51 protein-coding genes, 1 tRNA gene, 1 other RNA gene and 1 riboswitch (1 of these 54 only partly in view) are annotated in these 57311 nt (G+C 67.0%); of the genes, 25 read left to right on the plus strand and 28 right to left on the minus strand.

From position 1 onward, the window contains the following. Window positions 1-192: 192 nt before the first annotated feature. The 3 genes from GD429_RS01890 to GD429_RS01900 are packed head-to-tail and all read right to left on the minus strand — an operon-like array spanning window position 193 to window position 2694. Window positions 193-987, minus strand: a complete 795-nt coding sequence (locus GD429_RS01890) for a MetQ/NlpA family ABC transporter substrate-binding protein (RefSeq protein ID WP_152855410.1) — start codon at window positions 985-987, stop codon at window positions 193-195. Between the two features lie 29 nt (window positions 988-1016). Then, window positions 1017-1670: a methionine ABC transporter permease gene (locus tag GD429_RS01895; RefSeq protein ID WP_006486982.1), complete on the minus strand. Its 654-nt coding sequence runs from the start codon at window positions 1668-1670 to the stop codon at window positions 1017-1019. Further along, on the minus strand, window positions 1660-2694 hold the full coding sequence (locus GD429_RS01900) for a methionine ABC transporter ATP-binding protein (RefSeq protein ID WP_152855411.1): 1035 nt from the start codon (window positions 2692-2694) through the stop codon (window positions 1660-1662). The genes GD429_RS01895 and GD429_RS01900 overlap by 11 nt, the downstream gene beginning before the upstream one ends. Window positions 2695-2910: 216 nt before the next feature. Here GD429_RS01900 and GD429_RS01905 point away from each other — a divergent pair, with 216 nt between their 5' ends. After that, window positions 2911-3831, plus strand: coding sequence for an alpha/beta hydrolase (locus GD429_RS01905; RefSeq protein WP_152855412.1), 921 nt, complete (start codon window positions 2911-2913; stop codon window positions 3829-3831). Window positions 3832-3862: 31 nt separating this feature from the next. Here the strand turns inward: GD429_RS01905 and GD429_RS01910 are convergent, their stop codons facing one another. Continuing rightward, window positions 3863-4786, minus strand: coding sequence for a histone deacetylase family protein (locus GD429_RS01910; protein ID WP_152855413.1), 924 nt, complete (start codon window positions 4784-4786; stop codon window positions 3863-3865). Window positions 4787-4955: 169 nt separating this feature from the next. On the opposite strand from GD429_RS01910, the gene mltB reads away from it, so the two are divergent. After that, window positions 4956-6173 (plus strand): lytic murein transglycosylase B, encoded by a 1218-nt coding sequence (mltB, locus tag GD429_RS01915; protein ID WP_152855414.1) that lies wholly within the window; start codon window positions 4956-4958, stop codon window positions 6171-6173. Window positions 6174-6239: 66 nt separating this feature from the next. On the opposite strand, the gene cysM is transcribed toward mltB, so the two are convergent. The 16 genes from cysM to gyrA form a co-directional block, all read right to left on the minus strand. Continuing rightward, window positions 6240-7142, minus strand: coding sequence for a cysteine synthase CysM (gene cysM / locus GD429_RS01920; protein ID WP_152855415.1), 903 nt, complete (start codon window positions 7140-7142; stop codon window positions 6240-6242). Between the two features lie 214 nt (window positions 7143-7356). Next, window positions 7357-7719, minus strand: a complete 363-nt coding sequence (locus GD429_RS01925) for a ComEA family DNA-binding protein (RefSeq protein ID WP_152855416.1) — start codon at window positions 7717-7719, stop codon at window positions 7357-7359. Between the two features lie 73 nt (window positions 7720-7792). Continuing rightward, window positions 7793-8785: an ADP-glyceromanno-heptose 6-epimerase gene (gene rfaD, locus GD429_RS01930; RefSeq protein WP_152855417.1), complete on the minus strand. Its 993-nt coding sequence runs from the start codon at window positions 8783-8785 to the stop codon at window positions 7793-7795. 63 nt (window positions 8786-8848) lie between these two features. Then, complete coding sequence (gene rfaE1, locus GD429_RS01935) at window positions 8849-9799, minus strand: D-glycero-beta-D-manno-heptose-7-phosphate kinase (RefSeq protein WP_152855418.1); 951 nt, start codon at window positions 9797-9799, stop codon at window positions 8849-8851. A gap of 7 nt (window positions 9800-9806) precedes the next feature. Continuing rightward, window positions 9807-11207, minus strand: coding sequence for a UDP-glucose dehydrogenase family protein (locus GD429_RS01940; RefSeq protein ID WP_152855419.1), 1401 nt, complete (start codon window positions 11205-11207; stop codon window positions 9807-9809). A gap of 90 nt (window positions 11208-11297) precedes the next feature. Further along, on the minus strand, window positions 11298-12470 hold the full coding sequence (gene lapB, locus GD429_RS01945; protein WP_034183039.1) for a lipopolysaccharide assembly protein LapB: 1173 nt from the start codon (window positions 12468-12470) through the stop codon (window positions 11298-11300). A gap of 53 nt (window positions 12471-12523) precedes the next feature. Further along, a complete protein-coding gene (locus GD429_RS01950) occupies window positions 12524-12817 on the minus strand; it encodes a lipopolysaccharide assembly LapA domain-containing protein (RefSeq protein WP_077218847.1) in 294 nt (97 codons plus the stop codon). Window positions 12818-13025: 208 nt separating this feature from the next. After that, window positions 13026-13349 (minus strand): integration host factor subunit beta, encoded by a 324-nt coding sequence (locus tag GD429_RS01955; protein ID WP_072436057.1) that lies wholly within the window; start codon window positions 13347-13349, stop codon window positions 13026-13028. A 22-nt stretch (window positions 13350-13371) separates the two neighbouring features. After that, the gene (rpsA, locus tag GD429_RS01960; RefSeq protein ID WP_034183438.1) at window positions 13372-15084 is read right to left on the minus strand and encodes a 30S ribosomal protein S1; all 1713 of its coding nucleotides are present in this window, start codon (window positions 15082-15084) and stop codon (window positions 13372-13374) included. A 142-nt stretch (window positions 15085-15226) separates the two neighbouring features. Beyond that, the gene (gene cmk / locus GD429_RS01965; protein ID WP_152855420.1) at window positions 15227-15913 is read right to left on the minus strand and encodes a (d)CMP kinase; all 687 of its coding nucleotides are present in this window, start codon (window positions 15911-15913) and stop codon (window positions 15227-15229) included. Window positions 15914-15926: 13 nt separating this feature from the next. After that, on the minus strand, window positions 15927-17231 hold the full coding sequence (gene aroA / locus GD429_RS01970) for a 3-phosphoshikimate 1-carboxyvinyltransferase (protein WP_152855421.1): 1305 nt from the start codon (window positions 17229-17231) through the stop codon (window positions 15927-15929). Between the two features lie 13 nt (window positions 17232-17244). After that, window positions 17245-18171, minus strand: a complete 927-nt coding sequence (locus tag GD429_RS01975) for a prephenate dehydrogenase/arogenate dehydrogenase family protein (protein WP_321574348.1) — start codon at window positions 18169-18171, stop codon at window positions 17245-17247. Window positions 18172-18357: 186 nt separating this feature from the next. Then, on the minus strand, window positions 18358-19440 hold the full coding sequence (gene pheA, locus GD429_RS01980) for a prephenate dehydratase (RefSeq protein ID WP_152855423.1): 1083 nt from the start codon (window positions 19438-19440) through the stop codon (window positions 18358-18360). Window positions 19441-19473: 33 nt separating this feature from the next. Next, a complete protein-coding gene (gene serC, locus GD429_RS01985) occupies window positions 19474-20556 on the minus strand; it encodes a 3-phosphoserine/phosphohydroxythreonine transaminase (protein ID WP_152855424.1) in 1083 nt (360 codons plus the stop codon). A gap of 172 nt (window positions 20557-20728) precedes the next feature. Then, on the minus strand, window positions 20729-21328 hold the full coding sequence (locus GD429_RS01990) for a DUF2059 domain-containing protein (protein WP_021157463.1): 600 nt from the start codon (window positions 21326-21328) through the stop codon (window positions 20729-20731). A gap of 83 nt (window positions 21329-21411) precedes the next feature. Beyond that, window positions 21412-24015, minus strand: coding sequence for a DNA gyrase subunit A (gene gyrA / locus GD429_RS01995; protein WP_152855425.1), 2604 nt, complete (start codon window positions 24013-24015; stop codon window positions 21412-21414). 548 nt (window positions 24016-24563) lie between these two features. Between gyrA and ompA the strand changes: the two genes are divergently transcribed. From ompA to ssrA, 4 genes are all read left to right on the plus strand, one after another. Continuing rightward, window positions 24564-25232, plus strand: coding sequence for an outer membrane protein OmpA (ompA, locus tag GD429_RS02000; protein WP_006400736.1), 669 nt, complete (start codon window positions 24564-24566; stop codon window positions 25230-25232). 152 nt (window positions 25233-25384) lie between these two features. Then, window positions 25385-26083: a bifunctional 2-polyprenyl-6-hydroxyphenol methylase/3-demethylubiquinol 3-O-methyltransferase UbiG gene (ubiG, locus tag GD429_RS02005; RefSeq protein ID WP_152855426.1), complete on the plus strand. Its 699-nt coding sequence runs from the start codon at window positions 25385-25387 to the stop codon at window positions 26081-26083. Window positions 26084-26096: 13 nt separating this feature from the next. Next, complete coding sequence (gene gph / locus GD429_RS02010) at window positions 26097-26813, plus strand: phosphoglycolate phosphatase (protein WP_152855427.1); 717 nt, start codon at window positions 26097-26099, stop codon at window positions 26811-26813. A 17-nt stretch (window positions 26814-26830) separates the two neighbouring features. Beyond that, window positions 26831-27200, plus strand: a transfer-messenger RNA (tmRNA) gene (ssrA, locus tag GD429_RS02015). A gap of 274 nt (window positions 27201-27474) precedes the next feature. Here ssrA and GD429_RS02020 read toward each other — a convergent pair. The 3 genes from GD429_RS02020 to GD429_RS02030 all read right to left on the minus strand — a co-directional run bounded on the left by GD429_RS02020 (window position 27475) and on the right by GD429_RS02030 (window position 29684). Beyond that, on the minus strand, window positions 27475-27828 hold the full coding sequence (locus GD429_RS02020) for a DUF4148 domain-containing protein (protein WP_152855428.1): 354 nt from the start codon (window positions 27826-27828) through the stop codon (window positions 27475-27477). Window positions 27829-28206: 378 nt separating this feature from the next. After that, the gene (locus GD429_RS02025) at window positions 28207-28476 is read right to left on the minus strand and encodes a hypothetical protein (RefSeq protein WP_152855429.1); all 270 of its coding nucleotides are present in this window, start codon (window positions 28474-28476) and stop codon (window positions 28207-28209) included. A gap of 101 nt (window positions 28477-28577) precedes the next feature. After that, window positions 28578-29684, minus strand: a complete 1107-nt coding sequence (locus GD429_RS02030; RefSeq protein WP_152855430.1) for a substrate-binding domain-containing protein — start codon at window positions 29682-29684, stop codon at window positions 28578-28580. 131 nt (window positions 29685-29815) lie between these two features. On the opposite strand from GD429_RS02030, the gene GD429_RS02035 reads away from it, so the two are divergent. Genes GD429_RS02035 through GD429_RS02050 form a run of 4 tightly spaced genes read left to right on the plus strand, consistent with a single transcriptional unit; the run spans window position 29816 to window position 35118 of the window. Next, complete coding sequence (locus GD429_RS02035; protein WP_152855431.1) at window positions 29816-30316, plus strand: NAD(P)H-dependent oxidoreductase subunit E; 501 nt, start codon at window positions 29816-29818, stop codon at window positions 30314-30316. Then, the gene (locus GD429_RS02040; protein ID WP_152855432.1) at window positions 30313-31890 is read left to right on the plus strand and encodes a formate dehydrogenase beta subunit; all 1578 of its coding nucleotides are present in this window, start codon (window positions 30313-30315) and stop codon (window positions 31888-31890) included. Before GD429_RS02035 ends, GD429_RS02040 begins: the two co-directional genes overlap by 4 nt. Before the next feature lie 17 nt (window positions 31891-31907). Next, entirely contained in the window at window positions 31908-34859 is a 2952-nt protein-coding gene (gene fdhF, locus GD429_RS02045) for a formate dehydrogenase subunit alpha (protein ID WP_152855433.1), read from the plus strand. 7 nt (window positions 34860-34866) lie between these two features. Continuing rightward, a complete protein-coding gene (locus tag GD429_RS02050; RefSeq protein ID WP_152855434.1) occupies window positions 34867-35118 on the plus strand; it encodes a formate dehydrogenase subunit delta in 252 nt (83 codons plus the stop codon). Between the two features lie 8 nt (window positions 35119-35126). Here the strand turns inward: GD429_RS02050 and GD429_RS02055 are convergent, their stop codons facing one another. Next, on the minus strand, window positions 35127-36773 hold the full coding sequence (locus GD429_RS02055; RefSeq protein ID WP_152855435.1) for an FAD-dependent monooxygenase: 1647 nt from the start codon (window positions 36771-36773) through the stop codon (window positions 35127-35129). A gap of 139 nt (window positions 36774-36912) precedes the next feature. Here GD429_RS02055 and GD429_RS02060 point away from each other — a divergent pair, with 139 nt between their 5' ends. Continuing rightward, window positions 36913-38751, plus strand: coding sequence for a tetratricopeptide repeat protein (locus GD429_RS02060; protein WP_415748920.1), 1839 nt, complete (start codon window positions 36913-36915; stop codon window positions 38749-38751). 84 nt (window positions 38752-38835) lie between these two features. On the opposite strand, the gene GD429_RS02065 is transcribed toward GD429_RS02060, so the two are convergent. Then, window positions 38836-40131: an MFS transporter gene (locus GD429_RS02065; RefSeq protein ID WP_152855437.1), complete on the minus strand. Its 1296-nt coding sequence runs from the start codon at window positions 40129-40131 to the stop codon at window positions 38836-38838. Between GD429_RS02065 and GD429_RS40240 the strand changes: the two genes are divergently transcribed. Together GD429_RS40240 and GD429_RS02070 are read left to right on the plus strand one after the other, a co-directional pair. Then, entirely contained in the window at window positions 40130-40276 is a 147-nt protein-coding gene (locus GD429_RS40240) for a hypothetical protein (RefSeq protein WP_175945770.1), read from the plus strand. The genes GD429_RS02065 and GD429_RS40240 overlap by 2 nt on opposite strands. Window positions 40277-40794: 518 nt before the next feature. Further along, on the plus strand, window positions 40795-41448 hold the full coding sequence (locus tag GD429_RS02070; protein WP_227791516.1) for a hypothetical protein: 654 nt from the start codon (window positions 40795-40797) through the stop codon (window positions 41446-41448). A 79-nt stretch (window positions 41449-41527) separates the two neighbouring features. Here the strand turns inward: GD429_RS02070 and GD429_RS02075 are convergent, their stop codons facing one another. Both GD429_RS02075 and GD429_RS02080 read right to left on the minus strand, forming a co-directional pair. Next, complete coding sequence (locus GD429_RS02075) at window positions 41528-42217, minus strand: DUF2968 domain-containing protein (RefSeq protein WP_152855439.1); 690 nt, start codon at window positions 42215-42217, stop codon at window positions 41528-41530. Window positions 42218-42332: 115 nt separating this feature from the next. After that, window positions 42333-43517 (minus strand): gamma-glutamyl-gamma-aminobutyrate hydrolase family protein, encoded by a 1185-nt coding sequence (locus tag GD429_RS02080; protein WP_152855440.1) that lies wholly within the window; start codon window positions 43515-43517, stop codon window positions 42333-42335. Window positions 43518-43796: 279 nt separating this feature from the next. On the opposite strand from GD429_RS02080, the gene GD429_RS02090 reads away from it, so the two are divergent. The 8 genes from GD429_RS02090 to GD429_RS02130 all read left to right on the plus strand — a co-directional run bounded on the left by GD429_RS02090 (window position 43797) and on the right by GD429_RS02130 (window position 51886). Further along, on the plus strand, window positions 43797-44477 hold the full coding sequence (locus GD429_RS02090; RefSeq protein WP_152855441.1) for a GntR family transcriptional regulator: 681 nt from the start codon (window positions 43797-43799) through the stop codon (window positions 44475-44477). Between the two features lie 7 nt (window positions 44478-44484). After that, entirely contained in the window at window positions 44485-45861 is a 1377-nt protein-coding gene (locus GD429_RS02095) for an amidase (protein ID WP_152855442.1), read from the plus strand. 138 nt (window positions 45862-45999) lie between these two features. Continuing rightward, on the plus strand, window positions 46000-46512 hold the full coding sequence (locus GD429_RS02100) for a disulfide bond formation protein B (protein ID WP_152855443.1): 513 nt from the start codon (window positions 46000-46002) through the stop codon (window positions 46510-46512). Window positions 46513-47143: 631 nt separating this feature from the next. Further along, window positions 47144-48148: a xanthine dehydrogenase accessory protein XdhC gene (gene xdhC, locus GD429_RS02105; protein WP_152855444.1), complete on the plus strand. Its 1005-nt coding sequence runs from the start codon at window positions 47144-47146 to the stop codon at window positions 48146-48148. Between the two features lie 18 nt (window positions 48149-48166). Next, on the plus strand, window positions 48167-49192 hold the full coding sequence (locus GD429_RS02110; protein WP_152855445.1) for an adenosine deaminase: 1026 nt from the start codon (window positions 48167-48169) through the stop codon (window positions 49190-49192). A 27-nt stretch (window positions 49193-49219) separates the two neighbouring features. Then, complete coding sequence (locus tag GD429_RS02115; protein WP_152855446.1) at window positions 49220-49630, plus strand: hypothetical protein; 411 nt, start codon at window positions 49220-49222, stop codon at window positions 49628-49630. Continuing rightward, window positions 49627-50946 carry a guanine deaminase gene (guaD, locus tag GD429_RS02120; protein ID WP_152855447.1) on the plus strand — a complete coding sequence of 440 codons (1320 nt, stop codon included), beginning with the start codon at window positions 49627-49629 and terminating at the stop codon, window positions 50944-50946. Before GD429_RS02115 ends, guaD begins: the two co-directional genes overlap by 4 nt. Window positions 50947-51097: 151 nt before the next feature. Then, window positions 51098-51235, plus strand: a riboswitch (yybP-ykoY riboswitch). 78 nt (window positions 51236-51313) lie between these two features. Beyond that, on the plus strand, window positions 51314-51886 hold the full coding sequence (locus tag GD429_RS02130) for a TMEM165/GDT1 family protein (protein ID WP_131948107.1): 573 nt from the start codon (window positions 51314-51316) through the stop codon (window positions 51884-51886). A 44-nt stretch (window positions 51887-51930) separates the two neighbouring features. Here the strand turns inward: GD429_RS02130 and GD429_RS02135 are convergent, their stop codons facing one another. Continuing rightward, on the minus strand, window positions 51931-52632 hold the full coding sequence (locus GD429_RS02135; RefSeq protein WP_152855448.1) for a DUF4136 domain-containing protein: 702 nt from the start codon (window positions 52630-52632) through the stop codon (window positions 51931-51933). A 186-nt stretch (window positions 52633-52818) separates the two neighbouring features. Here GD429_RS02135 and pepN point away from each other — a divergent pair, with 186 nt between their 5' ends. From pepN to GD429_RS02160, 4 genes are all read left to right on the plus strand, one after another. Then, the gene (pepN, locus tag GD429_RS02145; RefSeq protein ID WP_152855450.1) at window positions 52819-55512 is read left to right on the plus strand and encodes an aminopeptidase N; all 2694 of its coding nucleotides are present in this window, start codon (window positions 52819-52821) and stop codon (window positions 55510-55512) included. A gap of 281 nt (window positions 55513-55793) precedes the next feature. Further along, entirely contained in the window at window positions 55794-56807 is a 1014-nt protein-coding gene (locus tag GD429_RS02150) for a class 1 fructose-bisphosphatase (RefSeq protein WP_034182997.1), read from the plus strand. Between the two features lie 209 nt (window positions 56808-57016). Beyond that, window positions 57017-57092, plus strand: a tRNA-Thr gene (locus GD429_RS02155). Between the two features lie 167 nt (window positions 57093-57259). Beyond that, window positions 57260-57311: the beginning of a helix-turn-helix transcriptional regulator gene (locus tag GD429_RS02160; RefSeq protein ID WP_152855451.1), read on the plus strand. The gene runs 758 nt beyond the window's last position; only the first 52 of its 810 coding nucleotides appear in the window; its start codon is at window positions 57260-57262; its stop codon lies off the right edge, out of view.

Below are 57311 nucleotides of genomic sequence, written 5' to 3' on the forward strand. Positions count from 1 at the left end.
ATTCTATAGCGAGGCCTCATGACTGCGCGGCCAAGCGGACCCATCCATCGTGGCTGTCGAGGATACCGCTTCTTGGCGACGCGCCAATGATAGCGAACGGTCGTTCTATTTTAAAAGAGAAAAAAACCGGACGCAAAGCCCGGGTTTTCGATCATCGACTCTAATCCCGCCGGGCGCCCCGTGCTCCGCCCGCTACCAGGCGGCGATGACCGCGCCGCCGAACTTGGCTTCGATGAACTGCTTCACGTCGACCGAATGATAGGCCGCGATCAGTTTCGCGACCCACGGCTTGTTCCGGTCCGCGTCGCGAATCGCGAGGATGTTCGCGTACGGGCCGTTCGGACCCTCGATCGCGATCGCGTCTTGTTTCGGTTTCAACCCCGCTTCCATCGCGTAGTTGGTATTGATCGCGGCCGCGTCGACGTCGCCGAGCGAGCGCGGAATCTGCGCCGCATCGAGCTCGACGATCTTCAGCTTGCGCGAATTGTCGACGATATCGAGCGGCGTCGCCTTCAGCCCCGCATCCGCGCGAAGCTTCAGGAGACCCTGCTTTTGCAGCAACAGCAGCGCACGGCCGCCGTTGGTCGGATCGTTCGGGACCGCGATGCGCGCGCCGGGCTTCAGTTCGGCCAGCGACTTCACGCGCTTCGAATAGATGCCCATCGGGAACGTGACGGTATCCGCGACCTTGATCAGCTTGTAGCCGCGATCCTTCACCTGCGCCTGCAGATACGGATCGTGCTGGTAGCTGTTCGCGTCGAGGTCGCCCGACGCGAGGGCCGCGTTCGGCTGCACGTAATCGGAGAATTCGACGATGCGGATCTCGAGGCCGCTCTTCGCCGCAACCTTCTTCACCGCTTCCATGATCTGCGCGTGCGGCCCGCCCGTCACGCCCACCTTGATGGTTTCGGCCTGTGCGTGCGCACCCGCGAACAGCGCGGCTGCGCCGAGTGCCACTGCGAACTTCAGCATGAAACGTCGTTGCATCGTCTCTCCCCTAATGGATCAATTTCGTCTTATTTGTGGCTCAGCCGGCGGACGAGCCAGTCGCCGAACGACTGCACGATCTGCACGAACACGATCAGGATCGCGACGACCGTCCACATCACTTCCGGCAGATAGCGCTGGTAGCCGTAGCGAATCCCGAGATCGCCGAGCCCGCCGCCGCCGATCGCGCCCGCCATCGCCGAATAACCGACCAGCGACACGAACGTGATCGTCAGGCCCGCCACGACGCCCGGCAGCGATTCGGGCAACAGCACCTTGAATACGATCTGCGACGTGGTCGCCCCCATCGATTGCGCAGCCTCGATCAGACCGCGGTCGACTTCGCGCAGCGCCGTCTCGACGAGACGCGCGATGAACGGCGCAGCCGCCAGCGTCAGCGGCACGACCGCCGCGGCCGTGCCGATCGACGAACCCGTGACGAGCCGCGTAAACGGAATCACCGCGACCAGCAGGATGATGAACGGCGTCGAGCGGACCGCGTTCACGATGCCGCCGAGCACGCGATTCACCGCGAGGTTCTGCAGCACGCCCTGGCGATCGGTCAGGTAGAGCAGCACGCCGAGCGGCAGACCGACGAGCGCGCCGACCGCCCCGGAGATGCCGACCATGATCAGCGTCTCCCAGAACGACTGCACGAACATATCGAACATCTCACTCAACATACGAAAGCTCCTCTACCACCACACCTTGCTCGCGCAGGAACGCGAGCGCCTGCCCGACCTTGCCCGGCTCGCCACCCGCGAGCACCGCGAGCGAACCGAATGCCTGCCCCTGGATCTCGTCGATCTGGCCGTGCAGGATGTTGAAATCGAGTTCGTAACGGCGGATCGTCTCCGACAGGATCGGCTGGTCGACACCCGAGCCCGTGAACGCGAGCCGCAGCAGATGCCCGCTGCCCGTCTTCAGCCGCTCGGCCACGCGCACCTTCAGCGCGGGCGGCAGTTCCTGCGCGATCACGTCGCCGATCAGCGCGCGCGTCACTTCGTGATGCGGCTGCAGGAACACGTCGATCACGCGGCCTTCCTCGACCACACGCCCCGCATCGAGCACCGCGACGCGATCGCACACCTGCTTGATCACTTCCATCTGGTGAGTGATCAGCACGATCGTCAGGCCGAGTTCGCGGTTGATGCGCTTCAGCAGGTCGAGGATCGAACGCGTCGTCTCGGGATCGAGCGCGGACGTCGCTTCGTCCGACAACAGCACCTTCGGCTGGCTCGCGAGCGCGCGTGCGATGCCGACGCGCTGCTTCTGTCCGCCGCTGATCTGCGACGGGTAACGATCCTTCTGCGCGGACAGCCCGACGAGGTCGAGCAGCGGCAGCACGGCGGCCTCGATGTCGACACGGCTTGCGCCGGCCAGCTCCAGCGGCAGTGCGACGTTGTCGAACACCGTGCGCGACGACAGCAGGTTGAAGTGCTGGAAGATCATGCCGATCTCGCGGCGCGCCTCGCGCAGCGCGCCGGCCGGCAGCAGCGTGAGATCGCGCCCGCCGACGACGACATTGCCTTCGGTCGGCCGCGTGAGCAGGTTGATGGTGCGCACGAGCGTGCTCTTGCCGGCGCCGCTTCGGCCGATGATGCCGAACACCTCGCCCTGCGGGATCGTCAGGTTGACGTTGTGCAACGCCTCGACCCAGCCGCTCGGCCCGGGGAAACGCTGCGAAAGATTGCGTAATTCGATCATGTAAACAAAACGGCGGCCGGCCGGCGAGCAGGCCCGCCAGTCGGCCACCGATGCATCTGGAATAGCCGGCGATTTTACCGCAAACCCCTCATTCCCCTTAATAATCGATTTCGATCTTTTCATAACCTCACGAAATTAGAGGGGCGCCGCTGGCCCGTCGCGACAATGCCGCGACTATGATCCGGAACACCGACCAACGCACAGGGGACACGCCAGATGACCGCCACCACCATGCCGGCCGCCGCGCCCGCCACCGCCGGATCGGCGCCTTCGTCGCCGCCCGCGCCGAAAATGGGCCGGCTGCGCACCGCGGACGGGCTCGAACTGGCGTCGTACCGCTGGCCGGCCGGCAGCGACACCGCGCCGCCGCGCGCGACGATCGCGCTCGTGCACGGCCTCGCCGAGCACGCGGGCCGTTATGCCGCGCTCGCAGGCAGGCTGAACACGGCCGGCATCGACGTGCTCGCGATCGATCTGCGCGGGCACGGCCAGTCGCCCGGCAAGCGAGCCTGGGTCGAGCGTTTCGACGGTTACCTGGACGATGCGGATGCGCTGGTCGCCGAAGCCGCGCGTGGCAATACGCCGCTGTTCCTGATGGGACACAGCATGGGCGGCGCGGTCGCCGCACTGTACGCGATCGAACGCGCGCCGGCCCGCGGCCATGCGCTGACGGGCCTCGTGCTGTCGAGCCCGGCGCTCGCACCGGGGCGCGACGTGCCGCGCTGGATGCTCGCGGTGAGCCGCGTCATCAGCCGCGCGTGGCCGACCTTTCCCGCGATCAGGATCGATGCGGCACTGCTGTCGCGCGACCCGGCCATCGTCGCGGCCAATCGCGCCGATCCGCTCGTGCATCACGGCGCGGTGCCCGCGCGCACCGGCGCGGAGATTCTCGACGCGATGGCGCGCATCGAACGCGGCCGCGACGCGTTGCGCGTCCCGGTGCTCGTCTATCACGGCACCGAGGACAAGCTGACGGAACCCGACGGCAGCCGCGCGTTCGGCGCGCACGTCGGCTCGCCCGATCGCACGCTGACGCTATACGAAGGCGGCTTCCACGAAACGATGAACGATCTCGAACGCGACCGCGTGATCGACACGCTGATCGCGTGGATTCACGCGCGCGTGCCGGCGCGCTGAGCGCGCACCCCCGCCGGCGGCGGCCGGCCGGTCAGATGCCGGCCAGCACGCGCAGGTGCGCGACGACGCTGCGCCCGAGCGCGGACAGGTTGTAGCCGCCCTCGAGACAGCTCACGATGCGGCCCTGCGCATGACGACGCGCCACGTCGACGATCTGCGCGGTCAGCCACTCGAAATCGGCCTCGACGAGACCGAGGTTGCCGATGTCGTCCTCGCGATGCGCGTCGAAACCCGCCGACACGAACAGCATCTGCGGCTTGAACGCGTCGAGACGCGGCAGCCAGAACATGTCCACGGCTTCGCGGATCGCCATCCCGTTGCTGCGCGCGGGCATCGGCAGGTTGACCATGTTCGGCGCCTGGTGATCGGTGCCCGAGAACGGATACAGCGGATGCTGGAAGAAACTGCACATCAGCACGCGCTCGTCGTTTGCAAACGCAGCCTCGGTGCCGTTACCGTGGTGCACGTCGAAATCGATGATCGCGACACGCTCGATGCCGTGTACGTCGAGCGCATGCCGCGCGGCGATCGCGACGTTGTTGAAGAAGCAGAAACCCATCGCGCGCGCGGGCTCCGCATGGTGGCCGGGCGGGCGGACACTGCAGAACGCATTCGCGTAGCGGCCTTCGATCACCGCGTCGGTCGCCGCGATCGCGGCACCGGCCGCGCGCAGCGCCGCGCGCCACGTGTCGCGGTTCATCAGCGTATCGGGATCGATCTCGACGTAGCCGTCGACCGGCGTCATGCCCCGGATGTAGTCGATGTGCGCCTGCGTGTGCACACGACCCAGCGCCACCTCGCTCGCGAACGGCGCGGTTTCGTGCACGATCAGGTCGTCGATGCGGCTCGCAATCAGCTGATCCTGGATCGCCGACAATCGGGCCGGGCATTCCGGATGCCATTCCCCCATCTCGTGCAGCATGCAGTCGGGGTGCGTATAGAAAGCGGTTGCCATAAGCTGTCATCCGCAGCGCGCGGTGCGCCGCAGGTCTCCATCAATGATGTCCATCGTCTGCCGCGAATTCGCCGCTAACTTACCACAACGGGCCCCCGCTTCGCCCCGGCACGCCTGATGCGTCGGGTATACTGCGCCGAACCCAATCGCCCCGTCCGCCCGCTTCGACATGAATTCCAGCAAGCCTGCCGCCCTTCTCTCCGCGCTGCTCCATATTCGCGCTCCGCTCGTCGTCGTCGCCGTCGCCGCAGCCCTCGGCGCCGCGCCTGCCGGCGCGCAGACGCAGCCTGCGAAGCCTGCCGGTACGCGCGTCGCACAGGCCCAGCCCCAGCAGCCGGCGCCGCAAGGCCAGACCTTCGAAGAGGAAATCGTTCCGCAGCGTTACGCGAACAACGCGAAGGTCGACGCGTTCATCGACGAGATGGTGAGCCGCAACGGCTTCGACTCCGCGAGCCTGCATACGCTGTTCTCGCGCATCAGCTATTCGGCGACGGCGGTCAAACTCGTGAAGCCCGCCGCGTCGCCGACGGTCAAGAACTGGCGCGTCTATCGCTCGCGCTTCATCGAGCCGATCCGCATCAATGCGGGCGTGAAGTTCTGGAAGGCCAACCAGGCGACGCTGCAGCACGCATCCGAGGAATTCGGCGTGCCGCCCGAGGTGATCGTCGGCATCATCGGCGTCGAGACGATCTATGGCCGCTACATGGGCAATTTCCGCGTGCTCGACGCACTGACGACGCTCACGTTCGACTATCCGGACACGCCGAATCGCGACAGCCGCCAGGCAACGTTCCGCAAGAACCTCGAGGATTTCCTGGTCTGGACCCGCGACAACCAGCTCGACCCGAGCACCGTGCTCGGCTCGTATACGGGCGCGATCGGGATTCCGCAGTTCCTGCCGAGCAGCATCCGCGAATATGCGGTCGACTTCGACGGCACGGGCCACGTCGATCTGCGCAGCAGTCCTGTCGACGCGATCGGCAGCGTCGCGAACTACCTGAAGCAGCACGGCTGGGAAACCGACCGCCCGGTGGTCTGGCAGATCACGCCCGATACCGGCAGCCTGGGCATCGCGCAGGCCGCCGCCGACGGCCAGCCCGAACCGCACTGGGCGCTGTCGCAACTGATGCGCGCGGGCATGACGCTGAACGAACCGGCGGTCAACATCACCACCGAAGCCGGCACGCCGGTGACCGTGGTCGACCTGCCGTCGCCGGGGCGCGCGACCGAATACATGCTCGGGCTCAAGAATTTCTACGTGCTGACGCGCTACAACCGCAGCTTCTTCTACGCACTTACCGTGTACCAGCTCGGCGAGGCCGTGAAGGCGCAGATGGAAGCGAGCGGCGCGCTGAAGCCGGCCAACGCAGACGAGCAAGCGCAGTAGGCAACGCACCCGCCCAAACAAAAAACGCCGCAACTGCGGCGTTTTTTTATCGCGTGCGGGCCGGGCTCATGCCGGAAACACGCCCGTGGACAGATAGCGGTCGCCGCGATCGCAAACGATGAACACGATCGTCGCGTTCTCAACCTGACGCGCGATGCGCATCGCGACTTCGCACGCGCCGCCCGACGAAATGCCCGCGAAGATGCCTTCGACAGCCGCCAGCCGGCGCGCCATCGTTTCCGAGGCAGCCTGACTCACGTTCTCGACACGGTCGACGCGGCTGCGATCGAAGATCGTCGGCAGATAGGCTTCCGGCCACTTGCGGATGCCCGGAATGCGCGAACCTTCTTCCGGCTGTGCACCGACGATCTCGATCGCGGAATTCTGTTCCTTCAGATAGCGCGACACGCCCATGATCGTGCCGGTCGTGCCCATCGCCGACACGAAGTGCGTCACGCGCCCGTCGGTGTCGCGCCAGATCTCCGGGCCCGTCGCTTCGTAGTGCGCAACGGGATTATCGGGATTTGCAAACTGGTCGAGGATCACGCCCTTGCCTTCGCGCTGCATCTGGTCAGCGAGATCGCGCGCCAGTTCCATTCCGCCCTTCACCGGCGTGAGGACGATCTCGGCGCCATAGGCCGCCATGCTCTGGCGGCGCTCGACCGACAGGTCCTCCGGCATGATCAGCACCATCTTGTAGCCGCGGATCGCCGCAGCCATCGCGAGCGCGATGCCCGTGTTGCCGCTCGTCGCCTCGATCAGCGTATCGCCCGGCTTGATGCGCCCGCGCGCCTCGGCCTTGCCGATCATCGACAGCGCCGGGCGATCCTTCACGGAACCGGCCGGATTGTTGCCTTCGAGCTTCGCGAGCACCACGTTGTTGCGCGCGCGAATCTCGTCGTCCGGCAAGCGGACCAGTTGCACGAGCGGCGTATTGCCGATCGTGTCTTCGATAGTTTTGTAAGCCATGGGTATACCGTGAGTACGAGGCCGATCAATCGGTCGATTGTAAACCAGCACCGCCGCTCGCGCCGGCAACCCCTTTGCGACGATGGAATACGCATGCCGCGCGATTCGCGATCGCCGCGCACGCGGTGCGCACGCAAAAAACCCGCGGCATGCCGCGGGAAGCCGTCGCAATGACGGCGACTGAAGGAGCTCTTTGTCGGTCGCGCGCGACGCGTTACTTCTGCGCGGTGCGGGCGGGCGCAGCGGCGGGCTTTGCCGCTGCCGCCTTGCCCGCGACCGGCGCGGCTGCAGTGCCCGAGCCGGCCGCGCCTGCGCCGGCCGCACCTACCGTCAGCCCTTCCTGCTGAAGTCGTTCGACGGTATGGCCGCCCATGCCTTTCACGCGTGACGCGAGATCTTCCGCACTCCTGAACGGACCGCGCGCGCCGCGTTCGTCCAGAATCGCCTTCGCCCGGGCCGGACCGATGCCCTTGATGCCGACGAGCGCATCCTCGTTCGCGGTGTTGACGTCGACGGCCGCCCAGGCCGACGCGACTGCGCCGAGCATGACCGCTGCGGCAAACCATTTTCTGATCATGTGCTGGATCTCCGTTGAAAACGGCCGGCGGCTGCCGACCGTGAGACCCAGTCTATCGATACAACGCTTCCGCTTAAACCTGGCCGGACAGCCAACGAACGTAGCGGTCGACGCCTTCCTGCACGGTCAGGAACGGTGCGTCGTAGCCGGCCGCGCGCAGTTTCGTCTGGTCGGCCTGCGTGAAGCACTGGTACTTGCCGCGCAACGCATCGGGGAACGGCACGTATTCGATCAGCCCCTGCTCGACCTGCTGCGCGAGCGTCAGCGGCGGCAGGTTGTCGAGCGCACGCAGCGTATTCACGACCGTCGACGCGATGTCGTTGAACGGCTGCGCACGGCCCGTGCCGAGATTGAAGATGCCCGACTTCTCCGGATGATCGAAGAAAAACAGGTTCACCTTCGCGACGTCCTCGACCGACACGAAGTCACGCGTCTGCTCGCCCGGTGCATAGCCGTTGTACTCGCCGAACAGCTTCACCTTGCCTTCCGCGCGGAACTGGTTGAAGTTGTGGAACGCAACCGACGCCATGCGCCCCTTGTGCGTCTCGCGCGCGCCGTATACGTTGAAATAGCGGAAGCCGGCGATCTGGCTCTTCGCGGTCGGCAGCACGCGACGGATCACCTGGTCGAACAGGAACTTCGAATAGCCGTACACGTTCAGCGGCGCCTCGACCTCGCGCTCCTCGACGAAACGCGTCGAGCCGCCGTAGATCGCGGCCGACGACGCGTACAGGAACTGCGCGCCCTGTGCGAGGCAGGCGTCGAGCACCGCGCGGCTGTAGCGGAAGTTGTTGTCCATCATGTAGCGGCCGTCGGTTTCCATCGTGTCCGAACAGGCACCTTCGTGGAACACCGCGCGCACCTTGCCGAAATCGCCGCGCGCGAAGCGTTCGACGAATTCCGTCTTGTCGAGATAGTCGTCGATCTCGCAATCGACGAGATTCCGGAACTTGTCCGCGCGCGTCAGGTTGTCGACCGCGATGATGCGCGTCTCGCCGCGCTCGTTGAGCGCCTTGACGATATTCGCGCCGATAAAACCGGCTGCGCCGGTGACGATGAGGGTCATGATCGTCCTGCCTGAAAAGTGCGAGCCACTCGTGCGACGCGCTCGTCGCGCCGCCGAATGCGCTCAGTGAAACAGTTCGTCGTAGTCCACCGTGGCCGTGCCGAGCTTGCCGACCACGATGCCTGCCGCGCGATTCGCGAGCACGACCGCGTCGACGAGCGGCACGCCTGCGCCGAGCATCGTCGCGACCGTCGCGATCACGGTATCGCCCGCGCCCGACACGTCGAACACTTCGCGCGCGAGCGCCGGTGCGTGCAGTTCGCCGGTGGCGGAAAAGAGCGTCATGCCCTCTTCCGAACGCGTGAGCAGCAGTGCGTCGATGCCAAGCTCGGCGCGCAGATTCGCGACACGCGCGCGCAGGTCGTCTTCCGATTTCCATTGCCCGATCACTTCGCGCAGTTCCGCGCGATTCGGCGTGATCAGCGATGCGCCGCGATAGCGCTCCCAGTCGTCGCCCTTCGGGTCGACGAGGACGGCCTTGCCTGCCGCACGCGCTTTCTCGATCATCGTCGTGACGTGCGTCAGGCCGCCTTTCGCGTAATCGGACATCAGCACGACGTCGTGCTGCGGCAGCAGCGCGTCGAAGCGCGCGAGCCCCGCGAGCAGCACCTCGTGCGTCGGCATCGCCTCGAAATCGACGCGCAGCAGTTGCTGCTGGCGTGCGAGCACGCGCAGCTTGATCGTGGTCGGCAATGCCGGGTCGCGCTCGAGATGCGGCGTCACGCCGCTGCTGCCGAGCAGCTCGACGATCCGCTCGCCGGGTTCGTCGCAACCGACGACGCACAGCAACCCGGCCTGGCCGCCGAGCGTCACGGCATTGCGCGCGACGTTGGCCGCACCGCCGAGCCGCTCTTCCTGACGCTGCACGTGCACGACCGGCACGGGCGCTTCCGGCGAAATTCGATCGACGTTGCCGAACCAGTAACGGTCGAGCATCACGTCGCCGACGACAAGCACACGCGAGCGCGCGAGCTGCGCGCGCGGCACCGGAACGATTTCGCGAAGAGTATTCATCGTGTGATCAGCCACGGGAGAACGACTGGGGATCGACATACGGCCGGCCAATCGCGTAGTAGTCGATGCCCAGTTCGGCCATCGCGTCCGGCTCGTACAGGTTACGCCCGTCGAAGATCACCGGCGCCTTCAGTTCAGCCTTCAGGCGCGTGAAATCGGGGCTCCGGAATTCCTTCCATTCGGTCACGATCACGAGCGCATCCGCACCGGTCACGGCGACGTCCTGCGTATCGACGAGCTGCAGCCGCGCGAGCGCGTCCGCATCGTCGCCGAAATCCAGCGCGAACACGCGCCGCGCCTCGTCGACCGCGACCGGATCGTACGCGCGCACGATCGCGCCGCGCTCGAGCAGCGCGGCGATCAGGCGGCGGCTCGGCGCCTCGCGCATGTCGTCGGTGTTCGGCTTGAACGCAAGCCCCCAGACCGCGAACTCGCGGCCGGTCAGGTCGGCGCCGAAGCGCTGCTCGATCTTGCCGATCAGCACGTCCTTCTGCGCATGGTTGGCTGCCTCGACGGCTTCCAGGATGCGCAGCGGCTGGCCGTTCTCGCCCGCGGTGCGAATCAGCGCCTGGACGTCTTTCGGGAAGCACGAGCCGCCGTAGCCGACGCCGGCGTACAGGAAGTGGTAGCCGATGCGCGGATCGGAGCCGATCCCGCGGCGCACGGCCTCGATGTCGGCACCGACCTTGTCGGCGAGATTCGACATCTCGTTCATGAACGAGATACGCGTCGCGAGCATCGCATTCGCCGCATATTTCGCGAATTCGGCCGAACGCACGTCCATGTAGATCGTCCGCTCGTGGTTGCGGTTGAACGGCGCGTAAAGCTTCTTCATCTTCTCGCGCGCGATCGTGCCGGTCTCGTCGCCGTCGACACCGATGATGATCCGGTCAGGGCGCATGAAGTCCTCGACCGCGGCGCCTTCCTTCAGGAATTCCGGGTTCGACACGACCGAGAAGCGATGCGCGACGCTGCCCGCGAGCCCGCGCGCGGCAAGCGCCTCGTCGACCACGCCGCGCACGCGCTGCGCGGTGCCGACCGGCACCGTCGACTTGTCGACGATCACCTTGAAGCCTGTCATGTAGCGGCCGATGTTGCGCGCGGCCTCGAGCACGTATTGCAGGTCGGCCGAGCCGTCCTCGTCGGGCGGCGTACCGACCGCAATGAACTGAATCTCGCCGTGCGCGACGCTCGCCTCGATGTCGGTCGAGAAGCGCAGGCGCCCCGCCGTGCGGTTGCGCGCGATGATGTCCAGCAGCCCCGGTTCGTGAATCGGCATCCCGCCGTTATTCAGGATGTCGATCTTGCGCGAATCGACGTCGAGACAGAAGACGTCGTGACCGATCTCCGCGAGGCATGCACCCGTGACGAGGCCGACATAGCCGGTGCCGATGATGGTGATTTTCATAGATGTTCCGGTACTTCCCGGTAATTGACTAACTTGGCCGCCGGGACGAACCCGGCGACAACCGCTGCGCGTTGGCTCCGCGTGCCGGGATCAGCTCGACATCGCAGGTTCGACGCGGCGCGGCGCATAGGTTTCCCAGCCGCTGCATCCGGGGCACTGCCAGTAGAAGAGCCGCGCCCGGAAACCGCAATTCTGGCACGTATACCGTGGCAGATTTTTCGTGCGCTGCTTGATCAGCGCACGCATCATTTCAAGTTCCTTACGACGCGGTTCGTCGGCCGCCGCGATCTGCGCATCGAGCAGGTGCAGCATCCCCGACAGGTTCGGCGACTTCTCCATCTGCGCGCGCGCGAGCGTGTGCGCCGCATCCTGGCCGCGCAACCCCGCGATATGCTGATAGGCGATGTCGAGCAGGTCGTTCGACGGATAGCGGTCGACATACCCCATCAGCAGCTCCGCGCCGTCGACGTTCTTGCCGAGCGCGACATAGGCCTTCATCAGCTTGTCGGCGACGAGCGGCAGATACGCCGGGTTCTGCGCTTCGACGCGCTTCCAGTGCTCGATCGCGGCCGCGTGATTGCCCTCCGCCTCCGCGGCATCGCCGGACAGGATCGTCGCGCGAACGTTCTGCGGGTTCACGGTCAACGCGAGCCGCAGTTGTTCCGCGGCCGCAGCCGCGTTCTTGCGCTGCAGCGCGTCCTGCGCGAGTTCGCAGTGAAACTGCGCGATTTCGGTGCCGAGCGGTTTGTCGCTCATCGACTCGATGCGCTTCGCGGTATCGATCGACTTGTTCCAGTCCTTCTCGATCTCGTAGATCGTCAGCAGCGCCCGCTGTGCGCCGAGCGCGTAATCGCCGTCGGCGAGCTTGTGGAACGCCTCCTCGGCGCGGTCGAGCAGGCCTGCTTTCAGGAAATCCTGGCCGAGCTCGTACAGCGCGTGGTCGCGCTCGTTGACCGGCAGGTCCGTGCGACTCAGCAGGTTCTGGTGCACGCGGATCGCGCGGTCAGTTTCGCCGCGACGGCGGAACAGGTTGCCGAGCGCGAAGTGCAGCTCGACCGTCTCGGGGTCGAGCTTGGCGACCTCGATGAATGCGTCGATCGCCTTGTCGGGTTGTTCGTTCAACAGAAAATTCAGGCCGCGAAAATACGATCGCGGCAGGTTGGCACTCTCCGACAGGAGATTCTTCAGGTCATAGCGTGACGCCGCCCAACCGAGCGCGAACGCGACCGGAATCGCGAGCAACCACCAGAAATCCAGATCCATGCGAAATATCGAAGCAGAGACGAAAACCGCGCGATTATCGCGCGGCGTCCGTGTTAAATGACGGGCGGCATCGGCGGCTGGTCGATGACGGCAGGCGTTTCGCGCGCCGCGCGCAGATCGCGCTTCAGGCGCCCGTTCTCGAGACGCAAACGGAAGATCGAAGGCAGCGCGGACAGCAGGCCGGCCACCAGCCCCACGGCGAAGAACGCGAGGCCGATCAGGATCAGCGGCGCTTGCCATGCATAGCCGGCAACAAAATTCAGCGTCGCGGTTTGCGTATTGGCCAGCGCGAGCACCAGCAGCAGTACGAACACCAATACCCGGATCAGCCAGACGATAAACTTCATGAAGCCCTCTCTTTGTTGAGGTTTGCCGCGGCGCGCGACTCCCCTTCGCCCACCGAATCGACCCGTATTGTAAAGGAAGCGTTTCAGCGGCTGCGCACATCCTGCTCGCCCCATTGCGCAGCGGTTGCCGGAAACGAAAAAAGCGCCCGCTAGGGGCGCTTTTTTCTTCAGCCTTTGCCGGACAGGTTCCGGGCAAACCGAACGACGCTCAACGCTCGTCGTCCGGATCGTCAGCCTTCAGTGGCTCACCGGCGCGGCCGTCGACGCGTTCACGCAATTCCTTGCCAGGCTTGAAGTGCGGCACGAACTTCTCGGGCACCTGCACTTTCTCCCCCGACTTCGGGTTGCGTCCGACACGCGCCGGGCGACGGTTGAGGCCGAAGCTGCCGAAACCCCGAATTTCGATGCGATGCCCTTTCGCCAGGGCTTCAGACATCGCATCGAGCATCGTTTTCACCGCGAAATCCGCATCCTTGAGGACAAGTTGCGGAAATCGCGATGCCAGCTGCGCGACCAACTCGGATTTGGTCATACTTCAGCAGACCTCGTGAGGCTTACTGGTTCTGGCCGTCGAGCTTCGCCTTCAGCAGCGCGCCGAGGTTGGTCGTACCGGTCGCAGCAGCGCTGGAGTCCGATTGCAGGCCGCGGATCGCTTCCTGTTGTTCGGCCGAATCCTTCGCCTTGATCGACAGGTTGATGCCGCGCGACTTGCGATCGATGTTGATCACCATCGCGTTGACCTTGTCGCCTTCCTTCAGCACGTTGCGTGCGTCTTCGACGCGATCCTGCGAGATTTCCGACGCGCGCAGGTAGCCTTCGATGTCGCCCGTCAGCGTGATGACCGCACCCTTCGCATCGACCGTCTTCACGACGCCGTCGACGATCGAGCCCTTGTCGTTCATTGCAACGTAGTTGCTGAACGGGTCGCCTTCGAGTTGCTTGATGCCGAGCGAAATACGCTCCTTCTCGACGTCGATACCGAGCACGATTGCTTCGACTTCGTCGCCCTTCTTGTACTTGCGAACGGCTTCTTCGCCAGCTTCGCTCCACGACAGGTCCGACAGGTGGACCAGGCCGTCGATGCCGCCCGGCAGACCGATGAACACGCCGAAGTCGGTGATCGACTTGATCGCGCCCGTGATCTTGTCGCCCTTCTTGAAGTTGCGGCTGAAGTCATCCCACGGATTCGGCTTGCACTGCTTCATGCCGAGGCTGATACGACGGCGGTCTTCGTCGATCTCGAGGACCATGACTTCGACTTCGTCGCCGAGCTGGACAACCTTCGACGGAGCAACGTTCTTGTTGGTCCAGTCCATTTCCGACACGTGGACGAGGCCTTCGATGCCCGATTCCACTTCGACGAATGCGCCGTAGTCGGTGATGTTCGTGACCTTGCCGAACAGGCGCGTGCCCGACGGGTAACGGCGCGAGATGCCTTCCCACGGATCGTCGCCCAGTTGCTTGATGCCCAGCGAGACGCGGTTCTTCTCTTGGTCGAACTTGAGGATCTTCGCGGTGACTTCCTGGCCAACCGACAGGACTTCGCTCGGGTGACGCACACGACGCCATGCGATGTCGGTGATGTGCAGCAGGCCGTCGATGCCGCCGAGGTCGACGAACGCGCCGTAGTCGGTGATGTTCTTGACCACGCCGTTGACGATCGCGCCTTCCTTCAGCGTCTCGAGCAGCTTCGCGCGCTCTTCGCCTTGGGTCGCTTCGATCACTGCACGACGCGACAGCACGACGTTGTTACGCTTGCGATCGAGCTTGATCACGCGGAACTCGAGCGTCTTGCCTTCGTACGGGGTCGTGTCCTTGACCGGACGCGTGTCGACCAGCGAACCCGGCAGGAACGCGCGGATGCCGTTGACCATCACGGTCATGCCGCCCTTCACCTTGCCGGTGATCGTGCCGGTGACGAGTTCGTTGTTGTCGAGGGCCTTTTCCAGCGACAGCCACGATGCAAGGCGCTTCGCCTTGTCGCGCGACAGGATCGTGTCGCCGTAGCCGTTTTCGAGTGCGTCGATCGCGACGGACACGAAATCGCCCGACTGCACCTCAACCTCGCCCTGATCGTTCAGGAATTCCTCGATCGGAATGTAAGCCTCGGACTTCAGGCCTGCATTGACGACCACGAAGTTGTGGTCGACGCGCACGACTTCGGCGGAAATCACTTCGCCGGCGCGCATGTCTTGGCGGGTCAGCGACTCTTCGAACAGAGCCGCAAAGGATTCGGTATTCGGGGTGGAGGTTTGCAGGTCGGACATAAAAATCTGATTGTGCATGGATCGCTGTGCCACGCCGGCCGGAATGGCAGGCTGAAAGGGCCAGATCGAATTCCACACGGGGTTAAGGGTTCGAAACACGCTCCGCGCTTGCGACGCGGAGCACCTACCGCTGCCCGCCTTCTCAGGCGGGCTGGCCGAGCGCCCGGTACCACTGCAGCACCTGGTCGACGGCTTCATCGACCGAAAGTGCCGACGTATCGAGCAGCTCGGCATCTGCCGCGGGCTTCAGCGGTGCGGCCGCGCGATTGCTGTCGCGCGCGTCACGTTCACGAAGATCCCGGAGCAAGTCATTTATATTAGCAGAAAAACCTTTTTGCATCAATTGCTTATACCGCCTGGCCGCACGCGCCTCGGCGCTGGCAGTCAGGAACACCTTCAGCACGGCGTCCGGGAAGATCACCGTCCCCATGTCGCGGCCGTCGGCAACGAGGCCCGGCGTCTTGCGGAACGCGCGCTGGCGCGCGACCAGCGCGGTGCGCACGGGCCCGTGCACGGCAATGGCCGACGCGCGATTGCCGACCGCTTCGGCGCGGATATCGTTCGACACGTCGACGCCGTCGAGTTGCGCGCAGCCTTCGCGAAACGTGATGTGGAGATCGTCGATCAGTTTCACCAGTGCGTCGATGTCCTCCGCCGCGATGCCGTAGCGCACGCTTGCGAGCGCCGCGAGACGGTACAGCGCGCCGCTGTCGAGCAGGTGGAAGCCAAGGTGCGCGGCAACGAGCGCCGCGACGGTGCCCTTGCCGGAGGCAGTCGGGCCGTCGATCGTGATGACGGGAGTCGGGTGAAAGGGTCGGGTCGATTTCATCGGAACAGTCGGGTCAGGCTTTGGCGAGCGCGGCGAAGCGGTCGAAATAGTCGGGGAACGTCTTGCCGACGCACTTCGGATCGTTGATCCGCACGGGCACGCCGCCCAGGCTGACGAGCGAGAAGCACATCGCCATCCGGTGATCGTCGTACGTGTCGATCGCCGCGTTCGGCGTGAGCTTTTCCGGCGGCGTGACGACCAGATAGTCGGGACCTTCCTCGACGGTCGCGCCGACCTTGCGCAGTTCGGTCGCCATCGCGGCGATGCGGTCGGTCTCCTTCACGCGCCAGCTCGCGATGTTGCGCAGCGTGCTCGTGCCGCTCGCGAACAGCGCCGCAACCGCGATGGTCATCGCCGCATCGGGGATCAGGTTGAAATCCATGTCGATCGGCTCGAGCTTGCCGTGGTCGTGGCCGATGCCGCGCACGTCGATCCAGTCATCCCCCATCGTCACGTTCGCGCCCATCTGCATCAGCGCGTTCGCGAAACCGACGTCGCCCTGGATGCTCGCCCGCCCTACGCCCTCGACACGCAGCGGGCCGCCGCCAAGTGCGCCGGCCGCGAGGAAGTACGATGCGGACGACGCATCGCCCTCGACCATGATCCGCCCCGGCGAGCGGTAGCGGACGCCGGCCGGCACGACGAAGCGCTGCCAGCCGTCACGCTCGACGACCACGCCGAAACGCTCCATCAGCCGGATCGTGATGTCGATGTACGGCTTCGAGATCAGTTCGCCGTCGACCTCGACGACGATCTTGCCGTCCTTCGCCTTCACGAGCGGCAGCGTCATCAGCAGCGCCGTGAGGAACTGGCTCGACACGTCGCCGCGCACGCGGATCGGCGCATCGACCGAGATCGTCGAGGGCCTGATCCGCAGCGGCGGGTAGCCTTCGTTCAGTTCGTAGTCGATCCGCGCGCCGATCTGCCTCAGGCCGTCGACGAGATCGCCGATCGGCCGCTCGTGCATGCGCGGCACGCCGTGCACGCGATAGTCGCCGCCGTTCACCGCGAGCGCCGCGGTCAGCGGCCGCACGGCCGTGCCCGCGTTGCCGAGGAACAGGTCGGCCGTCTTCGCGGTGAACGCGCCGCGCGCGCCCGTGACGACGCAGGTGTCGCCGTCGCGCGCGAGCTTCACGCCGAGCTTGCCGAGTGCATCGAGCATCACGCGCGTGTCGTCGGAGTCGAGCAGATTGGTGATCGTCGTTTCGCCTTCGGCAAGCGCCGCGAGCAGCAGCACGCGGTTCGAGATGCTCTTCGAGCCGGGCAGGCGCACGGTGCCCGATGCGCTGGAGTACGGGCCGAGATCGAGATAGTCCATGGGAATCGTCCTGTTATTTCTTGACCGGTTCGGCAGCGGGCGCGCCACCGCGCTCCTGCCATGCCTTGCGTGCGGCGCGCGAGCGCGTGAACACGGCTTCGAGCGCCGCGCCGTCGCCGGCGTCGATCGCCTCGCGCAGCCGCGCGAGCACGCGCGTGTAGCCGTCGAGCTCGTCGAGCAGCGCCGCGCGGTTGGCGACGCACACGTCGCGCCACATCTCCGGGCTCGATGCCGCGATGCGCGTGAAATCGCGGAAACCGCCCGCCGCGTACGAGAATTTCAGTTCCGCGTCCGCCTCGCCGAGGATCTGCTCGACGAGTGCAAACGACAGCACGTGCGGCAGATGGCTGATCGATGCAAACACGCGATCGTGCTGCTCGGTGCCCATCGTGCGCACGTCGGCGCCGGTCGCACGCCACATCGCGTCGATCCGCGCGACCGATTCGGGCGCGTTCTCCGGCAGCGGGCACAGTACGACGTTGCGGCCGACGTACAGGTCCGGCAACGCGGCTTCGACGCCGCTCGACTCGCGGCCGGCGATCGGATGCCCCGGCACGAACTGTGCGATCCGCGCGCCGAGCGCTTCGCGTGCTGCCGCGACGACATCGGACTTGGTGCTGCCCGCATCGGTGACGATCGTCGTTTCGGCGAGCCACGGCGCGATGCGCGCGAGCAACGGGCCCGTCTGCGCGACGGGTGCGGCCAGCAGCACGAGATCGGCGCCCGCAAGCGCGTCGCGCAACTGCGCGTCGTCGCCGAGCGCCGCCGCACGATCGATCACGCCGAGTGACAGCGCACGCTCGACCGATGCGCGCGAACGGCCCACGCCGACGATCTCGCCCGCGCCGCCCGGCGCGCGCTCGCGCAGCGCGCGGGCCAGCGATCCGCCGATCAGGCCGACACCGAAAATGACCAGTTTGTTGAATGCAAAGCCTGACACGACAAGAGCCAAGTTACGCGTGCGGAACGACGCCCCGCACACGGAATTCCAGATTCCGGGCAACGGGCCCGCACCCGGCGCAACCTGCACCGGATGCCGCCCGAACCCGCCTTCGGCAGCGCCGATCGGCCTGCCCTGCCCGCCTGGCCGCCGCGCCTGCGCGAGCAGGCGCCGGGCCGCCGCGCGTCAGCGTGCGCGCGGATACGAACCGAGTATCTTCAGGAACGCGGCCTTCTGGCCGAGTTCCGCGAGCGCGGCCGCGACCGACGCATCGTCGCGGTGCCCTTCGATGTCAATATAGAAGTAGTACTCCCACGTGCCGACGCGTGCCGGACGCGACTCGAAGCGCGTCATCGACACGCCGTGCCGCGCGAGCGGTTCGAGCAGCTTGAACACGGCGCCCGGCTCGTTCTTCACCGACACGATCAGCGACGTCTGGTCATGACCGCTTTGCCCGGCCGGCTGCTTGCCGACGATCACGAAGCGCGTGCGGTTGTGCGGATCGTCCTGGATCTGCGAGAACGCGATCTGCAAGCCGTAATGCGCGGCCGCGCGGTCGCCCGCGATCGCCGCGACGGTCGGATCGGCCGCCGCGAGGCGCGCGGCCTCCGCGTTGCTCGCCACGGCCTGCCGCTCGAGCTGCGGCGCATTCGCGGCGAGCCACTGCTGGCATTGCGCGAGCGCCTGCGCATGCGCGCAGACGCGCTTCACGCCATCGAGCGTGCCGCCTTGCGTGAGCAGGTTGTGGTGGATGGGCAGCGCGAGCTCGCCGCTGATCAGCAGTTGCGTCTGCAGCAGCAGGTCGAGCGTGCGCGACACGGCCCCTTCGGTCGAATTCTCGACCGGCGCGACGCCGAACGCGGATGCACCGGCCTCGACCGAACGGAACACCTCGTCGATCGACGGGCACGGCAGCCCCTCGATCGACTGGCCGAAATACTCGAACATCGCCTGTTCGGTATACGTGCCGACCGGCCCGAGGAACGCGACGTGGATCGTCTGCTCGAGCGCGCGGCTCGCTGCCATGATCTCGCGCCAGATTGCGCCGATGTGCTCGCTCGCGAGCGGCCCCGCGCTCATGTCCTGCAGGCGCGCGATCACCTGCAGTTCGCGCTCCGGCCGGAACACCGGCGCGTTGAAATGCTTCTTGACCTCGCCCACCTCCAGCGCCACCGCGGCGCGCTGGTTCAGGAGCGCGATGAGCTGCGCGTCGATCGCGTCGATGCGATCGCGCAGCGGTTTCAGGCGGGAATTCAGTTCGTCGTCCATGCGTTTTGCCGTGCTGTTTGAACAGCGCCGCCGTCAGGCGCCGCGCTGCTCGAAGTCCTTCATGTACTCGACGAGCGCCTTCACGCCCTCGAGCGGCACCGCGTTGTAGATCGACGCCCGCATGCCACCGACGGACTTGTGGCCCTTCAGCTGCAGCAGCCCGCGCGCCTTTGCGCCGGCAAGGAAGTCTTCGTTGCGCGTTTCGTCGGCCAGGAAAAACGGCACGTTCATCCGCGAACGCGCTGCCGGCTCGACCTTGTTCAGATAGAAGCTGCTCGCATCGATCGTGTCATAGAGCAGCTTCGATTTTTCGATATTGCGGGCCTCGATCGCTTCGAGGCCACCCTGCCGCTTCAGCCACTGGAACACGAGGCCCGCGATGTAGATCGCATAGGTGGGCGGCGTGTTGTACAGCGAGTTGTTCTCGGCGATAGTCTTCCACTCGAACGCGGACGGGCAGATCGACAGCGCGCGATCGAGCAGATCCTCGCGCACGATCACGACCGTCACGCCGGCCATCCCGATATTCTTCTGCGCGCCGCCGAACAGCACGCCGTATTTCGCGACGTCCATCGGGCGCGACAGGATGTGCGACGAGACATCCGCGACCAGCGGCACGTCGCCGAGATCGGGTATCTCGAACGTCTCGACGCCGTCGATCGTCTCGTTGGTGCACAGATGCACGTAGGCCGGATCGTCCGACAGTTGCCATTCGGCGCGCGCCGGCGCACGCGTGAAGCCGTCTTCCGTCTTGCCGGTTGCGGCGAGATGCGGCGTGCAGAATTTCTTCGCCTCGCCGAACGATTTCTGCGACCACGAGCCCGTCACGACGAAGTCGGCGGTGTTGCGCGACCCGAGCAGGTTCATCGGCACGATCGCGTTTTCCGCGATGCCGCCGCCCTGCAGGAACAGGATCCGGTGGCTTGCCGGCACGCCGAGCAGGTCGCGCAGGTCGGTCAGCGCAGCCTCGTGAATCGACATGAATTCCTTGCCGCGATGGCTCATCTCCATCACGCTCATGCCGCTGCCGTGCCAGTCGAGCATTTCGTCGGCGGCCTGCCGCAGCACTTCCTCGGGCATCGCCGCAGGACCGGCGGAGAAATTAAAGACGCGCATCGTGAAAACCTCGGGAGGGACGCGACCGGCGGCTTGCCGCCGCATGTCAGTTGCAAATGAGCCGCGCCAAAATAGGAATGGCCGCTTGCGCTCGCGCGCAAACGGCCATTATCGCACTGTCGTCAGGCTCCCGCCAAACCCGGCCGAACGGCCGGGGGCGTGCCGGGACGCCTTACTTGCCCGGCTTGACTGCTGCGACTTCCTTGTCAGCCTGCGTGCGCGTCGCCTGGATCGCTTGCGGCATGTACTTCTGCATCAGGCCGTTGACCACGTCGCGACCGACCTGATCCTGAACCTGGATGAACTTGCGGCCCGTCGGGCTCTTGTAGAACGTCGTCAGATCCTTGATCTCCGACGTGCTGTAGTACTTCGCGTATGCGTCGTACTGAGCCGACATCGCGTCGTTCTGGAACTGCTGCGTGCCGAACACCTTGCCCGCGCCGTCGACCAGCTTCGGCACCGCGTTCTTCTGCAGCGTCGGAACGGCAGCCTGCTTCTGCTTGTCGTTCAGCGTCTTGTTTTCCGACAGCGCGTCCGACAGGATCGCCGGCACGAGCTGCTTGGCCTGCATTTCGGCGCTGTTGCCGATTGCCGACACGAGCTTCGGCGCGTCGATCGCGTCGAGCAGATCCTTGATCGCTGCCTTCTTGTCGGCGTCGATCGGCGCAGCTGCCGCGGCGGGCGCCGGTGCGGAATTCGACAGCGCTTGCGCCATCGCGAACGTCGGCACCAGTGCAGCCAGCAGGACCAGTTGCTTGAATTGCTTTTGCATCATCACTCCCTTTTGGAAATATGAATGGTTGCTCGCCGGCCGCGGCGCTTCACGCCCGCGGCGGCCAGAGTCTCATCCGTTCTTCAGGCTTCGCCGTCCGACGCCTCGTCGGCCTCGCCATCGCCCTCATCGGCCTCCGCAATCTGCTGCAGGCCGGAGAGCTTGGTACCCTCATCGAGACTGATGAGTGTAACACCTTGCGTGGCACGCCCCATCTCGCGAATCTCGGAAACACGGGTGCGAATCAACACGCCGGCCGTCGTGATCAGCATGATCTGATCCTCGGCGTCGACGAGCGTCGCGGCCACGACCTTGCCGTTGCGCTCGGACGTCTGGATCGCGATCATACCCTTCGTGCCTCGGCCGTGACGCGTGTACTCGGTGATCGGCGTGCGCTTGCCGTAGCCGTTCTCGGTCGCGGTGAGCACGGTCTGCTCCTCGCTGCCCGCGACCAGCATCGCGATGACCTGCTGCCCGTCCTCGAGCTGCATGCCGCGCACGCCGCGCGCCTCGCGCCCCATCGGACGCACGTCGTTCTCGTCGAAGCGCACGGCCTTGCCGGCGTCGGAGAACAGCATCACGTCGTGCGCGCCGTCGGTGATCGACGCACCGATCAGGAAGTCGCCGTCGTCGAGGCCGACCGCGATGATGCCCTTCTTCATCGGACGGCTGAATGCTTCGAGCGGCGTCTTCTTCACGGTGCCGAGCGACGTCGCCATGAAGATGAACTTGTCGGCCGAGAACTCCTTGACCGGCAGCACGACGTTGATCTTCTCGCCTTCCTGCAGCGGGAACATGTTGACGATCGGGCGGCCGCGCGAGTTGCGCGAGCCCTGCGGCACTTCATAGACCTTGACCCAATACACGCGGCCGCGGTTCGAGAAGCACAGGATGTAGTCGTGCGTGTTCGCGATGAACAGCGTCTCGATCCAGTCGTCTTCCTTCATCTGCGTCGCCTGCTTGCCGCGACCGCCGCGCTTCTGCGCGCGGTACTCGGACAGCGGCTGCGACTTCACGTAGCCCGCGTGCGACATCGTAACGACCATGTCCTGCGGCGTGATCAGATCCTCGGTGTTCAGCTCGGTCGCGTTCAGCTCGATCTTCGAGCGGCGCGCGTCGCCGAATTCGGCCTTCACCGACGTGAGTTCCTCGCCGATCATCGTCGTGATCCGCTCGGGGCGCGCGAGGATGTCCAGCAGGTCTGCGATCTGCGCCATCACTTCGCGGTACTCGCCGATGATCTTGTCCTGCTCGAGGCCGGTCAGGCGCTGCAGGCGCATCTGCAGGATTTCCTGGGCCTGCGTGTCGGACAGACGGTACAGCCCGTCGCCCTGCATGCCGAACGCCGGGTTCAGGCCCTCCGGGCGGTACGCGGAGCGGCCGCCGGCCGCCGCGTTCTCGCTCTCGGCGCGCGTCAGCATCTCGCGCACGAGCGACGAATCCCACGGCTTCGCCATCAGCTCCTGCTTGGCGATCGGCGGCGTCGGCGCAGCCTTGATGATCGCGATGAACTCGTCGATGTTCGCGAGCGCGACCGCGAGACCTTCGAGCACGTGGCCGCGTTCGCGGGCCTTGCGCAGTTCGTAGATCGTGCGGCGCGTCAGCACTTCGCGTCGATGCGACAGGAAGCACTGCAGGATTTCCTTCAGGTTCAGCAGCTTCGGCTGGCCGTCGACGAGCGCGACCATGTTCATGCCGAACGTGTCCTGGAGCTGCGTCGCCTTGTACAGGTTGTTCAGCACCACTTCCGGCACTTCACCGCGCTTGAGCTCGATCACGACACGCATGCCGCTCTTGTCGGACTCATCGCGGATGTCGGAGATGCCTTCGAGCTTCTTCTCGTTGACGAGCTCGGCGATCCGCTCGAGCAGCGAGCGCTTGTTCACCTGGTACGGCAGCTCGTCGACGATGATCGCCATCCGCTGACCGCGGTCGATCTCCTCGAAGTGCGTGGCCGCGCGCATCACGACGCGGCCGCGCCCGGTGCGGTAGCCGTCGCGCACGCCGGCGACGCCGTAGATGATGCCCGCCGTCGGGAAGTCCGGCGCCGGGATGATCTCGATCAGCTCGTCGATCGTCGCTGCCGGGTTGTTCAGCAGGTGCTGGCACGCGTCGACGACTTCGTTCAGGTTGTGCGGCGGGATGTTGGTCGCCATGCCGACCGCGATGCCCGACGAGCCGTTGATCAGCAGGTTCGGAATGCGCGACGGCAGGACCGACGGCTGCATTTCGTTGCCGTCGTAGTTCGGCTCGAAATCGACCGTTTCCTTGTCGATGTCGGCGAGCAGCTCGTGACCGATCTTCGCCATGCGAATTTCGGTGTAACGCATCGCCGCGGCATTGTCGCCGTCGATCGAGCCGAAGTTGCCCTGCCCGTCGATCAGCATGTAGCGCAGCGAGAAGTCCTGCGCCATCCGCACGATCGTGTCGTAGACCGCGGTGTCGCCGTGAGGGTGGTACTTACCGATCACGTCACCGACGATACGCGCCGACTTCTTGTACGCGCGGTTCCAGTCGTTGTTCAGTTCGTGCATCGCGAACAACACGCGCCGGTGCACGGGCTTCAGGCCATCGCGGACATCCGGGAGGGCACGTCCGACGATCACGCTCATCGCGTAATCGAGATACGAACGGCGCATTTCCTCCTCTAGGGAGGTGGGCAGGGTCTCTTTGGCGAATTGATCCATGTATCCGTATCGTTTCGGAGCGAAGACGGCGAACGCCTTTCGCGTGGGCGCTGCATGCGCAACGCAACGCGAGATTCTAACATGCGCCCATCAGCCGCAAATTCGCCTCCCCCTCTATATATAAATAGCGAAAATCGCGGCGGCCGCGAACCGGCCGGAATCGCATGCGACTCGACGCCACCGTTGATCGCGCCCGGTTTACCGGCGATCCCGCCCGGTTTGTTTCACGCGCGCGAGTAAACTGATGCACGCATCCGCGCAATTTCGCCGACACGCCCTTGACAATCTCTAAAAGTTGCGGCAGGCGGGTGTTGCGCATGCACCACAAAGTTGAGGGGATCTTAGGGTGGGGAGGATTTTTTTTCGTAGGAAGGGAACGATATGGCAAAATGCCAACGCACTGAAAGTTAGACGCTGCTCGAAGTCTACACAGAGCGGTGCCGCGTTTTTTGTGCCGCACCAATGTTATACTTCGAGCAATGTATGACTTGTCACCGTCAACAGGCTCGCAGTAAACCTGCGGTAATCTCAATTTCGAGAGGAGAAATATGAATAAACTTTCAAAGCTCGCGTTCATTGCAGCTACCGCAGTTATGGCTGCATCCGCTTCGGCACAGTCGGTGCCGGCGTCGCGTCAAGCCGTCAATGACAACTGGGTGAACGGCACGGGCGAATGGGTGTGGATGAACGGCACGAACGAGCTCTGCTGGCGCGATGCGTTCTGGACGCCGGCCACCGCCAACGCGAAGTGCGATGGCGCACTGGTCGCCCAGGCACCGCAGCCGCCGGTCGCTCCGGTCGCTCCGGCCATCACGAGCCAGAAGATCACGTATCAAGCTGACGCCCTGTTCGACTTCGACAAGGCAACACTCAAGCCGCTGGGCAAGCAGAAGCTGGACGAACTGGCTTCGAAGATCCAGGGCATGAACACGGAAGTGGTCGTCGCAACGGGCTACACGGACCGCATCGGTTCGGACAAGTACAACGATCGTCTGTCGCTGCGCCGTGCGCAGGCTGTGAAGTCGTACCTGGTCAGCAAGGGTGTGCCGGCCAACAAGATCTACACGGAAGGCAAGGGCAAGCGCAACCCGGTTACGACTGGCTGCAACCAGAAGAACCGCAAGCAGCTGATCGCCTGCCTCGCACCGGACCGCCGCGTGGAAGTCGAAGTGGTTGGTACGCAAGAAGTCCAGAAGACGACCGTTCCGGCGCAGTAAGCCGCGGTTTTCGACTGCTTCAAAGCCCCGCTCCGGCGGGGCTTTTTCATTGATGCCCGTCCGGGCGCTCGCTGGCCTCGTCGTCCGCCCGCTTATATACTCGGGGCTGACGAACCGCAGCACAGCCCTCCTTCCGTAGCCCGTTTGCCGACATGACCAACGCCGATCCGCACGAACTCCAGAAATTCAGCGACCTCGCCCATCGGTGGTGGGACCCGAATGCCGAATTCAAGCCGCTGCACGACCTGAACCCGGTCCGGCTCGGCTGGATCGACGCGCATGCGCACCTGGCCGGCAAGCGCGTGCTCGACATCGGCTGCGGCGGCGGCATCCTGTCCGAATCGATGGCCGGACTCGGCGCCCAGGTGAAAGGTATCGACCTGTCGACCGAAGCGCTCGGCGTCGCCGACCTGCACAGCCTCGAAAGCGGCATCGCGGTCGACTACGAGGCGATCGCCGCCGAAGCGATCGCCGCTCGCGAGCCGGGCACCTACGATGTCGTCACGTGCATGGAGATGCTCGAGCACGTGCCGTCGCCCGGCGATGTCGTCGCCGCGTGCGCGACGCTCGTGAAGCCCGGTGGCTGGGTGTTCTTCTCGACGCTGAACCGGAACCTGAAGTCCTACCTGTTCGCGGTGATCGGCGCGGAGTACATCGCGCAAATGCTGCCGAAGGGCACGCACGACTACGCGCGCTTCATCCGCCCGTCGGAACTGGCCGGCTTCGTGCGTGCGACGGATCTGCACGTCGCGGAGATCAAGGGCATCACGTATCACCCGATCGGCAAGCGCTTCGCGCTGTCGAACGACACCGACATCAACTACCTCGTCGCGTGCCGCCGCGGCGCATGACCCTCCGACCGGCATGACGACTCCCCTTTCGACCGCGCGAGCCGCACTCGACGAACCGCGCCTGCTGCACTGCGATGCCGTGCTGTTCGACCTGGACGGCACGCTTGCAGACACGGCACCCGATCTCGCGGCTGCCGTCAACAAGATGCAGCGCGCACGCGGCCTGCCCGAAACGCCGCTCGACGTGCTGCGGCCGCTGGCCTCGGCCGGCGCGCGCGGCCTGCTCGGCGGTGCGTTCGGCATCGATCCGCGCACGTCCGGCTACGAAGCGATGCGCGACGAGTTCCTGGCCAACTACGCGACGGATATCTGCGTGCAAACGACGCTGTTCCCCGGCATCGGCGACGTGCTCGACGAACTCGATGCGCGCGGCGTGCGCTGGGGCATCGTCACGAACAAGGCGATGCGGCTCACGGCGCCGCTCGTCGACCTGCTCGGCCTTGCTCCGCGCGCGGCCTGCGTCGTCGGGGGTGACACAACACCGCACTCGAAGCCGCACCCCGCTCCGCTGCTGCACGCGGCCGACCAGTTGACGCTGGCGCCGGCGCGCATCGTCTACGTCGGCGACGACCTGCGCGACATTCAGGCCGGCAGCGCCGCCGGCATGGCGACGGTCGCGGCCGCGTACGGCTACTGCGGCGACGGCGCCGCGCCGGCCGACTGGCAGGCCCAGCATCTGGTCGACACGACGCAGGAACTACGCGAACTGCTGCGCGATGTTGGGCTATAATGATCAATCTGATCCGCGGGGGCGACCTGGTTTCGACAGGGGTTGTGAAGCGGCTAGGGCATGTCGAGGACCCGTCACCTCGTTAATCAATGGGAAAATCGTAACTGCAAACGACGATACGTTCGCACTGGCAGCCTAACGGCCGCCGTCCTCTGCCTAGTTCACTGACGGGCTAGTGTCGCAAGACCGGTAGCAATACCGCCAGAGGTCATTTACGTCAGTTAAGCCCTGTCGGCGTCGCGACGCCAGGGTCGAAAAACTAGTGAATCGCCGTAGTGCAGCGTGTTCGTCCGCGTCGCTGCGGTTAAATCAAATGACTGAACTAAACATGTAGAACTAGTCGTGGAGCGCTTCTGGACGCGGGTTCGATTCCCGCCGCCTCCACCAAATTCCGCGCTCGCCGCACGAACCCCGCATGACGCAAGTCTGCGGGGTTTTTTGTTGCCGGCGAAACGCTCACGCCGCTCTCCTTCCGAAAAAGCGCCCAGCCACGGACGGGCCAGGCGGAATGCCGCCGGTGTTCCGGCGACAGGAGGTGACGGATGTTCTACCGCGCCCGCGCAATCATCGGTCGTGCCGGGCAGCGGCCAGCCCGATTACCCGGCGCAGCGCGCGACTTGTCGTCGCACCCTGCGCTCAAGCACACCGGGCAATGCGCGACTTAGCTGCCGCGATACAGCGACTTCATTTCTTCAGCGCTGGCCGGACGCACGCCTATTGCATGCGAACCCGATGCCGATGCGCCCTGTGCCTGCGCGCCGTACCCGCTGGCGTCAGCGCCTTGTGCTTGCGCCAGTGCGCTGCGCTGCTGCTCCGCAACACGCGCCGTTGCGGCCTGGACTGCTTCCGGATAGTGCGGATCTTCGCCGCGGGCGGAGTTGTAACCGGCCTGCTGGAGCTGAACCAGCTCGGCACGGACCTGCGCGCGGGTGATCGTCGAACCCGATTGGGCAAACGACACGACCGGGGCAACGAGAGCGGCGGCAACGACAACAGCTTGAACGAGCGACTTCATGATGACCTACCTCCAGATTTGCCTGTTTTCGCGCTGAACACCTTGTTCAGCGCCGACAAACCGAAGTTTATGTAGGCGGATGCTTAAGAATAAGGCAGGTTTCTGGAAGACATCCTTCCTGATTTACGGGTTAACCCTAGATAACCTGCCGGGCCGGCGATTCGCGAACGCTGCTTCATCCGGCATCGCGCCGCATGACGACTCGCCTGAAAGCACGAGCCCCGCGAAGCGACAACGCTTCGCGGGGCTCGAATGGTATTGCACGGGATTCATGCATTCGCGCCGGTCAGACGGTCAAGCCGATATGCGCGTGCCCATCACCACCCGCCTACCGAGTCAGCGCCGCACGACGACGGCGCAAACACGCCTGCCCAAGCGTTACTGAGTATCCATCGGGCACTTCAGGTTGCAGCCGTTCGGGTCGCCCAGGTCGCCCTTGCGACGCAATGCCGATTTCTTGCTGCCCTGGTATTTCTGCGACGGCGCCGATGCCGCGAACGGCATCTGCGGATGCTCGTTCAGGCGAAACTGTTCGCTCAGGATGCCGCCGGGCACGCCCGGGGAATTCTGCGCGAACGCAAACGGCGAAGCAGCGACCAGAAGCCCCGCGGTCAACGCTGCCGCGGTGAGGGAAACGGAAAATTTCATGGCGGGATGACGCCTGAACGGCGTGCTTGTTGGAACGTTGATCAAACGCCAAGCGTAGCGCAAATCCCCCGCTGCTGCAGCGCGCTTCGATCGTGTCCCCGTTACCGGGAATTGCCGTCCGGCGCGCTCGTGCCGTCGCCGCCGGCCAGCCCCGTCGCAATGCTCGTCAGCGTCCCGCATGCGGCCGGATCGTAGCCGTCGAGATGTGCGACGCGCTCGACGAAGCGTGCATCGCGCAGCAGTGCCAGCACGCCGGCGAGCGGCCGCGCGTCGAGCCGCGCGCGTTCGCACGCGAAGTAATAGTCCTCGTCGACAACCGGGATGAAATCGAGCCCGAAATGACGGGCGGCCGGCTCGACGCCGAAGCCGAGATCGGCCATCCCGCTCGCGACGAACGCCGCAATCGCCGAATGCGTGAGCTCGGCCGACGCATAACCGTCGATGCGCTCGGGATCGATGCCGATCGCACGCAGCGCGAGATCCAGCAGCATGCGCGTACCCGACCCCGGCTGCCGATTGACGAAGCGGATGTCATTGCGCGCGAGGTCCGCGAGCCCGCGGACCTGCTTCGGGTTGCCGCGAGACACGAACAGCCCCTGCTGGCGGCGCGTCAGGTGAATCAGCACGTGGCGCGTGTCGTCGAGCCACGGCCGATAGATCTGCGCGCACTGAGCGCGAAACGCGCCGCGCGGCAGATGGAAACCGGCCAGGTCGCATTCGCCGCGTGCGAGCGCCTGCACGGCCTCGACGCTCTCGCGATACTTGATGTCGACGGCCGCCTGCGTATCGACGAGCGCGGACACGAGCGTCGCGACCGCGTAACCGTGCGACGCATGGATACGCAAGGCGCCGTCACGCTGCGCGAGCCGCCGGTTCAGATCGCTGGCCACCTCGGCCGCGAGCGCACGCAGGCTCCCGTCGAGGCGGCTGCGCGCAAGGCGCTGCGCGTCGACAACCGCCTGCCCTAGCGCCGACAGCGTCGATCCCTTGCCGCGCGCGGTTTCGATCAACTCCCCGCCGATGCATGCTTCCAGCGCGCGCAGCATGCCCCACGCGTGCCGGTACGACAGCCCCTTTGCCTGGGCAGCCTGCGCAATGCTGCCCGTATCGGCCACGAGTTCCAGCAAGGGCGCGACGTCCGACAAGCTGGCCGTGCGACCTTCCGTGTCGCGTACGGTCAGATACGCGTCGCATTCGATTCGAACCAATTATGTACTCCGATTTCCTATTGCGACTGCGAAATCTTCCGCTTATCGTTGATGAAAATCAATCTGAACGAAGTCGCGATGCACACTATATGAATAGTGAGCGCATATGAGACTTTGGAGGAGCATAACCGATGTCCCCGAATTCCCATGCGCCCGACGCGCTCGTCGAGCGCCATGCGCGCACCGGCCGGTCGCTGGTCGCGATCCTGCATGCGATCCAGGACGACGCGGGCTACGTGCCGCCGGGCTGCGTCGCGCCGCTCGCCAGGGCGCTGAACCTGTCGCGTGCGGAAGTGCACGGCGTACTGACCTACTATCACCACTTCCGCACGGCGCCGCCCGCCCGCGTGACGATCCAGATGTGCCGCGCCGAAGCGTGTCGCAGCATGGGCTGCGAAACGCTCGCCGCGCACGCTGAAGCCCGCACGGGCTGCCGGTTCGACGCAGCGCACGGCGATGCCGCGGATGCGCACGCGCCGGACGCCGTCGCGCTCGAATCGGTCTACTGCCTCGGACTGTGCGCGCAGTCGCCGTCGCTGACGGTCAACGGCGTGCTGCATGCGAAGGTCACGCCGGAGAAATTCGACGCACTGCTGGCCGATGCCGTCGCCCACACGCCGGAGGCCGCATGACGACCCGCATCTATGTCCCGCGCGATTCGTCCGCGCTGGCCCTCGGCGCAGACGCGCTCGCCGCCGCGATCGTCGCGGAAGCCGAACGGCGCGGCGTCGCGATCGAACTGGTCCGCAACGGCTCGCGCGGGCTGCTGTGGCTCGAGCCGCTCGTCGAGGTCGGCACGGCCGCCGGCCGCGTCGGCTATGCGAACCTGTCGGCCGCCGACGTGCCGGCCCTGTTCGACGCAAACTGGCTCGAAGGCGGCGCGCATCCGAGCGGCGTCGGCGTCGTCGACGCGCTGCCCTATCTCGCGCGCCAGCAGCGCCTCACGTTCGCGCGCATCGGCCTGACCGATCCGCTGTCGATCGACGACTACCTGCAGCATGAAGGCCTGGCCGGCCTGAAGAACGCGCTCGCGCTCGACGGCGACGCCGCGTGCGAAATGCTGATCGAATCGGGGCTGCGCGGCCGCGGCGGCGCGGCATTCCCGGCCGGCATCAAGTGGCGCACGGTCCGGCACGCGAGCGCCACGCAGAAGTACATCGTCTGCAACGCGGACGAAGGCGATTCGGGCACGTTCTCCGACCGCCTGATGATGGAATGCGATCCGTACTGCCTGATCGAAGGGATGATCATCTCCGGCATCGCGACGGGCGCGACGGTCGGCTACATCTACGTGCGCAGCGAATACCCGCACGCGATCGCGACGCTCGAAGCCGCGATCGTCCGCGCGCGCGAAGCCGGCTGGCTCGGCGAACGCGTGCTCGGCTCCGCGCACGCATTCGAGCTGCACGTCGCGAAAGGCGCGGGCTCGTACGTGTGCGGCGAGGAAACGGCGCTGCTCGAATCGCTCGAGGGCAAGCGCGGCGTCGTGCGCGCGAAGCCGCCGCTGCCCGCGCTCGCCGGCCTGTTCGGCCAGCCGACCGTGATCAACAACGTGATCACGCTCGCGACGGCGCCCGTGATCTTCGCGCGCGGCGCCGCGTTCTACCGCGATTTCGGAATGGGCCGCTCGCGCGGCACGCTGCCGTTCCAGCTGGCCGGCAACATCCGTCACGGCGGCCTCGTCGAACTCGCGTTCGGCGTCACGCTGCGCGAGCTGCTGTTCGACTTCGGCGGCGGCACGGCAAGCGGCCGGCCCGCACGCGCCGCGCAGGTCGGCGGCCCGCTCGGCACCTACCTGCCCGACCATCAGTGGGACGTGCCGCTCGACTACGAGGCGTACACGGCGATCGGCGCGGTGGTCGGCCACGGCGGCATCGTGCTGCACGACGACACGTCGAACCTCGCCGAGCTTGCCGAATATGCGATGAAGTTCTGCGCGATCGAATCGTGCGGCAAATGCACGCCATGCCGGATCGGTTCGACGCGCGGCGTCGAGACGATCGCGCGCATCCGCCACGGCGACACGTCGGAGCGGCAGGTCACGCTGCTGCGCGACCTGTGCGACACGATGCTGGCCGGTTCGCTGTGCGCGATGGGCGGGATGACGCCCTACCCGGTGCTGTCCGCGCTCGACCATTTCCCCGAAGATTTCGGGCTCGCTGGCGGCAAGGATGCCGCGTCGAGCCCGGTCAAGGCTGCGGCCTGACCCAGAAGGAGCCCTGCATGTCCCTCGACACGAACAACGTCCGCCAAGGCGGCTGCGGCTCAGGCCAATGCGCATGCAAGAGCGCCGCACAGGCGCGCGCCCGCGACCCGTTCGACGATACCGACTACGGCACGCCGCAACGGCATGCCGATACCGACGTCACGCTCGAAATCGACGGCCAGCCGGTGACGGTACCGGCCGGCACGTCGGTGATGCGCGCGGCGATCGAAGCCGGCGTCAACGTCCCGAAGCTCTGCGCGACCGATTCGCTCGAGCCGTTCGGCTCGTGCCGGCTGTGCCTCGTCGAGATCGAAGGCCGGCGCGGTTATCCGGCGTCGTGCACGACGCCGGCCGAAGCGGGCATGAAGGTGCGCACGCAGTCGGACCGGCTGCAGTCGCTGCGCCGCAACGTGATGGAGCTGTACATCTCCGACCATCCGCTCGACTGCCTCACCTGCCCCGCCAACGGCGACTGCGAGCTGCAGGACATGGCGGGCGTCGTCGGGCTGCGCGAAGTGCGCTACGGCTTCGATGGCGCGAATCACCTCAACGACCGCAAGGACGAATCGAACCCGTACTTCACGTACGACCCGTCGAAGTGCATCGTCTGCAACCGCTGCGTGCGCGCGTGCGAGGAAACCCAGGGTACGTTCGCGCTGACGATCGCCGCGCGCGGCTTCGAATCGCGCGTCGCCGCGGGCGAAAGCGAATCGTTCATGGCATCGGAATGCGTGTCGTGCGGCGCCTGCGTCGCCGCATGCCCGACGGCCACGCTGCAGGAAAAATCCGTCGTGCAGCTCGGGCAGGCCGAACACTCGGTCGTCACGACCTGCGCGTACTGCGGCGTCGGCTGCTCGTTCAAGGCCGAGATGAAGGGCACTCAGGTCGTGCGCATGACGCCGAACAAGAACGGCCTCGCGAACGAGGGCCACGCGTGCGTGAAGGGACGCTTCGCGTGGGGCTACGCGACGCACAAGGACCGCATCACGAAGCCGATGATCCGCGAGAAGATCACCGACCCGTGGCGCGAAGTGAGCTGGGACGAAGCGCTCACCTACGCGGCGACGCAATTCCGCAAGCTGCAGCAGAAGTACGGCCGCGATTCGATCGGCGGCATCACGTCGTCGCGCTGCACGAACGAGGAAACCTACCTCGTGCAGAAGCTCGTGCGTGCCGCGTTCGGCAACAACAACGTCGACACCTGCGCGCGCGTGTGCCATTCGCCGACCGGCTATGGCCTCAAGACGACGCTCGGCGAATCGGCCGGCACGCAGACGTTCGCATCGGTCGACCAGGCCGACGTGATCGTCGTGATGGGTGCGAACCCGACCGACGGCCACCCGGTGTTCGGCTCGCGGCTGAAGCGGCGCGTTCGCGAAGGCGCGAAGCTGATCGTGATCGACCCGCGCCGCATCGATGTCGTCGACGGCCCGCACGTGAAGGCCACGCATCATCTGCAACTGCGCCCCGGCACCAACGTCGCGATCGTCAACGCGCTCGCGCACGTGATCGTCACCGAAGGGCTCGTTGCCGACGCGTTCGTCGCCGAGCGCTGCGAGACGCGCGCGTTCGAGCAATGGCGCGACTTCGTGTCGCGCGACGACAATTCGCCCGAGGCCACCGCCGACGTGACGGGCGTGCCGGCCGAGCTGGTACGCGCCGCCGCGCGCCTCTATGCAACGGGCGGCAATGCCGCGATCTATTACGGGCTGGGCGTCACCGAACACGCGCAAGGCTCGACCACGGTGATGGGCATCGCGAACCTCGCGATGGCAACCGGCAACATCGGTCGCGAAGGCGTCGGCGTCAATCCGCTGCGCGGCCAGAACAACGTGCAGGGTTCGTGCGACATGGGCTCGTTCCCGCATGAACTGCCCGGCTACCGGCACATCAGTGACGAGATCGTGCGCGCGCAGTTCGAACAGGCGTGGTCGGCCAAGCTGCAGCCGGAACCGGGGCTGCGCATCCCGAACATGTTCGACGCCGCGCTCGACGGCAGTTTCAAGGGGCTCTACTGCCAGGGCGAGGACATCGTCCAGTCCGATCCGAACACGCAGCACGTCGCGGCCGCGCTGTCGGCGATGGAATGCATCGTCGTACAGGACATCTTCCTGAACGAGACCGCGAAATATGCGCACGTGCTGCTGCCGGGCTCGACGTTCCTCGAGAAGGACGGCACGTTCACGAACGCGGAGCGCCGCATCTCGCGCGTGCGCAAGGTGATGCCGCCGCTCGCGGGCTACGCGGACTGGGAGGTGACGCTGCTGCTGTCGCAAGCGCTCGGTTACGACATGCACTACACGCACCCGTCGGAAATCATGGACGAGATCGCGCGGCTCACGCCGACCTTCTCGGGCGTGTCGTACGCGAAGCTCGACGCGCTCGGCAGCATCCAGTGGCCGTGCAACGAGCACGCGCCGGAAGGCACGCCGACGATGCACATAGACGAGTTCGTGCGCGGCAAGGGCCGGTTCGTGATCACCAAGTTCATTCCGACGCCGGAAAAGGTCACGCAGCGCTATCCGCTGATCCTGACGACGGGCCGCATCCTGTCGCAATACAACGTCGGCGCGCAGACGCGCCGGACCGAGAACGTCCGGTGGCATGAAGAGGATCGCCTCGAGATTCATCCGCACGACGCGCAGGATCGCGGCATCCGGACCGGCGACTGGGTCGGCATCGAATCGCGTGCCGGGCAGACGGTGCTACGCGCGCTCGTGACGGAACGCATGCAGCCGGGCGTCGTGTACACGACGTTCCACTTCCCCGAATCGGGCGCGAATGTGATCACGACGGAAAGCTCCGACTGGGCGACGAACTGCCCTGAATACAAGGTGACGGCCGTGCAGGTGCTGCCGGTTGCGCAGCCGTCCGAATGGCAGCGCGCATACGCGCGCTTCAACGCGGAGCAGATCGACCTGCTCGAGCGCCGCGCGAGCACGCCCGACACCGTGACGACAGGCAAGTGAGGCTGCGATGGACAACGACCACCTGATCGACATGGCCAACCAGATCGGCGCATTCTTCGAATCGATGCCCGATCGCGACGAAGCGCTGACCGGTATCGCCGAGCATATCCGGCGCTTCTGGGAGCCGCGGATGCGCCGCGCATTGCTCGCCGCGCTCGACGATCCGTCGGGCGAAGGCGCGCAACGCGCGGCACCGATCGTGCGCGACGCGATCGCCGCGCACCGCGCGTCGCTCGTTCCTGCCGCGGCGACCGCCTGACGACGCTGCTACCCGGACACCGACATGCCCGCGAACCAGTTTTCGCAGTGGCGCAGCAGCGCGTTCGCGTCGGTCACCGTGCGCCCGCGCGCGGCGACGTACCCGTCGGGCCGCAACAGATAGAACGACGGCCGCGAACGGCCGTACTCCTGCGCCAGCCCGGCGGCACCGTCGCCTTCGGCATCGGTCATCCGCCACACGCGCACCGCGCCCGGCATGATCCGTTCGAGCCCCTGCACGAGCGCCTGCGCATCGGCCGCCAGCGGCGGCGCAGCGCCGGTGTCGGCATTCGCCGGCTCTTCCAGCAGCAGCAGCGTGAAGCTCGCCGGATCGTGCAGATCGTATAGCCGCGCCGTTCCCGGCGCCTGACCGAGCGGGCCGTCGAGCACGTGAACGAGTGCGTCGGGTGCCCGCTCGCCCGCGCGCGGGCCGCCGTCGAGCACGCGCTCCAGCGTGAGCGGACTCTTCCGGTACTGCACGCCGAGCTCGCTGACCGTACGCCGCACCGCGTCGCGCATCGGCCCGAACGACACCAGCAGCGGCACGACATGATCGCGCAGCAGCTTCATCGCGCCGCGGTCCGCCTCGACGATCTGCGTAATGAAACCGGTCTGCCGCAACACGTCGCGCTCGATCGGATGACGCTCGGCGTGATACGTGTCGAGCAGCCGTTCGGGCGTGCCCGCACCGAGCACGCGCGCAAGCTTCCAGCCCAGATTGAACGCTTCCTGGATGCCGGTGTTCATGCCCTGTGCGCCGGCCGGGCTGTGGACGTGCGCGGCGTCGCCCGCGAAAAACACGCGGCCGTGACGCAGCCGGTCGACCATCCGGCTGTGCAGGTGGAAATAGGACGACCACGCGAGATCGCTCGGTGCGATCGACGCGCCGACGCGTGCGCGCACGATCGCCTCGCAATCAGCAAGCGACGGGGTCGGCGCATCGGGCGACGCATCGCTGCCGGGCGGCCGGTCGGCGACGAGCCGGTAACGGCCGCCGCCCATCGGAAACAGGCCCGCCATGCCTTCGGGCGTCGTGAACAGGTGGATCTCTTCGTCCGGCCAGTCGGGTATCGCCGCGAAATCGGCGAGCAGGAAAGTCTGTTCGAACGCCTGCCCGGTAAAGCCCAGGCCGAGCAGATGCCTGACCGTGCTGTGCGCGCCGTCGGCGGCGATCAGGTACGACGGCGCGAACGATTCGTCGCGACCGTCGGCGCAGCGGATCGTCACGTCGAGCGACGTGCCGCCTGCATCGCACGCGGTCAGCGTCGCGCCGCGCTCGACCGTCACGCCGAACCCGGCCAGGTGCTCGGCGAGCAGCCGCTCGGTAATGCTCTGGTCGAGAAACAGCAGATACGGGTAGCGCGTTTGCAGCGGATCGAAGTCGAGCCGCGCGATCACGCGGCCGTCGGCATGCAGCGCGGCCGCATGCGCGCGATGGCCGAGCGCGAGAAACGGCTCGACCGCGCGATGCTGCTCCAGCAGTTCGAGCGTGCGTGCCTGGATGCCGATCGCGCGCGAATGCGGCGCGGGCGCGGCGAGACGGTCGATGATGCGCACCGGCACGCGGGCCCGCGCGAGGCTCATCGCCGCGGCAAGGCCGGTCGGCCCCGCGCCGACGATCAGCACGGGCGGGATATCGAGCAGTGTGCCAGCCATGAGAACCTCGATGACCTCGATGACACGCGACCCTGCAAGTCTACGCCGCTACGCGTCACGGGGCCATATGCCGACCGGCCAAAGCGCGACACCCATGCGCGGTGTGGGAAAATACGCGCTTTCCGCCAGTTTTCGCGTCATGGATTCCGCATTCGACCGAGCGTATGCAGCACACCGCGCGGGCCGCCTCGCCGAGGCTGAGCACGGCTATCGCGCCGCGCTCGCCACCAACCCCGCCGACGCAGACGCGCTGCATCTGTTCGGCGTGCTGCGGCACCAGCAGGGCCAGCACGCCGAGGCGGCCGATCTCGTCGGCCGCGCTGTCGCGCTGCGTCCGGACGATGCCGCGCTGCAGCTCAATCTCGGCAACGCGCTGAAGGCGCTCGGCCGGCTCGACGATGCGATCGACCGCTTTCGCAACGCGCTGACGCTCGCGCCCGAATTTCCGCTCGCGCACTACAACCTCGGCAACGCGTATGCGGCGCTGCAGCGCCACGAGGATGCGATCGACGCGTTCGGCCGCGCGCTCCGGCTCACGCCCGACGACGCATCGATCCACAACAATCTCGGCAACGCGCTGAACGCGCTCGGCCGCCACGACGACGCGCTCGCCGCGTTCCGGCGCGCGCTCGAGCTGCGGCCCGGGCATGCGGGCGCGCACAACAACCTCGCAATGGCACTGAACGCGATGGGCTGCGCCGATGACGCGATCGCGCACTTCCAGGCCGCGATCGCCGCGCAGCCACGCTTCGTCGCCGCGCATTTCAATCTCGGCAATACGTTCGATGCGGTCGGCCGGCATGCCGAGGCGGCCGCCTCGTTCGAAGCCGCGCTCGCGCTGCATCCGCCGTTCCCGCTTGCGCTGTTCGGGCTCGCGAACGCACTGTGCGCGCAGGCGCGTCACCGCGACGCGCTGCCCTACTACGAGCGCGCCGTCGGTCTCGATCCGTCGTTCAGCCTGGCGTGGCTGAACCTCGGCAACGCGCATCACGCGCTTTGCGCGCACGAGATGGCGCTGCGCGCATTCGACCAGGCGTTGCGCGTCGAACCCGATCTCACGCTCGCGCGGCTGCACCGCGCGGTCACGCTGCTGACGCTCGGCGACTTCACGCGCGGCCTGCCTGCGTACGAAGCGCGCCACGAGACGCCAGGCGCGATACCGCTCGGCACGCTGCCGCGCTGGCAAGGCGAGCCGATTGCGTTGCGCACGCTGCTGATCCGCGCGGAACAGGGGTTCGGCGACACGCTGCAGTTCGTCCGCTTCGTGCCGCTTGCCCGCGCACGCTGCGCGCGCGTCGTGCTCGAAGTCCAGCCGGAACTCGTCCCGCTGCTGGCGCCAGCCGCATCGCGCTGGCGCGTGACGCTCGTCGCGCAGGGCGCCGCAAGGCCACCGGAAGCAGACGTCGCCTGCACGCTGATGAGCCTGCCGTTCCTGCTCGGGCTTCAGCCGGCGGACATCGTCGGCGGCTCGCGCTACCTCGACGCGCCCGACGGCGCTCGCCGGCGCTTTCGCGGCTCGCTCGGCGGGCAATCGAAGCGCAAGTTCGGCCTCGCGTGGTCGGGGCGCCGGCAGGCGCAGGAAAACCGCTCGATGCCGTTCGACGCGCTCGCGCCGCTGCTCGCGCTGCCGGACATCGACTGGATCGTGCTGCAGCCCGCGCTCGACGACGACGAACGTGCGCGTGTCGACGCACATCCGCGCGTGCATCGCCTCGACGGCCGGCTGAACGACTTCGCCGATACGGCCGCGCTGATCGAGCGGCTCGATGGCGTCGTCACGATCGATACGGCAGTCGCGCACCTCGCGGGCGCCCTCGGCAAGCCGCTGTGGGTCATGCTGCCGTTCGCACCCGACTGGCGCTGGTTCACCGGCGACGACTGCCCGTGGTATCCGCAGGCCAGGATCACCCGCCAGCCCGCACCGGGAGCATGGCCCGACGTGGCGGCCGCGGTTGCCGGCAAGCTGCGCGAAGCCTGAACGCAGACGAAAAAAGGGAGCGCAGCGCGCTCCCTTTTTCAATGCGATGCATGCGGCCGGCGCCGCGCGATGTGCGGGCGCCTGTCAGGCCGCCTTGTACTGGTTGCGCGCGTCGGGCGTGCGGTACAGCACGAGCGTCGCGATCAGCCCGCAGATCGCGGCGACGCTCAGCCACAGCCCCGGCGCCGCCTTGTTGCCCGTCTGGTGGATCAGCAGCGTCGAGATTGCCGGCGTGAAGCCGCCGATCGTCGTCGCCAGGCTGTACGCAAGCGAGAAGCCGGCCGTGCGCACATCGGCCGGCATCACTTCGGTCAGCGCGACGACCATCGCGCCGTTGTACGACGCGTACAGGAACGACAGCCACAGCTCGACCGCGAGCAGCCGCAGGAACGACGGATCGCCGACGAGCCAAAGCACGGCCGGGTAAGCCGACAGCAGCGTCAGCACCGTGAACGCGATCAGCACCGGGCGGCGGCCGATACGGTCGGACAGCGCGCCGGACAGCGGCAGCCACACGAGGTTGGAGATGCCGACGCAGACGGTCACGACGAGCGCGTCGAGCGACGACAGGTGCAGCACTTCCTTGCCGAACGTCGGCGTGTACGCGGTGATCATGTAGAACGACACCGTCGTCATGATCACCATCCCCATGCCGGCAACCACGATGCCCCAGTTGTCGAGCATCGAGCGCATGATCTCGCCCATCGACGGGCGGTGGCGCTTCGCGAGGAACTCGTCCGTTTCCTTCAGCGAACGACGGATCAGGAACAGGAACGGCACGATCAGGCAGCCGATCAGGAACGGAATGCGCCAGCCCCACGCGGTCATCTCCTCGGCCGGCAGCGCGCGGTTCAGCAGCACGCCGACGAACGCGGCGAACACGACGGCTACCTGCTGGCTGCCCGACTGCCACGACGTATAGAAGCCCTTGTGGCCCTTCGTTGCGATCTCCGACAGATAGACCGACACGCCGCCGAGTTCGACGCCCGCCGAGAAACCCTGCAGCAGCCGCCCGAGCAGCACGAGCACCGGCGCGAGCACGCCGATCGTCGCGTAGCCGGGTATCGAGGCCACCGTGAGCGTGCCGAGCGCCATCAGCCCGAGCGTCAGGATCAGCCCTTTGCGGCGGCCGTGATGGTCGATGTACGCGCCGAGCACGATCGCGCCGACCGGCCGCATCAGGAAGCCCGCGCCGAACACCGACAGCGACAGCATCAGCGACGCGAATGCGTTGCCGCTCGGGAAGTAGGTTTTCGCGATGGCCGACGCGTAATACCCGTAGACCATGAAGTCGTACATTTCCAGGAAGTTGCCGCTGACGACCCGGAATACGGTGCGGAATTTCGATTCCTGTGCGATGGCGTGTGACGCTGTGGACATGTTTTTCTCACTCAGCTCGGATGGCGCGAATCCGCGCCGCATGAATCCGACGACGCTCGCGGCGCCGGGCCGGCGCACACGGGCATCGCTGCCCGCCGGCGGCGCGCCGCACGACGACGCGCGCACCGGCATGGTCCGCGAATGATGCCACGCCAGGCCGACATTTGCCTTGTGATGCCCTGCTGCCGTCGCCGCGGCATTCGACTCGTACGAGTCGCCCCGAAACGGACGCGAAAATCAGATTGATCTGATCGACCAGTTCTCGCCGGCTGACCACAATGTCACGATTTGCGACGAGATTCCCGCGCCGCGACCGGCACGGTTACCTGTGTCGCACGGCGCACCGCCCTCATGACCCCATCGCCCCTTGTCCCCGTCGAAGGCGCGCTCGCCCGCCCTCGCGCAGCCCCGCTCGATCACGTACCGCCGTTCGGTCGCGAATGGACCTTTCGCGGCGCGCCCGGTGCACGGCCCGGCAAGCACTGCCTCGCCACACTGACGACGTCCTGCATCGACGTCGACCGGCCGCACCGCGCGTGCCGATGGCAACCATGGCCCGTAGCGGCGGCGTTGCCGAACTCGGCAGGGGCACCGGTCATGCCGGCTGCCGTTGCCGGCACGCGCTTCCGGCGTACCGTCCCAGGCTCTCGCGACCGACGCGCGATGTACGCAATCTGCTGGAGCATCGGCGCGTTCGGCATCATCGGCTGGCTGATCGCCGCGCACGAACCGCCCACGGTCTTCGAGCCTGCGCACACGATCCAGATGGTCGGCATTGCAACGGACCACGCCACGTCATCGACCGGTACCGTGCGGGTTGCCGCGGTTCAGTCCGATACGTCGACAGACACTTCACCGCAGCGCACGGTGGCGACACCTGTCGCGAAAACTGCAGAATCTCCACCGGCCACGCACCACGCCGCGCCTCGTCCTGCGTCGCTTCGCCCGAAGGCAACGTCCGACGTGCAGCGCACCGCCACTGCATTGCCACGTCGAACAGGCATCACGCGCACGACGGTAGCACCGACCCGGTCACCGACCATGCCGCGGTTGGCTGCACGTCCGCCAGCCCTGAGCGATACAGCCAACGCCCGCACACGCGATCTGCTCGCCTCACCGCCGCACGCACCGCACGCACCGGACACACGCGATGCGCGCGACACGCTCGACGATCCGCTCCCGCTGATCGCAATGGCAAACGCGCTGCGCGGCGCGCAGCCTGCCCGTCCGGCGCCTGCGCCGGCCGCCGGCTTCGACTGGACGTCGCAACTGTCCCACCGCCGCGTGACCGACGCACCGGACGCGTTCGCGCGCTGACGGCCGCCCAACAAAAAACCCGGCGAAGATCGCTTCGCCGGGTTTCGCTCGTCTATCTCGCCGTCCGTCTGACGAATCGTTATTTGTGCGAGGGCAGCCCCGTCTCGGTCTGCTTCTCGAGTTGCCGCACCTGCTCCTGCAGATCGCGCAACTGCATCTGCGCGGCCCGCTTCTCGACCTGCAGCGCCTGCGCCTGCTCCTGTGCCGACTTCTGCCGCTGCGCGACTTCGGCCTGCTGGCTGCGCGCCACGCTCAGATCGGCCTGCGACTGCTGCGCACGATTCGCCTGCAGCGCGATTACGCGTTCGAGAAACACCTTCTGCGCCTGCAGCTCGGTACGGCGGATCTCGATATCCGCGAGCTGCACGGTCTGCTGGACGAAGTTCGCATACACCATCTCCGCGCGACCCTTCTCCTGCGACCGGATCACGCGCCACAAATGCTTGTCCTGGAACAGCGCGACGTAGTACGTCATCTCGCGCGGATCGAACATCAGGCTCGCGCCGTAGCTGCCGTTGTACGTCGTGCGCATCTCGACGATCCGGCCGTCGTGCAGCATCTGCGTCAACTCGGCGACGTTGCCTTGCGCGCTTGCGTCCGACGCGGATGCCGCCGGCGCCGCATCGCCGCTCAGGCTCGTGACCGCCGGGCGCGTACCGGCGACCGGCGCGGTCGCGTCGGCGGACCAGGCCGCACCCGCTTGAGCGCAGGCGGCCAGTGCAACGATCCACGTTGCGCATCGTGCAGGGGAAAAATTTCGGAAAGCCAACGTCAGACTCCGGCGAACGAATCGGGACTCGCGATTATCGTTCAAAACGAAACGGCCGCATCTCGAATTTATCGGGATGCGGCCGGCCTTCGTGCGATACGAAGAACGTGGCGTGCTACAGGCGGGTTTCGCGCGCCGCGCGCAGGAACGCATCGAGCAGCGGCGTGCAGTCGAGCAGCTCCGAACCGCCCGCGCGATGAAACTCGGGGTGCCATTGCACGCCGACGACGAACGGCGAACGCCGATGGCGAATGCCCTCGATGATCCCGTCGCCGGCCGACACGGCCTCGATGTTCAGATCTCGGCCGAGATCGCGGATCGCCTGGTGGTGGATCGAGTTGACGATCGCTTCGCTGCGCCCGGGAAACATGCTCGCGAGCGTCGACGAGTCGGGGAAGCGGATGGCATGGCGATGCTGGTCGTAATGCTCGCTCACGTGCGCATTCGCGGTCGGTACATCGGTGGCGATGTCCTGGTACAGCGAGCCGCCGAACGCGACGTTGATCAACTGGCAGCCGCGACAGACGCCGAGAACGGGTTTGCCGGACTCGACGAACTCGTGCAGCAGCTCGAGCTCATACATGTCGCGCACGCGGTCGCCCGGCCATTCGGGGCGGGCGTCCGACGCCGCGTAGGTTTGCGGCGACACGTCGGCGCCGCCTTGCAGCAGCAGGCCGTCGAGATGCTTCGCGTAGTCGCGCAGGCGGATGTTGCTCGGGTGAATCATGCCCTGGTGGCCGACGGTCGGAATCATGAACACGAGCACGTCGCGCGACATCACCCAGTGTGCGATCGATTCCTCCAGATACTGCAGCGTCTTGCCCCGCAGCCCCTTCGCGCCCGGTTCCGGATGGAAGATCCGCGCCGACACGCCGATGCGCAGCGTGCGCTGCGTGATGCGCTGGCCCGCGCGGTCGAACAGCCGACGCGCGCGCGCCGCGATGATCCGGCCGAACACCGACCACGGCGTGTCGCTCTGCTTCAGGTAGGCCGGCGGCGCATTCTGCGCGCTCGCGGGCGGCGGCCGCGGCGTATCGAAATCCGGCGGCGCGCCGAACCCGGGCGGCGGCGAGCCGGGCTTCGGCGGCGCAGCGGCACCATCGCCGGCGGCACCCGTCGCGCCCGGCGCACCGGGCTCGGATGCGGCCGTGACCGGCGACGCGCCGTCCACGTCAACGTTTTGCGCGGCGGCCTGCGCTACCGGCGCACCGGGCGTTTTCGCCGGATCGGGACGGGGAGAATCGGAAGAAGCGGAAGAGGTGCCGGGCAGACCGGCCGGGGAAAGCGTGTTTTCGCTCATGACGATGGTCTGGTACGTCGCTCACGCGTATGGATAAACGAGGATTCATTATGCTTCAGCGCACGATCGCGCGGTAAACCTGCAACATCCTGTCGATATTGTTGCAAGTCGGTGGCAGGCCGCACCGGGGAGCGCCCCGTTCGCGTGCCGGCGCCACCACCCCGTGGCCGCGTGCACTGGACATCAGTGATATATCACAATAATATCCACGCATCGTCCACGCTTCCCGATCGCCCGCGCCATGATCGCGCCCCGTCCGGCCGCCGCGCCGCAACCCCCATGAATGCCCTGACCGAGGTCACCCGCGACCGGCCCGCCGCGTCGGCGATCAGTCTCGCCGACCGCGCCTACGCGCTGATCCAGCGCGACATCATCACGATGCGCCTGAAGCCGGGCGCCGCGCTCAACGAAGCCGACCTCGTCGCGCGCACGGGGATCGGCCGCACGCCGGTACACCAGGCCGTGCACCGGCTCGTGCTCGAAGGATTGCTGTCCGTGATGCCGCGCAAGGGGTTGATGGTGCAGCCGCTGTCGCTCGACGACATCGTCGCGGTGATCGACGTACGGCGCATCAACGAAGCGCACTGCGCCGAACTCGCCGCGCGCCATGCGACGCCCGACGATCTCGCGCGCATGGCCGCGCTGCTCGACGACGGGCAGGCCTGCGTCGACACGCACGACGTCGAGGGCATGATGGAACTCGACCGTGCGTTTCATCAGGCGATCGCCGCGGCCGCGCGCAACGCGGTCCTCGCCGAGATCCTGCGCGCGCTGCACGAGCGCTCGCTGCGCTTCTGGTTCGTCACGCTGTCCGAACCTCACCATCTCGCCGACGTCCAGCACGAGCATCGCGAACTGTTCGAACGGCTTGCCGCGCGCGACGCCGCCGGCGCGCGCGCGGCCGTCGAAGGCCATATCGATTCGTTCCGCTCCACGCTTCTTCAACATCTTCGCCCCTGAGCCGCCCATGACCACGTTCACGCCCTTCCCCCCGCTCGCCCAGCTCGCCGCCGACCTCGCCGCCGGGCGGACCACGAGCCGCGCGCTCGTCGACACCGCGCTCGACCGGATCGCCGATCCGTCGGGCCAGGGTGCCGTCGTCTTCACCGAAGTCGCTGCCGACAACGCGCGCGCGGCCGCCGACGCGCACGACCGGCTGCGCGCCGCGGGCACCGTGCTGTCGCCGCTCGCGGGCATTCCCGTGTCGGTGAAGGACCTGTTCGACGTCGCGGGCCAAGTGACGCGCGCCGGTTCGCGCGTGCTCGACGGCGCGCCGGCCGCGCGCACCGATGCGGTCGCCGTCGCGCGGCTCAAGCGTGCGGGCGCCGTGCTGGTCGGCCGCACGAACATGAGCGAGTTCGCGTTCTCCGGGCTCGGGCTGAATCCGCACTTCGGCAACCCGCGCTCGCCGTACCATCGCGACGTGCCGGGCGATGCCCGGATTTCCGGCGGCTCGTCGTCGGGCGCGGCCGCGTCCGTCGCCGACGGGATGGCCGCCGTCGCGCTCGGCACCGACACGGGCGGCTCGATCCGCATTCCTGCCGCCCTGTGCGGGCTGACAGGCTTCAAGCCGACCGCGAGCCGGATCCCGACGCAAGGCGGCGTGCCGCTGTCGACGACGCTCGACTCGTTCGGCCCGATCGGCCTGACGGTCGCCTGCTGCGCGCTCGTCGACCGGATGCTCGCGGGCCTCGAGCCGCACGTGCCGGCCGCGCGGCCGCTCGAAGGCGTGCGGCTCGGCGTGCTGACGAACTACGTGACGGATGGCGTCGATGCCGACGTCGCGGCCGCGCTCGACGCCGCGCTCAAGCATCTCGAAGCCGCCGGCGCGATCGTCACGGAAGTGCGCTTCTCCGCGCTCGACCGGCTGCCGGACATCAACCGCTTCGGCTTCTCGCCGATCGAGGCGTACGCATGGCATCGCCCGCTGCTCGCGCAGCACCGCGACCGATACGACCCGCGCGTGCTGACGCGGATCCTGAAGGGCGAACCCGCGAGCGCGGCCGACTATCTCGACCTGCTCGCCGCGCGCGCCGCGATGCTCGACGAAGCCGCGCACACGGTCTGGTCGCGCTTCGATGCGCTCGTCGCGCCGACGGTGCCGGTGGTGCCGCCGCGCATCGCGGAACTCGAAGCGGACGACGCCGCGTTCACGCGCACCAATGCGCTGATCCTGCGCAACCCGAGCGCGTTCAACTTCCTCGACGCGTGCGCGTTGTCGCTGCCGTGCCATCCGCGCGACGCGGCGCCGGTCGGCCTGATGCTCGCGGCGGCGCCGCATCGCGACGACGCGCTGCTCGCGATCGGCCAGGCGGTCGAGGCCGTGCTGAACACGATCCGCTGACCGCGCCAGCCGATCGACGGCGGGCGATGCGCGCGGTGCGGCAGGGTGCCGCACGCGCGCTGTCAGTTTCGTGCCAGACCGTTCGCGCTAAAATCGCGCGATTGTTTTCCGGACCGACCCACGAGGAACCCCGCCGACATGAACGACTACACGCTTGCGCTACGCCGCGAACGCCGCCTGCTGATGCTGCTCGGATGGGTGTGCATCGCCCTGCTGGCCGGTGCGCTGTACCTGCAGTACGTGAAGAACGAGGATCCGTGCCCGCTGTGTATCATCCAGCGCTACTTCTTCGCCGCGATCGGGATCTTCGCGTTCCTGGCCGCCGGGATCCGCAACTGGCGCGGCATCTGGGTGCTCGAGCTGCTGATCGCGATCGCCGCGGCCGGCGGCGTCGGCACGGCCGCACGGCACCTGTCGATCCAGATGAATCCGGGCTTCAGCTGCGGCTTCGACACGCTGCAGCCGATCGTCGACAGCCTGCCGCCCGCGCAGTGGTTCCCCGGCATGTTCAAGGTCGCCGGGCTGTGCGAAACCGTCTACCCGCCGATCCTCGGCATCCTGCTGCCCGGCTGGGCGCTGATCGGCTTCGCCGTGATCCTGATTGCGGTCGTCGCAAGCCTCTGGCGCCATCGCCGCAAGCTCGCGGCCTGACCCGGCCAGCCGCAATGGCGGCGCCCTGCGCGCGCGGCCCGATCAGTCGGGCCACGCGCCGCCGGTCCGTCGTCGCCCGGCCCTGCCGGACGCTTTCGCAAGCCGCACCTGGCCGGCCACACGTAAACCCCTACCCTGCCGCGGCCCGGCGTTCCGGGCGAACGCGCGTCGCGCGACTGCGGCGCCCGCGCCCCGCCGCGCCTGCGTTTCGGTCCGACGTGCACGCATCGGCGCCCCGATGCCGCGCGGCGGGCCTATGATCGACATGATCGCCTCCTGATAGCCCGGATCACTGCCCGGCGATGTTCCCGTTGCCTTGCGGTGCTATCTTCGTGGCTGGATGGCGATCTACGTGCGCGAGGCCAGGCGGTCTCACCGCCCACTGCGTAACGCGCGCCCGATCCGCAATGTCGAATGGATTCATCATGACAACGCAAACCATCCGCATCCGTCTCCCTCATGGCGTCCGCGTATCCGGCGGCGCCGCCGTTCGCACGCGCGTTCCGCGCGCTGCCGCCGCACTGCATCGGCCGTGCGGCCGGCCTACCCCGCTCCCGTCCGTCCTCGCTGCCGCCGCGCCCGCCAGCCCGCGCCGCGTGTCGTGCCGCGTCGTCCCGAACGGAGCGTGCTGATGGAAGCCTGGCTCGGCGATCTGCAGCAACTGCTCGCGCACGGCGAAGCGGCCGTGCTCGTGACAGTCGCGCACACCGACGGCTCCGCGCCGCGCGAAGCCGGCACCAAGATGCTCGTCACGCGCGACATGGCCCGCCATACGATCGGCGGCGGTCATCTGGAATGGAAGGCGATCGAGATCGCGCGGCATCTGCTGAAGGACGGCGCGCACGTGCCCCACGCGCGCAGGCTCGAACGGCTCGCGCTCGGCCCGAGCCTCGGCCAGTGCTGCGGCGGTGTGGTCGTGCTCGCGTTCGAGCGGCTCGACGTCGGCGATCTCGGCTGGATCATGTCGCTCGCGAAGCGCGTCGCGGCCGGGGCCGCGACCGTGCGTAGCGTATCATTCGGCCCCTCGCCGGGCGCGCCGCTGTTGAGCGAGCCCGAATCGGAAGCCGCGCGGGCCGACTGCCTGCTGTGGGAAACCGGCGGCGTGTCGCTGATGACCGAAACGATCGCGCCGTATGCGTTCCCCGTCATGCTGTTCGGCGCCGGGCACATCGGCACCGCGCTCGTGAAGGTGCTGGCGACGCTGCCGTGCCAGGTGCGCTGGATCGACGGGCCCGATGCGGTGTTTCCGCCGGCCGACGTGCTCGCCGGCATCGGCAATCTCGCGATCGAGGCGGCCGCCGCACCGGCGGACGCCGTCGACACGGCGCCGCCGCAGTCCTACTTCGTCGTGATGACGCACGACCACGCACTCGATTTCGTGCTGGCCGAGCGCATCCTGCGACGCGGTGACTATGCGTACTTCGGAATGACCGGCTCGCACGCGAAACGCGTGCAGTTCGATCATCGCCTCGCGGCCATCGGCATCGACCCGTCCCAGGTCGCGCGGATGCGCTGCCCGATCGGTGTCGAAGGCATCATCGACAAGGCCCCCGAAGTGATCGCGATCTCGGTGGCCGCGCAATTGCTGCAGGCCGTCGAGGCGAACGCGAACGCGCAGGCTTCCCCTACCTACTGACCGACCAAGAACGACGCCATGACCCCGACATTCAAGGACAAGATTGCCCGTGCGCCGAAAGCGGAGCTGCACATCCATATCGAAGGCTCGCTCGAGCCCGAACTGATTTTCGCGCTCGCGCAGCGCAACGGCGTGAAGCTCGCGTACGACTCGATCGACGCGCTGCGCGCCGCGTACGCGTTCACCGACCTGCAGTCGTTCCTCGACATCTATTACGCAGGCGCAAGCGTGCTGCTGACCGAGCAGGATTTCTACGACATGACGGCCGCGTACTGCGAACGCGCGCTCGCCGACAATGTCGTCCACACCGAACTGTTCTTCGACCCGCAGACGCACACCGAACGCGGCGTGCCGATCGAGACGGTCGTCGCGGGCATCGAGCGCGCACTCGCCGATGCCGAGCAGCGCGGGCTGTCGAGCAAGCTGATTCTGTGCTTCCTGCGCCACCTGCCCGAAGAGGACGCGCTCGCGACGTTCGAATCCGCATTGCCGCTGTTCGAGCGCTATCGCCATCGCCTGATCGGCGTGGGCCTCGACTCGTCCGAGCTCGGCCATCCGCCGACGAAGTTCGCGCGCGTGTTCGAAAAGGCGCGCGCGCTCGGGCTGAAGCTCGTCGCGCACGCGGGCGAGGAAGGCCCGCCGGCCTATATCTACGAAGCGCTCGACGTGCTGAAGGTCGACCGGATCGACCACGGCGTGCGCAGCATCGAGGACGCGGCGCTCGTCGAACGCCTCGCGCGCACGCGCACGGCGCTCACCGTCTGCCCGCTGTCGAACCTGAAACTGTGCGTGTTCGACGACATGGCGAAACACACGCTGAAGGCGCTGCTCGACCGCGGTGTCGCGGTGACGATCAATTCGGACGATCCGGCCTATTTCGGCGGCTACGTCAATGAAAACTACTTCGCGACGGTCGCGGGGCTGCAGCTCACCGATGCCGAAGTCCAGGCGGTGATCCGCAATGGCTTCGAGGCGTCGTTCGTCGACCCTGCGCAGCGCGACGCACTGATCGCGCGCCTCGACGCGTACTGGCAGGCCGCGTGACGGCCGGCATCGAGGTGCGCTAGACAGATGAAACACGGCAACGGCATCCGCTTCGCGACTCATGGCCCGGCCTTGCGCCGCGCCGATCGCACGCATGCGCCCGGCGCAAACGGGTGCAGCGCGTTCGTTGCCCGCGTGGCGGCGGCGCTGTCCGTCGCCGCCCGCCGGCGCGTGCGGTCGCGGCTTGCCGTCCCGTGCGCCGCCGCAGCGGGCGCGATCGCCAGCGCTGCGCGGTTCGCCGGCAGCCACGCGACGGCGGCCGCGGCCGCCACGAGCGCCTGCGCGATCGCATCCGGCCGCGCGTCGCGCAGTGTGTCGCGGCGATTCGCGAAGTGCCGTCCCGCAACCGCGCGGGCGGCGCCATCCATGCCGTCGCCCGCGCGGCGTCGATCGCTTTCTTCTGTTCGCCTTACCTTGATGCAGGACCATTCGTCATGACGCAAACCGCTTTTCGTTCCCAACTGCTGACCTTCAACGGCGACCCGGCGCAATCGAGCCAGGCCGCGAACTACGAGACCGACGGCCTCCTGATCGTCGCCGACGGCAAGGTCGTCGCGGCCGGCCCGTATGCACAGCTCGCCGCGACGCTCGCGCGCGACGCGATCGTCCATGACCTGCGCGACAAGCTGATCGTGCCCGGCTTCATCGACACGCACATCCACTATCCGCAGACGGACATGATCGCGTCGCCGGCGCCGGGCCTGCTGCCCTGGCTCGACAAGTACACGTTCCCGACCGAGCGCCGGTTCGGCGATCCCGAGCATGCGCGCGAAGTCGCCGAATTCTTCGTCGACGAACTGCTTGCCTGCGGCACGACGAGCGCGCTCGTCTACTGCACGGTGCACAAGCAGTCGGCCGACGCGCTGTTCGCGGCGAGCGACGCCCGCGACCTGCGGATGATCGCGGGCAAGGTGCTGATGGACCGCAACTGCCCCGAATTCCTGCGCGACACCGCGCAATCGGGTTATGACGACAGCGCCGAGCTGATCGGCCGCTGGCACGGCAAGGGCCGCCAGATGTATGCGCTCACGCCGCGCTTCGCGCCGACGTCGACCGAGGCGCAGCTCGAAGCGTGCGGCGAGCTCGCTCGCCGCCATCCGGACGTGTTCGTGCAGAGCCACGTCGCGGAAAACGTCGACGAGGTGAAATGGGTGGCCGAGCTGTTCCCCGGCCATCGCAGCTATCTCGACATCTACGACCGCTACGGGCTGCTGCGTCCGCGCGCGGTGTACGGCCACTGCATCCACCTCGACGACGAGGACCGCCGCCGGATGGCCGAGACGCGCACCGTCGTCGCGCACTGCCCGACGTCGAACTTCTTCCTCGGCAGCGGGCTGTTCGATTTCGACAAGGCCGGCGAATACGACGTGCCCGTCACGCTCGCCACCGACGTCGGCGGCGGCACGTCGTTCTCGATGCTGCAGACGATGAACGAAGCGCACAAGGTCGCGCGGCTGTCGGGCCACCACCTGTCCGCGACGCGGATGTTCTGGCTCGCGACGGCCGGCGCCGCGCAGGCACTCGACCTCGCCGACACGGTCGGCACGCTCGCGCCGCGCACCGAGGCCGACTTCGTCGTGCTCGATCCGCAGGCCACGCCGCTGCTCGCACGCCGCACGAAGCGCGCGGATTCGCTCGAGGAACTGCTGTTCGCGTTCGCGCTGCTCGGCGACGACCGCGCGGTGTACCGCACCTATGCGGCCGGCACGCTCGTCCACGAACGCGGCGCGGCCCGCCGCGCGGCCGCGGCGTAACTGCCCGCCGGGTGTCCGTCCCCGCATGCGCGGCGACGCATCCGCCACCGCGCATGCCGGGTAGCCGAAGGCGCCACGCGCCGATCGTGTCCCGGCGCGCCTCGCAGCCCTGCCCGGCCGCATTCCCACGCGCGACACACCGTGCTAGAATTCGCCGCTCATTGGGGAGTAGCCGCTCCGCTCGATGCCTCGCGCCCCCGGCGCGCATCGTGACGGAGGCGTCCGTCAACAGACTTGGCCGTTCGGCCATGGCGGACGCAGCCACCTAGGCCTGGCGAGACCGATGGTTCACAGTGCGCCGCATCAGGGCCCGGCGCGCCGTGGATCGTCGCTCGCACGCACAACATCGGCCCGCGGAACCCCATACGTGTCCCAAGCCTTCCTGATTTCCACCGGCGCCGTCGCCCTCGCTGAAATCGGCGACAAGACCCAACTGCTTTCCCTCGTTCTGGCCGCGCGCTATCGCAAACCGGTGCCGATCATTCTCGGCGTGCTCGTCGCGACGCTCGTGAACCACGGTTTCGCAGGCGCGCTCGGCGAATGGCTCGGCGCGCTCGTCACGCCGTCGATCATGCGCTGGGCGCTCGCGTTCTCGTTCATCGCGATGGGATTGTGGATCCTCGTGCCGGACAAGCTCGATGCCGACGAAGCCAATGCCAACCGTTCGCGGCTCGGCGTGTTCGGCGCGACCCTCGTCGCGTTCTTCCTCGCGGAAATGGGCGACAAGACGCAGATCGCGACCGTCGCGCTTGCCGCGCGCTTCCAGGACTACATCGGCGTCGTGGCCGGCACGACGTTCGGGATGATGCTCGCGAACGTGCCGGCGATCCTGCTCGGCGACCGCTTCGCGCACCGTTTGCCGACGAAGCTCGTGCACGGCATCGCGGCCGTGCTGTTCGTCGTGCTCGGCGCGCTGGCGCTGCTGGGCATCGGGGCCTGACGGACGAAGGTGGCCGGCGCGGCCGCGCCGTTGCTGGCGCCGCGTTACTTCGCGAGCGCCGCGCCCGAAGCCGGCGCAGCCGGCACCGCGCGCTCGTTGGCGGCCGGCGCCGCCGGCCCGCCGTGCTTGTCGACCGGCAGCCGGACCGAGCGGACCGCGCCGTTCGACAGCGGGAAATCGGCGAGTGCGCTGCGCGCAAGGAACGGCATCGCGTACAGCAGCGTGCCGTTGTCGCCGGTCGTGCGCGCGGACACGTTGTAGACCTCCTTGCCCGTCGCGCGCTCGGTGATGCGGATGCCGAGCGTGTAGTCGAACACCTGGTATGTCTGCGCGACGTAGCCGGCCGGCATCGGCCCCCAGGGCCCCCACGGGCCCCACGGCCCGTGCCGCCAGTACGGCCCCGGCCCGACGAACCAGGGATCGTAGTAGACGGGTTGCGGCACCGTCACGAGATCGCTGCCGACCGCATAGGTCAGCCCGACGAGATACCGCGCCTGCGCCAGCGGCACCTGCCGGAACGCATACGCCGACAGTTCGCTCGCGACGATCGGCTCGTAGGTCGACTGCTCGATGCTGTTCTTCTGCGCGTCGCTGCGCGTGAACGCATAGGTGCGTGTCGCGTCGCTGCCGCTCCAGTCGGAGAAGGCCGTGACCTGGGTCGTCACGTAGCTGGTGCAGCCGGTCAGCAGCGCCACGCACAGCGCCGCCGCCCAGCCCGCACCGCGAAAAATCCATTCGCGTTTCATGTTGATCCTCGTCGATCCGTCACCCGTTCGTCGCACCGCGCGAATCGCACGGGATGCCGATAATACGCGGACTGCCGAAAGCGGTAAAAAGTTCGCGCGGCACGCAGCCGCAAGGCTTTGTACAATGGCCCGGTTCGCCTGGCCCGTGCCGCGGGCCCGTCCCCCACTCCACCGATCTCGACGACCATGTCCGACAACGCCTCCTCCACCGTGATCCGCCGCGCCGACTACACGCCGCCGGCCTTCCTCATCGATTCCGTCGCGCTCGAATTCGATCTCGCGCCGGCCCGCACGATCGTCAGGAATACGATGCGCGTGCGCCGCAATCCGGACGCCGCGTCCGCGCCGCACCTGGAGCTGCTGGGCGAAGCGCTCGAATTCCTCGGCGCACGGCTGGATGGCGCGCCGCACGGCGCCGTGCGCGCGCACGAACACGGGCTGACCGTCGAGAACGTACCCGAGGCTTTCGAGCTGACGCTCGAAAGCGCATGCGCGCCCGACCAGAATACGACGCTGTCGGGCCTGTACGTGTCGAGCGGCAACTTCTTCACGCAGTGCGAAGCCGAAGGCTTCCGCCGCATCACCTACTTCCTCGACCGCCCCGACGTGATGGCGTCGTACACGGTCACGCTGCGCGCCGACAAGGCCGCGTACCCGGTGCTGCTGTCGAACGGCAACCTCGTCGATTCGGGCGACCTGCCCGACGGCCGCCACTTCGCGAAATGGGAAGACCCGTTCCGCAAGCCGAGCTACCTGTTCGCGCTCGTCGCGGGCACGCTCGTCGCGATCGAGGAAAAGATCACGACCGGCTCGGGCAAGGAAAAACTGCTGCAGGTGTGGGTCGAGCCGGCCGACCTCGACAAGACGCGTCACGCGATGGATTCGCTGATCCACTCGATCCGCTGGGACGAAAAGCGCTTCGGCCTCGAGCTCGATCTCGACCGCTTCATGATCGTCGCGGTCGGCGACTTCAACATGGGCGCGATGGAAAACAAGGGGCTCAACATCTTCAACACGAAGTACGTGCTGGCGAACCCCGAGACCGCGACCGACACCGACTTCGCGAACATCGAATCGGTGGTCGGCCACGAGTACTTCCACAACTGGACGGGCAACCGCGTGACCTGCCGCGACTGGTTCCAGCTGAGCCTGAAGGAAGGCCTGACGGTGTTCCGCGACCAGGAATTCTCGGCCGACATGGCCGCGGGCGACGAAGTCGAATCGGCGGCCCGCGCGGTCAAGCGCATCGAGGACGTGCGCGTGCTGCGCCAGTTGCAGTTCGCCGAGGATGCAGGCCCGATGGCGCACCCGGTGCGCCCGGAGAGCTACGTCGAGATCAACAACTTCTACACGATGACCGTCTACGAAAAAGGCTCGGAAGTCGTGCGGATGTACCAGACGCTGTTCGGCCGCGACGGCTTCCGCAAGGGGATGGACCTGTACTTCAAGCGCCATGACGGCCATGCGGTGACCTGCGACGACTTCCGTCACGCGATGGCCGACGCGAACGGGCGCGACCTCGCGCAGTTCGAGCGCTGGTACAGCCAGGCCGGCACGCCGCGCGTGTCGGTGCGCACCGCGTACGACGCAGCCGCGCGCCGCTATACGGTGACGCTCGCGCAGGGCTACGGCGACGCGTCGCCGGCCGCGCGCGAAACGCAGCAGGGGCCGCTCCTGATTCCGTTCGCGATCGGCCTGATCGGCCGCGACGGCCGCGACCTGCCGCTGCGCCTCGACGGCGAAGCCGCCGCATCGGGCACGACGCGCGTGCTCGACTTCACCGACGCCGAGCAGACCTTCACGTTCGTCGACGTGCCCGAAGCACCGCTGCCGTCGCTACTGCGCAACTTCTCGTCGCCGGTGATCGTCGAGTACGACTACAGCGACGACGACCTTGCCTTCCTGCTCGCGCACGACAGCGATCCGTTCAACCGCTGGGAAGCCGGCCAGCGCCTCGCGACGCGCGCGCTGCTGACGCTCGCCGCGCGTGCCGCCGCGAACGAGCCGCTCACGCTCGGCGAAAACTTCGTCGCCGCGTTCCGCCGCGTGCTGACCGATGCGACACTGTCGCCGGCGTTCCGCGAACTCGCGCTGACGCTGCCGTCGGAAACCTATCTCGCCGACCAGATGGCCGAGGCCGACCCGGCCGCCGTGCATCGCGCGCGCCTGTTCGTGCGCCGCCGGCTCGCGACCGCGCTGCGCGCCGACTGGCTCGCAGCGTACGAGCAGCACCAGACGCCCGGCGCATACGAGCCGACGCCGGAGGCCTCCGGCCGCCGCGCGCTGAAGAACCTCGCACTCGCGTATCTGGCCGAACTCGACGACCCGGCCGACGCCGTGCGCCTCGCGACCGCGCAGTACGACGCGGCGAACAACATGACCGATCGCGCGGCCGCGCTCGGCGCGCTGCTGTCCGCCGCGGCCGCGGGTGCGGACGAACCGGCCGAGCATGCGCTCGACGACTTCTACCGTCGCTTCGAGAAGGAAGCGCTCGTGATCGACAAGTGGTTCGCGATGCAGGCGGCGCAGCGCGGCACGCCCGCGCAGCCGACGCTCGCGAAGGTTCGCAAGCTGCTCGCGCACCCCGCGTTCAACCTGAAGAACCCGAACCGCGCGCGCTCGCTGATCTTCAGCTTCTGCGCGGCCAACCCCGCGCAGTTCCATGCGGCGGACGGCTCGGGTTACGCGTTCTGGGCCGAACAGGTGCTCGCGCTCGACGCGATCAACCCGCAGGTCGCGGCGCGCCTCGCGCGTTCGCTCGAACTGTGGCGCCGCTTCACGCCTGCACTGCGCGACCGGATGCGCGCGGCGCTCGAGCAGGTTGCCGCCGGCGCGAAATCGCGCGACGTGCGCGAGATCGTCGAGAAAGCGCTCGCCTGACGCAAGCGAGCGCATCGCGCCCGCGCGATAAAGCCGGTGCCGCCTGACGCGACGCCGGCTTTTTTATTTTGCGCGAGTGCGATTGGAACCGGGCGGAATCGCGGGGTCCGATCGCGCAATTTGCCGCCGCTGCGACGCGCACCCCGCCCGTCGCCGCCCCCGGAAACCGGGCCGATCCGACCGCCCGGCCTTGTAACCGGACGAAAAAAGCCGGCGGCACGCGAGGCGCGACGGGTAAAATTGCGGCAATTCAAGGATTCTTTGGCCTTTCGGAGTCTGTTATGTCCATTGCCCGCCGCACCACGCTGTCGAAGTTCCTGATCGAACAGCAACGTGAGACCAACAACCTCCCCGCCGACCTGCGCCTGCTGATCGAAGTCGTCGCCCGCGCGTGCAAGGCGATCAGCTACAACGTGTCGAAGGGCGCGCTCGGCGAAGCGCTCGGTACCGCCGGCAGCGAGAACGTCCAGGGCGAAGTGCAGAAGAAGCTCGACATCCTGTCGAACGAGATCCTGCTCGACGCGAACGAATGGGGCGGCAACCTCGCCGCGATGGCGTCGGAAGAAATGGAAACGTTCTTCCCGATCCCCGCGAACTACCCGCGCGGCGAATACCTGCTCGTGTTCGACCCGCTCGACGGCTCGTCGAACATCGACGTGAACGTGTCGATCGGCACGATCTTCTCGGTGCTGCGCTGCCCGGACGGCAAACAGGCCACCGAAGAATCGTTCCTGCAGCCCGGCACCGAGCAGGTCGCCGCCGGCTATGCGGTCTACGGCCCGCAAACGGTATTCGTGCTGACGACCGGCAACGGCGTGAACTGCTTCACGCTCGACCGCGAAGTCGGCTCGTGGGTGCTCACGCAGAGCAACATGCAGATCCCGGCCGACACGCGCGAATACGCGATCAACGCATCGAACGCGCGCCACTGGTACGACCCGGTCAAGCGCTATGTCGACGAGCTGAACGCCGGCAAGGACGGCCCGCGCGGCGACAACTTCAACATGCGCTGGATCGCATCGATGGTCGCCGACGTGCACCGGATCCTGAACCGCGGCGGCATCTTCATGTACCCGGCCGACAAGCGCACGCCCGATCGTCCGGGCAAGCTGCGCCTGATGTACGAAGCGAACCCGATGTCGTTCATCGTCGAACAGGCGGGCGGCGCCGCGACGACCGGCACGCAGCGCATCATGGAAGTGCAGCCGACGGGCCTGCACCAGCGCGTGCCCGTGTTCCTCGGTTCGAAGAACGAAGTCGAGCGTGTCACCGGCTATCACGACGAAGCCGAATAATTTGCACTGCAGCACTGGACGGAGGTGCGCGACGCAAGTACAATCGCGCCTCGCGATGTGGCCCTGACCGGCTGCATCGCAGTGAAGTGAAAGCGGGAAGTCCGCCGGATCGATGGTTTCGCGAAGCAGCAGCGGTAGCAAGCTGAAAAAAAATCGCAAAACCTATTGCCAAGATCTCGGATTTGACCATATAATTTCATTTCTCTGCTGCCGGTGTAGCTCAGTTGGTAGAGCAGCGCATTCGTAATGCGAAGGTCGTAGGTTCGACTCCTATCTCCGGCACCAAGACATAAAGGTCTGACAAGCATCGCTTGTCAGACCTTTTCTCTTTTCCGGCGCCGAAATCGTGCGCCCGCTCTCCCCGCGCCACGTCCGCTTGCGGGCATCTCCCGAGTCACGCGCCGCGCACCGCCGATTACAATCGCCGGACCACACCGCCCTCTCCCCGCATCATGCGCACCTGGCGTCTCGAGCGACCGAACCTTACCGGGCAACTGGACGTGT

This window comes from Burkholderia sp. BE17 (assembly GCF_009362305.1).
GTDB lineage: Bacteria > Pseudomonadota > Gammaproteobacteria > Burkholderiales > Burkholderiaceae > Burkholderia > Burkholderia pyrrocinia_C.

Bases quoted from the DNA above. Each gene is read 5' to 3' on its own strand.
- GD429_RS01890 (WP_152855410.1), bottom strand. From the start codon at position 987: ATGCAACGACGTTTCATGCTGAAGTTCGCAGTGGCACTCGGCGCAGCC.
- GD429_RS01895 (WP_006486982.1), bottom strand. From the start codon at position 1,670: ATGTTGAGTGAGATGTTCGATATGTTCGTGCAGTCGTTCTGGGAGACG.
- GD429_RS01900 (WP_152855411.1), bottom strand. From the start codon at position 2,694: ATGATCGAATTACGCAATCTTTCGCAGCGTTTCCCCGGGCCGAGCGGC.
- GD429_RS01905 (WP_152855412.1), top strand. From the start codon at position 2,911: ATGACCGCCACCACCATGCCGGCCGCCGCGCCCGCCACCGCCGGATCG.
- GD429_RS01910 (WP_152855413.1), bottom strand. From the start codon at position 4,786: ATGGCAACCGCTTTCTATACGCACCCCGACTGCATGCTGCACGAGATG.
- mltB (WP_152855414.1), top strand. From the start codon at position 4,956: ATGAATTCCAGCAAGCCTGCCGCCCTTCTCTCCGCGCTGCTCCATATT.
- cysM (WP_152855415.1), bottom strand. From the start codon at position 7,142: ATGGCTTACAAAACTATCGAAGACACGATCGGCAATACGCCGCTCGTG.
- GD429_RS01925 (WP_152855416.1), bottom strand. From the start codon at position 7,719: ATGATCAGAAAATGGTTTGCCGCAGCGGTCATGCTCGGCGCAGTCGCG.
- rfaD (WP_152855417.1), bottom strand. From the start codon at position 8,785: ATGACCCTCATCGTCACCGGCGCAGCCGGTTTTATCGGCGCGAATATC.
- rfaE1 (WP_152855418.1), bottom strand. From the start codon at position 9,799: ATGAATACTCTTCGCGAAATCGTTCCGGTGCCGCGCGCGCAGCTCGCG.
- GD429_RS01940 (WP_152855419.1), bottom strand. From the start codon at position 11,207: ATGAAAATCACCATCATCGGCACCGGCTATGTCGGCCTCGTCACGGGT.
- lapB (WP_034183039.1), bottom strand. From the start codon at position 12,470: ATGGATCTGGATTTCTGGTGGTTGCTCGCGATTCCGGTCGCGTTCGCG.
- GD429_RS01950 (WP_077218847.1), bottom strand. From the start codon at position 12,817: ATGAAGTTTATCGTCTGGCTGATCCGGGTATTGGTGTTCGTACTGCTG.
- GD429_RS01955 (WP_072436057.1), bottom strand. From the start codon at position 13,349: ATGACCAAATCCGAGTTGGTCGCGCAGCTGGCATCGCGATTTCCGCAA.
- rpsA (WP_034183438.1), bottom strand. From the start codon at position 15,084: ATGTCCGACCTGCAAACCTCCACCCCGAATACCGAATCCTTTGCGGCT.
- cmk (WP_152855420.1), bottom strand. From the start codon at position 15,913: ATGAAATCGACCCGACCCTTTCACCCGACTCCCGTCATCACGATCGAC.
- aroA (WP_152855421.1), bottom strand. From the start codon at position 17,231: ATGGACTATCTCGATCTCGGCCCGTACTCCAGCGCATCGGGCACCGTG.
- pheA (WP_152855423.1), bottom strand. From the start codon at position 19,440: ATGGACGACGAACTGAATTCCCGCCTGAAACCGCTGCGCGATCGCATC.
- serC (WP_152855424.1), bottom strand. From the start codon at position 20,556: ATGCGCGTCTTTAATTTCTCCGCCGGTCCTGCGGCGATGCCCGAGGAA.
- GD429_RS01990 (WP_021157463.1), bottom strand. From the start codon at position 21,328: ATGCAAAAGCAATTCAAGCAACTGGTCCTGCTGGCTGCACTGGTGCCG.
- gyrA (WP_152855425.1), bottom strand. From the start codon at position 24,015: ATGGATCAATTCGCCAAAGAGACCCTGCCCACCTCCCTAGAGGAGGAA.
- ompA (WP_006400736.1), top strand. From the start codon at position 24,564: ATGAATAAACTTTCAAAGCTCGCGTTCATTGCAGCTACCGCAGTTATG.
- ubiG (WP_152855426.1), top strand. From the start codon at position 25,385: ATGACCAACGCCGATCCGCACGAACTCCAGAAATTCAGCGACCTCGCC.
- gph (WP_152855427.1), top strand. From the start codon at position 26,097: ATGACGACTCCCCTTTCGACCGCGCGAGCCGCACTCGACGAACCGCGC.
- GD429_RS02020 (WP_152855428.1), bottom strand. From the start codon at position 27,828: ATGAAGTCGCTCGTTCAAGCTGTTGTCGTTGCCGCCGCTCTCGTTGCC.
- GD429_RS02025 (WP_152855429.1), bottom strand. From the start codon at position 28,476: ATGAAATTTTCCGTTTCCCTCACCGCGGCAGCGTTGACCGCGGGGCTT.
- GD429_RS02035 (WP_152855431.1), top strand. From the start codon at position 29,816: ATGTCCCCGAATTCCCATGCGCCCGACGCGCTCGTCGAGCGCCATGCG.
- GD429_RS02040 (WP_152855432.1), top strand. From the start codon at position 30,313: ATGACGACCCGCATCTATGTCCCGCGCGATTCGTCCGCGCTGGCCCTC.
- fdhF (WP_152855433.1), top strand. From the start codon at position 31,908: ATGTCCCTCGACACGAACAACGTCCGCCAAGGCGGCTGCGGCTCAGGC.
- GD429_RS02050 (WP_152855434.1), top strand. From the start codon at position 34,867: ATGGACAACGACCACCTGATCGACATGGCCAACCAGATCGGCGCATTC.
- GD429_RS02055 (WP_152855435.1), bottom strand. From the start codon at position 36,773: ATGGCTGGCACACTGCTCGATATCCCGCCCGTGCTGATCGTCGGCGCG.
- GD429_RS02060 (WP_415748920.1), top strand. From the start codon at position 36,913: ATGGATTCCGCATTCGACCGAGCGTATGCAGCACACCGCGCGGGCCGC.
- GD429_RS40240 (WP_175945770.1), top strand. From the start codon at position 40,130: ATGTTTTTCTCACTCAGCTCGGATGGCGCGAATCCGCGCCGCATGAAT.
- GD429_RS02065 (WP_152855437.1), bottom strand. From the start codon at position 40,131: ATGTCCACAGCGTCACACGCCATCGCACAGGAATCGAAATTCCGCACC.
- GD429_RS02070 (WP_227791516.1), top strand. From the start codon at position 40,795: ATGTACGCAATCTGCTGGAGCATCGGCGCGTTCGGCATCATCGGCTGG.
- GD429_RS02080 (WP_152855440.1), bottom strand. From the start codon at position 43,517: ATGAGCGAAAACACGCTTTCCCCGGCCGGTCTGCCCGGCACCTCTTCC.
- GD429_RS02090 (WP_152855441.1), top strand. From the start codon at position 43,797: ATGAATGCCCTGACCGAGGTCACCCGCGACCGGCCCGCCGCGTCGGCG.
- GD429_RS02095 (WP_152855442.1), top strand. From the start codon at position 44,485: ATGACCACGTTCACGCCCTTCCCCCCGCTCGCCCAGCTCGCCGCCGAC.
- GD429_RS02100 (WP_152855443.1), top strand. From the start codon at position 46,000: ATGAACGACTACACGCTTGCGCTACGCCGCGAACGCCGCCTGCTGATG.
- xdhC (WP_152855444.1), top strand. From the start codon at position 47,144: ATGGAAGCCTGGCTCGGCGATCTGCAGCAACTGCTCGCGCACGGCGAA.
- GD429_RS02110 (WP_152855445.1), top strand. From the start codon at position 48,167: ATGACCCCGACATTCAAGGACAAGATTGCCCGTGCGCCGAAAGCGGAG.
- GD429_RS02115 (WP_152855446.1), top strand. From the start codon at position 49,220: ATGAAACACGGCAACGGCATCCGCTTCGCGACTCATGGCCCGGCCTTG.
- guaD (WP_152855447.1), top strand. From the start codon at position 49,627: ATGACGCAAACCGCTTTTCGTTCCCAACTGCTGACCTTCAACGGCGAC.
- GD429_RS02135 (WP_152855448.1), bottom strand. From the start codon at position 52,632: ATGAAACGCGAATGGATTTTTCGCGGTGCGGGCTGGGCGGCGGCGCTG.
- pepN (WP_152855450.1), top strand. From the start codon at position 52,819: ATGTCCGACAACGCCTCCTCCACCGTGATCCGCCGCGCCGACTACACG.
- GD429_RS02150 (WP_034182997.1), top strand. From the start codon at position 55,794: ATGTCCATTGCCCGCCGCACCACGCTGTCGAAGTTCCTGATCGAACAG.